The sequence below is a fragment of the Rhodococcus sp. H36-A4 genome (genome assembly GCF_027158005.1).
GTDB lineage: Bacteria > Actinomycetota > Actinomycetes > Mycobacteriales > Mycobacteriaceae > Rhodococcoides.
Genome location: NZ_JAPVLQ010000002.1, coordinates 630,015 through 687,559, shown reverse-complemented (window position 1 = coordinate 687,559; position 57,545 = coordinate 630,015). Strand labels below are relative to the sequence as shown.

The 57,545-nt window shown below is 63.1% G+C and carries 54 protein-coding genes and 1 riboswitch (1 of these 55 only partly in view); of the genes, 14 read left to right on the top strand and 40 right to left on the bottom strand.

The window, feature by feature from the left end; genetic code table 11:
• From O1W68_RS08160 to O1W68_RS08035, 26 genes are all read right to left on the bottom strand, one after another.
• Positions 1–864, bottom strand: the 5' portion of a protein-coding gene (locus O1W68_RS08160) for a PepSY-associated TM helix domain-containing protein (protein WP_269302508.1). The gene continues 543 nt to the left of window position 1, outside the view; 864 of the gene's 1,407 nt are visible here — the first part of the coding sequence; it begins with the start codon at positions 862–864; its stop codon lies off the left edge, out of view.
• A gap of 84 nt (positions 865–948) precedes the next feature.
• On the bottom strand, positions 949–1,476 hold the full coding sequence (locus O1W68_RS08155) for a hypothetical protein (protein WP_269302507.1): 528 nt from the start codon (positions 1,474–1,476) through the stop codon (positions 949–951).
• A 28-nt stretch (positions 1,477–1,504) separates the two neighbouring features.
• Positions 1,505–2,197 carry a (2Fe-2S)-binding protein gene (locus O1W68_RS08150; RefSeq protein WP_269302505.1) on the bottom strand — a complete coding sequence of 231 codons (693 nt, stop codon included), beginning with the start codon at positions 2,195–2,197 and terminating at the stop codon, positions 1,505–1,507.
• Positions 2,194–2,961, bottom strand: a complete 768-nt coding sequence (locus tag O1W68_RS08145; RefSeq protein WP_269302503.1) for an ABC transporter ATP-binding protein — start codon at positions 2,959–2,961, stop codon at positions 2,194–2,196. Before O1W68_RS08145 ends, O1W68_RS08150 begins: the two co-directional genes overlap by 4 nt.
• The gene (locus tag O1W68_RS08140; RefSeq protein WP_269302502.1) at positions 2,958–4,046 is read right to left on the bottom strand and encodes a FecCD family ABC transporter permease; all 1,089 of its coding nucleotides are present in this window, start codon (positions 4,044–4,046) and stop codon (positions 2,958–2,960) included. Before O1W68_RS08140 ends, O1W68_RS08145 begins: the two co-directional genes overlap by 4 nt.
• Positions 4,046–5,041: an ABC transporter substrate-binding protein gene (locus O1W68_RS08135; RefSeq protein ID WP_269302501.1), complete on the bottom strand. Its 996-nt coding sequence runs from the start codon at positions 5,039–5,041 to the stop codon at positions 4,046–4,048. Before O1W68_RS08135 ends, O1W68_RS08140 begins: the two co-directional genes overlap by 1 nt.
• A gap of 99 nt (positions 5,042–5,140) precedes the next feature.
• Positions 5,141–5,286, bottom strand: a riboswitch (cobalamin riboswitch).
• A gap of 44 nt (positions 5,287–5,330) precedes the next feature.
• The gene (locus tag O1W68_RS08130; RefSeq protein ID WP_269302499.1) at positions 5,331–6,632 is read right to left on the bottom strand and encodes a GAF domain-containing protein; all 1,302 of its coding nucleotides are present in this window, start codon (positions 6,630–6,632) and stop codon (positions 5,331–5,333) included.
• Positions 6,633–6,677: 45 nt separating this feature from the next.
• Complete coding sequence (locus O1W68_RS08125; RefSeq protein ID WP_269302497.1) at positions 6,678–7,529, bottom strand: IclR family transcriptional regulator; 852 nt, start codon at positions 7,527–7,529, stop codon at positions 6,678–6,680.
• A 278-nt stretch (positions 7,530–7,807) separates the two neighbouring features.
• Entirely contained in the window at positions 7,808–9,424 is a 1,617-nt protein-coding gene (locus tag O1W68_RS08120; protein ID WP_269302496.1) for a flavin-containing monooxygenase, read from the bottom strand.
• Between the two features lie 60 nt (positions 9,425–9,484).
• Positions 9,485–10,201, bottom strand: coding sequence for an SDR family NAD(P)-dependent oxidoreductase (locus tag O1W68_RS08115; RefSeq protein WP_269302494.1), 717 nt, complete (start codon positions 10,199–10,201; stop codon positions 9,485–9,487).
• Complete coding sequence (locus O1W68_RS08110) at positions 10,198–10,998, bottom strand: mycofactocin-coupled SDR family oxidoreductase (RefSeq protein WP_269302493.1); 801 nt, start codon at positions 10,996–10,998, stop codon at positions 10,198–10,200. The genes O1W68_RS08115 and O1W68_RS08110 overlap by 4 nt, the downstream gene beginning before the upstream one ends.
• Before the next feature lie 15 nt (positions 10,999–11,013).
• Positions 11,014–11,436, bottom strand: coding sequence for a Zn-ribbon domain-containing OB-fold protein (locus O1W68_RS08105; RefSeq protein WP_269302491.1), 423 nt, complete (start codon positions 11,434–11,436; stop codon positions 11,014–11,016).
• Between the two features lie 2 nt (positions 11,437–11,438).
• Positions 11,439–12,641 carry a thiolase family protein gene (locus tag O1W68_RS08100; RefSeq protein ID WP_269302490.1) on the bottom strand — a complete coding sequence of 401 codons (1,203 nt, stop codon included), beginning with the start codon at positions 12,639–12,641 and terminating at the stop codon, positions 11,439–11,441.
• A complete protein-coding gene (locus O1W68_RS08095) occupies positions 12,641–13,081 on the bottom strand; it encodes a MaoC/PaaZ C-terminal domain-containing protein (RefSeq protein WP_269302488.1) in 441 nt (146 codons plus the stop codon). Before O1W68_RS08095 ends, O1W68_RS08100 begins: the two co-directional genes overlap by 1 nt.
• Before the next feature lie 29 nt (positions 13,082–13,110).
• Positions 13,111–13,617: a MaoC family dehydratase gene (locus tag O1W68_RS08090; RefSeq protein WP_269302486.1), complete on the bottom strand. Its 507-nt coding sequence runs from the start codon at positions 13,615–13,617 to the stop codon at positions 13,111–13,113.
• Between the two features lie 43 nt (positions 13,618–13,660).
• Entirely contained in the window at positions 13,661–14,932 is a 1,272-nt protein-coding gene (locus tag O1W68_RS08085; protein WP_269302485.1) for a CaiB/BaiF CoA transferase family protein, read from the bottom strand.
• The gene (locus O1W68_RS08080; RefSeq protein ID WP_269302483.1) at positions 14,929–16,125 is read right to left on the bottom strand and encodes a CaiB/BaiF CoA transferase family protein; all 1,197 of its coding nucleotides are present in this window, start codon (positions 16,123–16,125) and stop codon (positions 14,929–14,931) included. The genes O1W68_RS08085 and O1W68_RS08080 overlap by 4 nt, the downstream gene beginning before the upstream one ends.
• The gene (locus O1W68_RS08075) at positions 16,115–17,263 is read right to left on the bottom strand and encodes an acyl-CoA dehydrogenase family protein (protein WP_269302482.1); all 1,149 of its coding nucleotides are present in this window, start codon (positions 17,261–17,263) and stop codon (positions 16,115–16,117) included. Before O1W68_RS08075 ends, O1W68_RS08080 begins: the two co-directional genes overlap by 11 nt.
• A 37-nt stretch (positions 17,264–17,300) precedes the next feature.
• Positions 17,301–18,479, bottom strand: coding sequence for an acyl-CoA dehydrogenase family protein (locus O1W68_RS08070; protein ID WP_136170863.1), 1,179 nt, complete (start codon positions 18,477–18,479; stop codon positions 17,301–17,303).
• A 40-nt stretch (positions 18,480–18,519) separates the two neighbouring features.
• A complete protein-coding gene (locus O1W68_RS08065; RefSeq protein ID WP_269302479.1) occupies positions 18,520–19,335 on the bottom strand; it encodes an ATP-binding cassette domain-containing protein in 816 nt (271 codons plus the stop codon).
• Positions 19,335–20,378 (bottom strand): ABC transporter ATP-binding protein, encoded by a 1,044-nt coding sequence (locus tag O1W68_RS08060; RefSeq protein WP_269302477.1) that lies wholly within the window; start codon positions 20,376–20,378, stop codon positions 19,335–19,337. The genes O1W68_RS08065 and O1W68_RS08060 overlap by 1 nt, the downstream gene beginning before the upstream one ends.
• The gene (locus tag O1W68_RS08055) at positions 20,371–21,258 is read right to left on the bottom strand and encodes an ABC transporter permease (protein WP_269302475.1); all 888 of its coding nucleotides are present in this window, start codon (positions 21,256–21,258) and stop codon (positions 20,371–20,373) included. The genes O1W68_RS08060 and O1W68_RS08055 overlap by 8 nt, the downstream gene beginning before the upstream one ends.
• Positions 21,255–22,196: an ABC transporter permease gene (locus O1W68_RS08050; RefSeq protein ID WP_269302473.1), complete on the bottom strand. Its 942-nt coding sequence runs from the start codon at positions 22,194–22,196 to the stop codon at positions 21,255–21,257. Before O1W68_RS08050 ends, O1W68_RS08055 begins: the two co-directional genes overlap by 4 nt.
• Positions 22,197–22,243: 47 nt before the next feature.
• A complete protein-coding gene (locus tag O1W68_RS08045; protein ID WP_269302471.1) occupies positions 22,244–23,809 on the bottom strand; it encodes an ABC transporter substrate-binding protein in 1,566 nt (521 codons plus the stop codon).
• A complete protein-coding gene (locus tag O1W68_RS08040; protein ID WP_269302470.1) occupies positions 23,806–24,741 on the bottom strand; it encodes an NAD(P)-dependent oxidoreductase in 936 nt (311 codons plus the stop codon). The genes O1W68_RS08045 and O1W68_RS08040 overlap by 4 nt, the downstream gene beginning before the upstream one ends.
• Positions 24,738–25,493: a class II aldolase/adducin family protein gene (locus O1W68_RS08035; protein ID WP_269302469.1), complete on the bottom strand. Its 756-nt coding sequence runs from the start codon at positions 25,491–25,493 to the stop codon at positions 24,738–24,740. Before O1W68_RS08035 ends, O1W68_RS08040 begins: the two co-directional genes overlap by 4 nt.
• A 156-nt stretch (positions 25,494–25,649) precedes the next feature.
• Here O1W68_RS08035 and O1W68_RS21600 point away from each other — a divergent pair, with 156 nt between their 5' ends.
• Both O1W68_RS21600 and O1W68_RS08015 read left to right on the top strand, forming a co-directional pair.
• Complete coding sequence (locus tag O1W68_RS21600; RefSeq protein WP_442972312.1) at positions 25,650–26,384, top strand: IclR family transcriptional regulator; 735 nt, start codon at positions 25,650–25,652, stop codon at positions 26,382–26,384.
• A 63-nt stretch (positions 26,385–26,447) separates the two neighbouring features.
• A complete protein-coding gene (locus O1W68_RS08015; RefSeq protein WP_269302467.1) occupies positions 26,448–27,392 on the top strand; it encodes an alpha/beta hydrolase in 945 nt (314 codons plus the stop codon).
• A 49-nt stretch (positions 27,393–27,441) separates the two neighbouring features.
• On the opposite strand, the gene O1W68_RS08010 is transcribed toward O1W68_RS08015, so the two are convergent.
• Both O1W68_RS08010 and O1W68_RS08005 read right to left on the bottom strand, forming a co-directional pair.
• Entirely contained in the window at positions 27,442–28,377 is a 936-nt protein-coding gene (locus tag O1W68_RS08010) for a formylglycine-generating enzyme family protein (RefSeq protein ID WP_269302466.1), read from the bottom strand.
• The gene (locus O1W68_RS08005; RefSeq protein WP_269302464.1) at positions 28,374–28,976 is read right to left on the bottom strand and encodes a TetR/AcrR family transcriptional regulator; all 603 of its coding nucleotides are present in this window, start codon (positions 28,974–28,976) and stop codon (positions 28,374–28,376) included. The genes O1W68_RS08010 and O1W68_RS08005 overlap by 4 nt, the downstream gene beginning before the upstream one ends.
• Before the next feature lie 80 nt (positions 28,977–29,056).
• Between O1W68_RS08005 and O1W68_RS08000 the strand changes: the two genes are divergently transcribed.
• The 3 genes from O1W68_RS08000 to O1W68_RS07990 all read left to right on the top strand — a co-directional run bounded on the left by O1W68_RS08000 (position 29,057) and on the right by O1W68_RS07990 (position 34,071).
• Positions 29,057–31,402, top strand: coding sequence for an arylsulfatase (locus O1W68_RS08000; protein WP_269302462.1), 2,346 nt, complete (start codon positions 29,057–29,059; stop codon positions 31,400–31,402).
• Positions 31,403–31,480: 78 nt separating this feature from the next.
• Positions 31,481–33,085, top strand: coding sequence for an ABC transporter substrate-binding protein (locus O1W68_RS07995; RefSeq protein ID WP_269302461.1), 1,605 nt, complete (start codon positions 31,481–31,483; stop codon positions 33,083–33,085).
• A 56-nt stretch (positions 33,086–33,141) separates the two neighbouring features.
• Positions 33,142–34,071 (top strand): TauD/TfdA dioxygenase family protein, encoded by a 930-nt coding sequence (locus O1W68_RS07990; protein WP_269302458.1) that lies wholly within the window; start codon positions 33,142–33,144, stop codon positions 34,069–34,071.
• Between the two features lie 202 nt (positions 34,072–34,273).
• Here the strand turns inward: O1W68_RS07990 and O1W68_RS07985 are convergent, their stop codons facing one another.
• A complete protein-coding gene (locus tag O1W68_RS07985; protein ID WP_269302456.1) occupies positions 34,274–35,041 on the bottom strand; it encodes an acetoin reductase in 768 nt (255 codons plus the stop codon).
• Positions 35,038–36,093, bottom strand: coding sequence for a 2,3-butanediol dehydrogenase (locus tag O1W68_RS07980; RefSeq protein WP_269302455.1), 1,056 nt, complete (start codon positions 36,091–36,093; stop codon positions 35,038–35,040). The genes O1W68_RS07985 and O1W68_RS07980 overlap by 4 nt, the downstream gene beginning before the upstream one ends.
• 248 nt (positions 36,094–36,341) lie before the next feature.
• Between O1W68_RS07980 and O1W68_RS07975 the strand changes: the two genes are divergently transcribed.
• Entirely contained in the window at positions 36,342–38,183 is a 1,842-nt protein-coding gene (locus tag O1W68_RS07975; RefSeq protein WP_269302453.1) for an NAD(P)-binding domain-containing protein, read from the top strand.
• 51 nt (positions 38,184–38,234) lie between these two features.
• Here O1W68_RS07975 and O1W68_RS07970 read toward each other — a convergent pair whose 3' ends face one another.
• A complete protein-coding gene (locus O1W68_RS07970) occupies positions 38,235–39,587 on the bottom strand; it encodes an NAD(P)/FAD-dependent oxidoreductase (RefSeq protein WP_269302452.1) in 1,353 nt (450 codons plus the stop codon).
• A 20-nt stretch (positions 39,588–39,607) separates the two neighbouring features.
• Positions 39,608–40,609 (bottom strand): aldo/keto reductase family protein, encoded by a 1,002-nt coding sequence (locus O1W68_RS07965; RefSeq protein ID WP_269302450.1) that lies wholly within the window; start codon positions 40,607–40,609, stop codon positions 39,608–39,610.
• Positions 40,610–40,716: 107 nt separating this feature from the next.
• Between O1W68_RS07965 and O1W68_RS07960 the strand changes: the two genes are divergently transcribed.
• Both O1W68_RS07960 and O1W68_RS07955 read left to right on the top strand, forming a co-directional pair.
• Complete coding sequence (locus O1W68_RS07960) at positions 40,717–42,333, top strand: sigma-54-dependent Fis family transcriptional regulator (RefSeq protein WP_269302448.1); 1,617 nt, start codon at positions 40,717–40,719, stop codon at positions 42,331–42,333.
• A gap of 84 nt (positions 42,334–42,417) precedes the next feature.
• Positions 42,418–43,527: an NDMA-dependent alcohol dehydrogenase gene (locus O1W68_RS07955; RefSeq protein WP_269302445.1), complete on the top strand. Its 1,110-nt coding sequence runs from the start codon at positions 42,418–42,420 to the stop codon at positions 43,525–43,527.
• A 76-nt stretch (positions 43,528–43,603) separates the two neighbouring features.
• Here O1W68_RS07955 and O1W68_RS07950 read toward each other — a convergent pair whose 3' ends face one another.
• Both O1W68_RS07950 and O1W68_RS07945 read right to left on the bottom strand, forming a co-directional pair.
• Positions 43,604–44,749 (bottom strand): acyl-CoA dehydrogenase family protein, encoded by a 1,146-nt coding sequence (locus O1W68_RS07950; protein ID WP_442972311.1) that lies wholly within the window; start codon positions 44,747–44,749, stop codon positions 43,604–43,606.
• A gap of 70 nt (positions 44,750–44,819) precedes the next feature.
• Positions 44,820–45,641: an SDR family oxidoreductase gene (locus O1W68_RS07945; RefSeq protein ID WP_269302441.1), complete on the bottom strand. Its 822-nt coding sequence runs from the start codon at positions 45,639–45,641 to the stop codon at positions 44,820–44,822.
• 92 nt (positions 45,642–45,733) lie between these two features.
• Between O1W68_RS07945 and O1W68_RS07940 the strand changes: the two genes are divergently transcribed.
• Positions 45,734–46,864, top strand: coding sequence for an NADH:flavin oxidoreductase (locus O1W68_RS07940; RefSeq protein WP_269302882.1), 1,131 nt, complete (start codon positions 45,734–45,736; stop codon positions 46,862–46,864).
• Between the two features lie 24 nt (positions 46,865–46,888).
• On the opposite strand, the gene O1W68_RS07935 is transcribed toward O1W68_RS07940, so the two are convergent.
• Positions 46,889–47,764, bottom strand: coding sequence for a LysR family transcriptional regulator (locus O1W68_RS07935; protein ID WP_269302439.1), 876 nt, complete (start codon positions 47,762–47,764; stop codon positions 46,889–46,891).
• 70 nt (positions 47,765–47,834) lie between these two features.
• Here O1W68_RS07935 and O1W68_RS07930 point away from each other — a divergent pair, with 70 nt between their 5' ends.
• The 4 genes from O1W68_RS07930 to O1W68_RS07915 all read left to right on the top strand — a co-directional run bounded on the left by O1W68_RS07930 (position 47,835) and on the right by O1W68_RS07915 (position 51,725).
• The gene (locus O1W68_RS07930) at positions 47,835–48,194 is read left to right on the top strand and encodes a YybH family protein (RefSeq protein WP_269302437.1); all 360 of its coding nucleotides are present in this window, start codon (positions 47,835–47,837) and stop codon (positions 48,192–48,194) included.
• A gap of 70 nt (positions 48,195–48,264) precedes the next feature.
• The gene (locus O1W68_RS07925) at positions 48,265–49,935 is read left to right on the top strand and encodes a phospholipase D family protein (RefSeq protein WP_269302435.1); all 1,671 of its coding nucleotides are present in this window, start codon (positions 48,265–48,267) and stop codon (positions 49,933–49,935) included.
• Positions 49,936–49,989: 54 nt separating this feature from the next.
• Complete coding sequence (locus O1W68_RS07920; protein ID WP_269302434.1) at positions 49,990–50,433, top strand: hypothetical protein; 444 nt, start codon at positions 49,990–49,992, stop codon at positions 50,431–50,433.
• A gap of 272 nt (positions 50,434–50,705) precedes the next feature.
• The gene (locus O1W68_RS07915; protein WP_269302433.1) at positions 50,706–51,725 is read left to right on the top strand and encodes an LLM class flavin-dependent oxidoreductase; all 1,020 of its coding nucleotides are present in this window, start codon (positions 50,706–50,708) and stop codon (positions 51,723–51,725) included.
• Between the two features lie 39 nt (positions 51,726–51,764).
• Here O1W68_RS07915 and O1W68_RS07910 read toward each other — a convergent pair whose 3' ends face one another.
• A complete protein-coding gene (locus tag O1W68_RS07910) occupies positions 51,765–53,612 on the bottom strand; it encodes an APC family permease (protein WP_269302432.1) in 1,848 nt (615 codons plus the stop codon).
• Between the two features lie 384 nt (positions 53,613–53,996).
• Between O1W68_RS07910 and O1W68_RS07905 the strand changes: the two genes are divergently transcribed.
• Complete coding sequence (locus O1W68_RS07905; protein ID WP_269302431.1) at positions 53,997–54,473, top strand: hypothetical protein; 477 nt, start codon at positions 53,997–53,999, stop codon at positions 54,471–54,473.
• Positions 54,474–54,797: 324 nt separating this feature from the next.
• On the opposite strand, the gene O1W68_RS07900 is transcribed toward O1W68_RS07905, so the two are convergent.
• From O1W68_RS07900 to O1W68_RS07885, 4 genes are all read right to left on the bottom strand, one after another.
• Positions 54,798–55,352, bottom strand: a complete 555-nt coding sequence (locus tag O1W68_RS07900; protein ID WP_269302430.1) for a hypothetical protein — start codon at positions 55,350–55,352, stop codon at positions 54,798–54,800.
• A 271-nt stretch (positions 55,353–55,623) separates the two neighbouring features.
• On the bottom strand, positions 55,624–56,139 hold the full coding sequence (locus O1W68_RS07895; RefSeq protein ID WP_269302429.1) for a hypothetical protein: 516 nt from the start codon (positions 56,137–56,139) through the stop codon (positions 55,624–55,626).
• Between the two features lie 20 nt (positions 56,140–56,159).
• Positions 56,160–56,633, bottom strand: coding sequence for a helix-turn-helix domain-containing protein (locus tag O1W68_RS07890; protein ID WP_269302428.1), 474 nt, complete (start codon positions 56,631–56,633; stop codon positions 56,160–56,162).
• Positions 56,634–56,675: 42 nt separating this feature from the next.
• On the bottom strand, positions 56,676–57,023 hold the full coding sequence (locus tag O1W68_RS07885) for a hypothetical protein (protein ID WP_269302427.1): 348 nt from the start codon (positions 57,021–57,023) through the stop codon (positions 56,676–56,678).
• Positions 57,024–57,545: the final 522 nt, after the last annotated feature.

The window sequence follows — 57,545 nt, the reverse complement described above, 5'->3', positions numbered from 1 at the left end:
GACGCTGGAACCGAACGAGTCCGGGGCGATGGGTGTCATCGCCGGCATGTCGTGCCCTGCATGTTCGCCCGCCGACGTGCTCAATGCCGGAGTGGTCCATTTCAACGCCGTTCGGAGCTCGGTGATGTTCTCGCCCGCAGAGGCCGACCAGGTCAGGCCGGTAGCGGATAAGAAGATCAGTCCGACCGCGGTCCAGATACCCACTCCTCCATGCCAATTCCTGGTACGGACGCGACCTTCGACAGAACGGTCGACGGTGAGCAGGCGTCCACCGCGGCGGTAGCGTCGCACCCATAGGACAACGCCGCCGAGCGCGACGACCCACAGCCAGGAGGCAGCGAGTTCGCTGTAGATGCGTCCCGGTTCACCGAGATGCAGGTTTCGGTGTAGCTGACCGATCCAGGTGCGAATCGGAAGAGCATTGCTACTGCCGTAGACGACGGACTCACCGACGGAGCGACCGGTCACCGGATCGACGAACACCGCCATCTGCTCGGATTGGCCGAGAGAGGTGTCGGTGAACATGACCCGGGTGGTGTCGCCCACCTCGGTCGAAGGCCTCACTGCCGACACCGTCAGGTCGGGTCGAACCTGTTGCGCTGCAGTGACTTGTTCGGCGACGGAGACAGTCGGGCCAGAAGAATTCGTCTGCAGCAGATCGCTGTAGACGATGTTCTCTGCGGTGGGAGCAAGCGCGTAGAGCCCGCCGCTGATGGCGGCGACGAGAATGAACGGGGCGATGAGAATGCCTGCGTAGAAGTGCAATCGCATCACCAGGGACGGGCGGGGTCGGGAACCTGTCGACCCCGATGCATCGGTCGAGGGCAGAACTGTGCCGCCTTCGACCGTGCCGGTTTCAGGCATGGGTGTGCTCGATTCGTTCGGATGTGGATGTGCCGAAGCGAGACTCCGCCATCAATTGGCGCGCCGCTTCGGAAAAGGGTGAGGTCAGGCGGGGCGGGGAGGCCCGCGTGTACCGACCCCGGAACACACCAACAGCCGAAGAACGACATCGGGACGATATTCGGGTGCACCGGAGCGGGGAAACTCCTGCACCGGAATCGACAGGTTCAGCACCGGGAGAATACGACGGAGGATGGACAGTGCATGCCCATACCCCAGAATGGCGGCGCGAATCAGCAACGCACACAATACCGTTGCGAATGCGTGAGCACAGGCCATCGTGGGTGTCAAGAAAGACCCGTGATCATGTTCGGCGGCAATCGTCAAGATCGTGTGGCCGAGCAACTGTCCGAAGATCAGGGTCGCCGGCGTCGAAGCCCATCCCCCACGCTCCCCGAGAGCTGCGACCGCTCCACCCACCGCGGCACTGATTGCGAGGAGCAGAATCAGCGCCGCTTCGCTCGGCATCATGGCTCCCCCACCGACACCGTGCGCGGCGACACTCAGCGCACCGGATGCGGCACCGACGAATGCACCGCGCACGCGTGCGCGACCGTCGGGCCGGGAAGTCATGGGCACACCATACCGTCTACTACAGCCCCTAGTAGCGAGCAGCTGCTTCGAGTCCACGCCGACGATCCGCAGGCGTTCGCCGAGGGCAGCTGGTGCACTTGTCGGCTCCTGAGGTCTCGTATAGAAGGCAACACGAACAACGCTGGGTGAACCGGCGGCCCCCGACGTCGACAAATCTCGGGGACGGCATCGTTGCCTGCATATTCGCGATCAGCGACGTGGCGAAGCGACTGCCGACGGTCCTGTCGCCGAGCACGGCCCCCACGTCGAGGCTGCGGTTGGCGATGGAGTCCGTCGCGATTGCCCACAACGCCTGTCGACGGGCTCCCGAGGCCTCGGCGAGTACGTCGATGATGCCCCCGAATGTTGCGTCCAGTCCGGGTGCCAGTTGCTCGGTCGAGATGGTCAGCTCGGTGCTCACCCCACCCAGATAGCCGTTGGGCCGCAGGAAGCAGCGTGCGGTGTCGAGCGTTGGATCCGCGGCCTCACCGGTCACCATCGCGGTGGCGACAGCAACGAAAGCTAGCGTCGAGCTGGCCGAATACCACCACAGGGTGCCGTTGACCCGATCGTCGACGCAGTTCCACCGCACTCCGGTGTCGACGACGCGAGCCCGTATCCAGTCGGCGTCGAGCATCACCGACGCAGGAAGATCGAACGGGCCTTCGAGGTATTCACCGAGGCCCGGTACTCGCGCCGCGGCACGCGCATAGACGCTCATGCCAGCCCGTGAACGTCGATGACGGGCCTCGGGTGGGTACGCACCGTCGCGCGAATTCCGAACACCTCCGCCAGCAACGAGTCGGTCAGAACCTCGGCAGTCGGGCCCGACGCGACGACGGATCCACCGTCGAGAACCGCCAGCGAGGAGCAGTACTCGACGGCCAGACGCAGATCGTGCACAGTGATGACGATAGCGAGCCCGTCGGCAGCCAGGTCGGCAATGGCGCTCATGACTATCAGTTGGTGGCGCAGATCGAGATGGTTGGTCGGCTCGTCGAGCAGCAGAATTCGCGGCTGTTGAGCCAGTGCGCGGGCAATGGAGACGCGTTGCCGCTCACCGCCGGACAATGCCCCGACGTCACGGTCGGCCAGACCGAACAACTCCAACCGGCGCAGGCAGGATGTCACTACCTCGTCGTCGGATGCGGTCGGGGGAGAGAACCAGCCGCGGTGCGGCACCCTCCCGAGCGCGACCGATTCTCGGACCGTCAGCCCGACGGATGCCTCGGGTTCCTGCGATGCGACGCCGACGGTCCGCGCCAGTTCCGCGCGCTTCATCGACCGTGCGTCGATATGGTCGACAAGGACGGACCCGGATGCTGGTGTCAACGCCCGGTAGCAGCAGCGCAGCGCCGTGGTCTTACCTGATCCGTTGGGTCCGACGAGTCCCAGAATTTCCCCGGGGCGGACACTGAAATCGATGCCGTGCAAAACTTCTCGCGATCCGAGCCGGGCAGTGACCTCGTGTATCGACAGGGTCATCGCTGGGCCCTTCCGTACTGGCGGGAGAGCATGAACACGAAGATCGGTGCGCCAACCAATGCGGTGACCACTCCGACCGGCACCTCGGTGCTGCTGGAAACCGATCGCGCGAGTGTGTCTGCCCCTACCAACGCGATCGCCCCGAGCAGGGCCGCCACGGGAAGCAGCCTGATGGCCCTGGTACCGACGATGTATCCCGCGAGATGAGGTACGAGCAAACCCACGAAACCGATTCCGCCACCGACGGATACGGCGGCACCGGCAAGCATCGAGACGGCCAGGAGCTGAAGCACACGGAATCGCTGCACATTCAATCCCAGAGCGGCGGCGCCGTCGTCACCTGTTTTGAGCAGGTCCATGCGCGGTGCACTGAGCAACAGCACAGTGCCGACCACCAGGAGAGCGATCGTGGGGAAAGCCAACGTCGACCAACGCGCGTCGCCGAATCCTCCCGCAAGCCAATGCAATACGCCACTGAGGCTGCGCTCGTCAGCGAAAACCAGGAGCGTGAACGTGATGAGCGCCGAGAATATGGCTCCCATCGCGACGCCGACAAGAATGATCGCCGTCGACTGTGGGTGTCTGCCGCCGATCAGCAATGCCAGGAACAACGGGATCATCGCCCCGACGAAGGCCGCCGCTGGAATGGTGAAGACCCCGATCGCACCCGCTCCGATACCGAGCGCCATCACCACCACGACACCGAAGCCCGCTCCCGAGGACACTCCCAGCAGATACGGATCAGCAAGCGGGTTACGTGTGACGGCCTGTGCGACACCACCCGAGATCGCAAGCGAGGCACCGACGACCGCGGCAGTCAACGACCGCGGAAGACGGGAGTCGAGGACGATCACTGCGCGCGCCTCGGTCCACCAGGATTCGAATGCTCCCGGCATCACCTTGTGTATGACGATCGCCCAGACGTCGCCGACGGGAATCTGTACGGAGCCGAACGACGCTGCCGCTGCGATCGCAGCCAGAAGGCCGAGGATCAGCAGTGCAAGAACCACTCCGAGCGGAAAGCGCGAACGCCGAGTCGATGTAGATTCGACAGGTATAGTTCGGGTTTCGACGGCGGTGGCCATCAGTCCTGGAACCGGTCCGGATGCAGTGCGCGTGCGATGGTGTCCACGCTCGTCACCAGTCGTGGGCTCTCGAAGAAGTCATCGAGCGGTACGACGATGAAGTTGTCGCGTTGGACGGCAGGGGTCGTCGCCATGATCGGTTGACTTTTCAGGAAGTCGATCTTGCCCTGCGCGGAGGTATCGCCGTAGTCGAGGACGACGATCGCCTGCGGTGCGCGTTCACCGATGATCTCCCACGTCGTGTCCAGGTAGGGCCGCTCGCCTTCGGGGAAGATGTTCTCCGCCCCTGCGTAGTCCGCGATGATTTGCCCTACACCGATGCCCCCGATGGTCATGGGGACGTCTTCACCGGAGTCGTAGAAAAACGTCGGGGTCGGAGCAACACCGGTCAATTTCTCACCCACTACATCCAGGCCTGCCACGACACCGTCGGCGACGTCCTTCGCGGCATCCTCGGCTCCCAGAATCTCACCGAGTTGGGAATAATCGTTTTCGAGCATCCCGATGTCGGGGAATCCCGATCCGCAGTACTCGGAGAACAGGAACGTTGCGACGCCGACCTCGGTGAACGATTCGCGGGAGCGGCCCTCCTTGTCGTTGAAGGCGCTGCGCATGCCTCCCACGACGAGGTCAGGGTCGAGATCGAGGATCTGTTCTTTGGTCGGGTATTCATCGGCGAGGCCCTGAATCTTCGAAAATTCCTCGGCCAACTCCGCAGTGGGCGAGGCGTTCTGATAACCCATCCCAACGATCCGATCCGCGACACCCATCTCGATGAGCACCTCAGTGACGTGGTCGTTCATGGAAATGATGCGTTGCGGAGGGGAATCGAACTGCTGGGCGAGGTCGCAATTGGAGATGGTGACCGGCTCGTCGAACGCGGCCCCGGCCGAGGTGGCCTCTGTCGAGTCGCCACGCGAACAGCCCGCGAAGAGCAGCGCCGCCGCGGAACCGACCGCGACAATTCGGACGATAGAGGGAGTAGATGGTGACATATGAACCTCACTTGGAGCTCAGAGCCACGAAATTGAGAGTCGACGCGCAGCAAAATCAACCACGCGCAGGACTGCCGATTCGTAGACCACGACGAATAGGTGTCGCACACACAGCCGCTGGGTAATCGGACTTGCCATCTCCACGAGAGGAGACAGCCCACCGTTGCGGGTCAGCGCCGGATTTCGACCGGCTTCCCCCTACGACTGGCTTGCTAAGTGCTTCGTCCAGCAGTATGCACGAGAGGTTTCGGCAGCGGTCGAGCGCGCCCACCGATACCCACACATGTAGTCAGCGGACACGTCGTGCCCGAACCGCAGGTGCCGAAGAATGCGGCAGCAGTCTGCTGATGTCCTCGGGCATCGAAATTTCGACGGTTGCCGACGCGTCGAACCGGTATGGCTGGGTCATGACCACACCGGACAGCTGCTTGCGTAGGCGAGACATTTCGGCCCTGACGGTGATCGCCCTTCCGCCGTCTCCGAAGAGATCCGCCGCCATCTGTGCCGCGGTCCGCCCCTCCCGATGGACTGCCAGCAGGTAGAGGATCTCTGCGTGGCGTGGCGTCGGCTCGTGTATCCACTCCCCGACCTCGCTACGGATCTCTAGCCGAGTGTGCTGCGGATGGCGTAGATCGATGCAGATAGTAGTGGCACCGGCCGTCTCGGAGACCGATGCACTCTCCGCCACCCCGGTCGGCCGGACGAGCCAACCACCGGGCAACGGCTCGACTTCACACACACCGAGCGTCGGCATCCAGAATCGTCCCGTGGCCAGATCCTCGGGCAGCAGAACTCGAGTGCGCAACGCGACGGACGAGGTGGCCGCTACCCACCCGTTGGCGTCGACCGCCAATGCGGGGGAATGCAACCGGGCGAGCATGGGGGCCGCGACAGAGCGCAGCAGATCCAAATTCTGCCGATGATGCTCGCGCAGTTGGGATTCAGCAAGACGGGCAATGGCATCCACGAGCGCGAGCGTGGTCGGATGCACGCTACTCGCAGGCCCACTGACATCGACCGCACCGATCACCTGACCGGTCCGCGGGTCCTTGATCGGCGCACCCGCACACGTCCATGGATGATGGCTTCGCACATAGTGTTCCGCCGAAAAAATCTGCACTGCTCGGCGCGAAACCAACGCAGTCCCGATCGCATTGGTACCCACCGAGTCCTCGGCCCAGCTGGCACCCTCGACGAATCCGAGTCCGTCGGCGCGATCGAGCACTGCCGTAGATCCACTGCGCCACAACACCCGCCCGTGACGGTCGGCCACAACGAGAATGTTGTTTCCGTCCTGAACGACCGATTCCAGCCCGCGAGCCAGATCGTCGAGGACGTCGAACAGACCCGAATCACGACGGCTCAGCTCGAGATCGGAAATATCTACAAGTGAGGGTGAGATGGATTTTTGTTCGGGATCGATACCGAGGGTCTGCAACCGCCGCCACGAATCACCGATCACCTCGCGTGGCCGGGCTGGCCCCCTACCGCCCGCCATCGTCGCGTCGTAGACGGCCGTCAGTATCTGCGCGTAGCGGCGCGGATCCTCGCCTGCCGCCAGCGCAGGCTCGGGACCTGTCGACTGAGTCATTGCCGACAATTGTGCGCCAGCTCACATAGCGATGTAGAGGTGGGGTCAGTTCGCTCGCGTCGACAGCGCCTTGCGGGCACTGCGGGGCGCTCCGCGTTTGGGGAACAGAGCGCGCGACACCTCACGAGCGGCGTCCACGACCAAAGGTGCTACTCGCTCGAGTTGCGCATTCCGCGTCTCTCCACACAGCGCGATACCACCGGCCGGGCCTTCGTAACCACGAATCGCCGACCCCACGCATGAGATCCCACGGACCGCCTCTTCGAGACCGAACGCCAGCCCCTGGCGCTGACGAATGCGGTTCAACTCCAGATGTAGGACCGCCCGCTCGGTGATGGTCTTGTCGGTGAAGCGAGGAAGGGTCGCGCCGAACAAGGTGTCTACATGCTCGGGATCCAGCCACGCCAACATCGCCTTCCCACCGGCCGTCGCGTGTGACGCGGCCCGGCCACCGACGCGGGACGGCAGTGCGGCAGCGAACCGTCCACCGACCTTGTCGAGGCAGACGCTTTTGGATCCGTCGAGAACAGATAGATGAACGACCATCCCGGTCTGCATGTGCAGCTCGTGCAGAATCGGCGCAGCAACCTCACGAATCTGGCTGCGTCCGCCGTCACCGCCCCCGAGCCCGAGCGCACGTGCACCGAGGCCATATCCGACCGAAGCGTGATCCACCCAGTCGAGCCTTACGAGTTGATCGAGAATGCGGTGAACTGTGGACCTCGGGAGCTGAGTGCAGACCGAAATCTCTTCGAGGGTCAGCCGGGCTGCTTTACCCCCGAACGCGTCGAGAATCAGAGTCATCCGTTCGACCATCGACGGCGGCAGGTCTGCCTTGGACTGCGAGGCGATTGCCCGGCCGGCGAACATTGTGTCGTTCGAGTCAACGATGGTCATGACATTCCCCCAGATCAGTTTCGAGTCGACTCAGCAGCTTGGAGTGTCTCGGTCGGGATGTTCGAGTGTACCCAGAGGGACATGGAAAATTCCGCTTGGGAAGACTCACCGGCAAACGAAAGGAGAGGTCCGGGGGCACCACCTTCGGTCTGCAAACCGACTCGACCCGTCGAGATGAATCACTGAGTGATACTTGGTATCTCATACATGCCAAAGAGTAAGAGAGATTCAGATCACCGTCAAGCGGGTCCGCGTCGCCGGCGCGGACCCGCTTGACGTCACTCCTGACGGGCAGCGAGCGCGGTGAGTTCGAACCCCTTGTACCCCGCCGCTGCGGCCTCTGCGATCTTCTTGCCGTAGTTGCCGAAACCACCCGCATACATCATGAAGACGCGCGGCTTACCCTCGATATTGGCACCCATGTACCAGGAGTCGGCCTGAGGGAACAACGTCTTCGCGGCGACGGCGGCACACTCCGCCATCCAGTCCGCAGCAGCTTGCTCGCCTGCCTCGATGATCGCGTAATCGTTACTGTCGACGTACGCGATCGCGTCGGCGATCCAGTTCACGTGCTGCTCGGAGCCCAGCACCATGTTTGCCAGCACACCGGGGCTGCCGGGGCCGGTGATCAGGAACAGGTTGGGGAAGCCGGCCGCGGCGATGCCATGCAGTGTCTGCGGTCCTGCCGCCCATTTCTCACGCAGCAGTACCCCGTCGCGTCCACGGATGTCGATGCGGTCCAGTGAACCGGTGATCGCGTCGAAGCCCGTGGCGAACACGATCATGTCCAGGTCGTAGTGCGCGCCTGCAGTCGCGATGCCCGTCTCGTCGATGGCGGTGATCGGCGCCTCGCGGAGGTTCACCAACGTGACGTTGTCGCGGTTGTACGTCGCGAAGTAGCCGGAGTCGGTGACGATTCGCTTGGACCCGATCGGGTGGTCCGTCGGGATCAGTGCGTCGGCGACAGCCTGATCTTCGATGACGGCGCGAATCTTGCGCTCGGCGAAGCCTCGGGCCAGGTTGTTGGCCTCGATGTCGCTCATCTGGTCCGCGAAAGTCTTGGCGAACAACACCCCGCCGAGCTCCCAGTACTGCTCGAACTCCGCTTCCCGCTCATCCGCCGGGACCTCGAGCGCACTCTTCGGATTCGAGACGAAGGGGGAACCACCACCGCTGGCCCAACTCTTGCGTCGGCGCTCGGCGTAGGTCGCCTTCTGCTCACGGCGAGTCTCTTCGTCCAGCGGGCGGTTGCTCGCGGGCACGGAGAAGTTCGGGGTGCGCTGGAAGACGTGCAGCGTCGCTGCCTGCTCGGCGATCAACGGGATGGACTGGATGCCCGAGGATCCGGTGCCGATGACACCGACCCGCTTTCCGGCGAAATCGACACCGGTGCGCGGCCAGTCGCCGGTATGCAGGATCTCGCCGCCGAAGCTGTCGCGGCCCGGGATGTTCGGCAGGTTCGTCGTGGACAGCGCGCCGGTGGCCAACACACAGAATCTCGCCGTCACCTTCTCACCCTTGTCGGTGACGATGTTCCACCGCGCGGCCTGTTCGTCGAACGTCGCGGACACCACTCGGGTGTCGAACTCGAAGCCGCTACGCAGGTCGAATCGGTCCGCGACGTGTTCGAGGTATGCCAGGATTTCTGGCTGCGTGGCATAGCGCTCGGACCAGTCCCACTCCTGCTGCAGTTCATCGTCGAAGGAATACGAGTAGTCGACGCTTTCCACGTCGCAGCGAGCACCCGGGTAGCGGTTGAAGTACCACGTGCCACCGACGTCGGAAGCTGCTTCGAAGCCCTGGACGTCGAGTCCCTGCCCGCGGAACTTGTGCATCGCGTACAGGCCGGCCAGGCCTGCTCCGACAACCACCACGTCCACATTGGTTCGCGTCATGATCGATTCCTTCTTTCTGGAGAGTGTGTTGGTTCGACAGGCACGCTGGTCACCGGGCTCTCACGCGTAGGCCATGTCGAGAGGCATCGTGATCCCGGTGATGGAGCGGGCCTCGTCGGAGGCCAGGAACAGGCTCACGTCGGCGATGTCCTGGCTCGCCCTTCCGTCCGTGCTCATGGAAGGGTTCACGATGTTGATTCGGATGTTGTGCGGCTCGAGCTCTTTTGCCAGCGACCGCATCAGCCCGACCAGCCCGTGCTCGGCAGCAGCGACGTGGCCCATCCCGTTCAGACCCCGGACACCGGCCGTGGAGCTGACCAGGACGAGCGAACCACCGCGCCCGCCCTCGATCAGGTGTGGAATAGCGGCCTTGCAGGTCTTCCACATCCCCGTGAGGTTCACATCCAGCATCGTCTGCCAGACCTGAGCCGAGAGCTCCATGGTCTTGCCGGTGGAACTGATGCCTGCGCCGGCGCAGACGATGTCGAGCCGACCGAGTGCGCCGACGCCGCGGGCCAACGCCGCATCGAGCGCGCTCTGCTCGCGGACATCGGCCTCGATGGCGACGATCCGTCGCCCGAGCATTTCGACCTGTCGGACAGTCTCCGCCAGATCCTCACTGCTCGCGGCAGGGGTCGTCGAGTGCGTTACCGCGGTGCAGCAGTCCACCACGATCAGATCGGCACCCTCCTGAGCGAATCGCACCGCCTGCGCGCGTCCGATCCCCCGGGCTCCGCCGGTGATCAATGCCGTCTTGCCCGCCAATCGCCCACTCATGACATCGCTTTCTGTGTAAGTCCGGCGTCGACCACCAGTTGCGTGCCGGTGATGTACCGCGCCTCGTCCGAGGCCAAGAACACCACCGCGTTGCTCACATCCACCGACTCCACCCACGGCACCGGCAACAGGTGCCGCGCGGCGAGCACATCGACGACGTCCTCGGCAGTTGGATCCGCAAGGTCCGGGCGCAGCCGGGCGAACGTGGCCGGGTTGAGTGTCATCGCCGTGTCCACCGCGCCTGGATGGACGGTATTGACGCGAATCGACTGTGGGCCGAGCTCGTTGGCCAGCGTCCTGGCCAGTCCGACCACCGCATGTTTGGCTGCGCTGTAGTGCGAGGCGCCGGGAGCCGCGCTGATGCCGGCCGTCGAGCTGATGATGATCACCGAACCGCCGGCGACCTCCAGCGCCGCGACACCCGCCAGCACGGTGTGCCAGACCCCGGTGAGGTTGACGGCCATCGACCGCTCCCACAGGGCCTCGTCGATCGTCCACGACGGGCCGACGTTCTCGGTCACTCCGGCATTGGCGACCACCGTGTCCAACCTGCCGAGCTCGGCCACGCCGAGTGCGACTGCATCCTTCGTCGCCGCCATGTCTCGCACGTCCGCAACACCGGTGACGATTCGACGGCCCTCGGCCCGAACGAGCGCCGCGGTCTCGGCAAGGCCTGCCTCGACGAGATCGAGCGCGATGATGTCCGCGCCCTCCTGGGCCAACCGCACCGCGTGGGTGCGGCCCATTCCTCCGCCTGCGCCGGTGATCAACGCGACCTTGCCGTCCATCCGTGACATCTGTGATTCCTCTCGTCAGTCTCGGTCGGCGGCTGGGCGATAACGCAGGAGCGTGATGTCGCGGTCGGGATAGTCGCAGAACACCGGCTCGACGCGCATGCCGATTTCCAGGTCTGCCGGGTCGACCTCCACCATCTCGGTGCTCAGCCGCGGGCCGACGTCCCACTGGACGACGGCCAGGATCTGCGGGAGCGAGTCCGCCCACGGCGGCGCGGTGGGGCGATCGGCCACGGTGTAGGTGTACAGCGTCCCCAGCCCGGTGATTTCGCGCCATTCGAGGTCGTCGGCAAGCGTGCGCGGCGCCAGCACTCGCGGGTAGAACACGTACTCGTCCGAGGACGGTGAGTACTGGATCTCGATCCGATGCTCGCGGAGGCTGTCCCAGAACGGCTTGGTGACCGGGGTGGGCTCGGGAAACGGCTTGTCTGCGGTGCTCATACTCACTCTCCTTGCAGGATCAAAGCGACCTGCTCGCTCATGATTCCGCCGTTGCCGGTGACGAACGCCGTGTTGCAATCCTCGACCTGCGCCTCGCCTGCTCGTCCCATCAGTTGCCGGACGCCGTCGACCACATGGTGCATGCCGCCTGCCATGCCTGCCTGCCCGAAGGAGAGCTGGCCACCCGCAGTGTTCAGCGGGAAGTCGCCGCGGAAGGTGAGGTCGCGCTGCTTGACCCACTCCATGCCGGTGCCCTTCTCACAGAACCCTGCATCTTCCAGGCTCATCAGCACGGTGATCGTGTAGCAGTCGTAGATCGACGCCACGTCGATGTCGGAGCGCTCGACGCCCGCCATCGCGAAGGCTCTGTCCGCGGCCGCCTTGATGGGCGTGCGGACCATGTCCTCGGCGTAGGTGGGAGTCTTGAACGAGATCCGCTCACCGAAGCCCTTCACCCACACGGGACGGTTCTTCGATTTGCGCGCCACGTCGGCGTTACCGACGATCACACCCGCGCCGCCCTGCACCCGCATGACGACCTCGAGCATCCGGATGGGGTCCGCGATCATCGGGCTGGCGAGCACGTCGTCGAGAGTGATCGGCTTACCGTGGAACACCGCACCGGGGGTAGCACACGCGTTCGTCCGCTGATCGACAGCGATCTTCGCTGTCGCCTCCGGGTCGTAGCCGAACTCGGCTGCGTAGCGCCGGGCGATCTGCGCGTACGGCGCGTTCTGCCCGAGGTTGCCGTAGGGGATCTCGAACTCCGCCTGAGGCGAGCCGAAGTTGTTGCTCGACGCACCGAAGTAACCGGGGTCCTTCGCCGGGCGTTGCTGCGAGCGCGGCAACATGTACGAACCTGGGACCACCACCAGGACGGCTTCACACAGGCCCAGCTCCACGGCAGCAGCCGCACGCCACACCATGCCGGCTGCCGTGGCGCCGCCGAGGTCCACCCGCTCACCGAAGTTCAACGGCAATCCCAGGTATTCCGAGAGTGTGGCCGGGACGAACATGTCCGACTCCGCCAGGCCGTGCGCGACGATGCCGTCGACCTGCGAGGCATCGATGCCCGCGTCGTCGATCGCCATCTTCGACAGCGTCGCCCACTGCTCGATGGTGAACTGCTCCGGCCGGGTCTGCTTGCGCTGGGAGGGCAGTTCGCAGAAGCCGAGGATGGCCGCTTCGCCGCGTAGTCCGCTCATCACACGGCCTCGGTCCGGTGTGGCAGGGTGACGGTGGCAGTGCCTGGCATCAACAGCTCACCGTCGCGCTCACCGCGAATCTCCAAGTCCACCAGCGCGCGTCCGTCTTCCTCGCGCTTGGCCGTCACCGTTCCCACGAAGTCCAGTTCCTGGCCGGCGAAGGCGACGGCGCGGTTCTGGGCCGAGTACGTGACCAAGGTGCCGGCGCCGCCGATCCAATCGGTCACCGCCCTCGCCAGTAATGCGGCCTGCAGCGGCCCCTGTACCAGTGGCCCCGAGTAACCCTCGACATCGACTGCCCAGGACTTGTCGTAATGGATGCGGTGCGCGTTGTACGTCGCAGCACTGAACAAGAACATCTGGATCTCGTCCACGCTCGTGCGCAGGGTGGTGATCTGGTCCCCTACCGTGACGTCTTCGAAGTGCAGCTGGCCTGCCATCGCGTTCTCCCTCAACTCTTTTCCTTCTCTCATGGCCGCGCGATCATCGACGTCGTAGCTGCAGCGACCAGTTCGCGGCGCTGATTGGTGTACGCGGTCTTCCACGTCACCAGCACGAAACGCCCTGAGCGGCCTTGCTTCTCCACGATCGAATCCACTGTGCGGACCGAGGTGATGACATCGCCGTCGTAGGAGGGGCGCAGGAACGTGGTGCTCTCGCCGCCCGCCATCCGCTTGGGGCACTTGGGAAACGTCAGATTGCCGGATGCGGCACCGGAGGAGCCGTCGACCCGCAGGGTATCGATCGGGGTGACGCCGAGGATCGCGTACTGCACGTAGAGCGGTGGACAGATGACGTCGGCGTAGCCGTGTTCGCGTGCGTAGTCCCCGTCGAAGTACAGCGGGTTGTCCTCGCGGACGGACACGGCCCACCGCTGCCAATCACGCTGAACGACAGCACCTGTCGCGGTCGCCACGACCGTTCCGATCCTGGCGGCGACCTCGTCCGGGATCAACGACTCTGCTGTTTCTGGCATCGGTTGCCCGCCTAACTGTGTTGTGTTCGAATGCATTTGTCTGTCAAGCAATCTGGTGGTCGGTGATCAAGCCACGAGCCACCTGGTCGGCGTACTGCTCGGCGGAGTATCCGAGCAGCTCCTTGTAGAGGTACTCGTTGTCCTCACCGAAACCTGGAACCGCCCGGCCGAATGCCAGGTCGAAACCCTCTGCTCGCCAGGGGTGGCCGGGGTAACGGTGCGTACCCACCGATGGGTGGCTGCGCTCCTGGAACCAGCCGCGCGCGGCCAGGTGCGGATCCTCGAGCAACCGCATTTCGCTCATGACCTCACCGGCCGGCACGCCGACGTCCTGCAGTTCCTGGACGGCCTGCTCAGCTGGCCGCTGACGGCACCAACCCGCCAGCACTGCACGGATTGCGTCGGAGTTCTCCGCGCGCAACGCAGCAGTCTCGCCCATTCCCGCCAGTCCTTCGGGGTCGACGAGTGCTGCCATCGCGACCCAATCTCGATCGTCGCGCACCGACACCGCGAGCCAGCGGTCCTCGTCGGCCGAGAGGAAAACGTCCTGAAGCATGCGCAGGTCGGTGTTGCCGAGCACCTCCGGGTTGCGACCGTTCATCTGGCAGTCGAGCACGAACTCGCCGATGTCGGCCATGACCGCTTCCGCCTGCGGGAACTCGACCAAACCGCCGAGCCCGGTGCGTTCGCGATCCCACAGCGCTGCCATCACCGCGAACGCGACGCCTGCGGGGGCCGCCTCGTCCATGTGGTAATTCTCGCCGGCCGAATCGGGCTCTTCGCCCTCGTACCCGTCCATTGCTGCGATACCGACGAGCGAGTTGAAGTTCGGCCCGTAACCGAGGTAGTCGCTCATGGGTCCGCTCATTCCCATCGGCGGCATCCGTACCACGATCAGGCGCGGGTTGATCGCCAGCAGCGCCTCGTGGCCCAGTCCCAGCTTCTCCAGCGTGCCGTTGGAGTTGTTCTCCACCAGCACATCACTGATCTCGAGCAACGCGATTGCGGCGGCATGCCCCTCAGGGGTCTCCAAGTTCGCGCACGCGGCCAGCTTGTTCCGTGAGTGCCAATTGAAGAGCGCGGTGCGCTCGTACGGCCGCTCGCCCGGATCTTTGTCCGGGTACGTGCCGCCGTGGTAGCCGGTGGAAGCGATAAGCTCCTTCGTCGTCTTCGCGGACACTTGCCTGCTGGCGCGGTTGTTGCCCTCGAGCCGAATGACCTCGGCGCCGAGATCACCCAGCAGCGCTGTCGCACCCGGACCGGACCACACGACCGTCAGATCGACAACGCGGATACCTTCGAGTGGATAGCTCATGCCTGGCTCACCTTCTGCTCGTTCTGCTCCCGAATCCGTGCACCGTGCTGATCGAGCAGCGGCGCGGCTGTTGTGATCGCATGACCGCCGCGCATCCGCCACGGCGCGGCCGTGTAGGACAACGTGCCTGCGACGGGATGGTCGACCTCGACGAAGGCGCCGCGCCCACGAAAGTGCTCGGCCTCCAACAACTCCGAGACCTCCATGAAAGCGGTGACCGGGATACGAGCCGCTTCGCAGCGCTCCATCAGGTCGATCTTCGAGTGCGCCAGGCACCAGTCGCTGATATAGGCGATAAAGTCCTCACGATCCTGGCCGGTCACTGTTTGGCGGCCGTGAAAGCATTCGTGGAAGGAAGGATCATCTTTTCCGGCGAGGTCGATCAACCGGTTCCAGAATGCCTGATTCGTCACGTAGATCATCACGAAGCCGTCGTTGGTGCGGAACGGCCCGGTAAAGGTCGCCCCATGTCGGTGCGGGCTACGGACGCCTCGCGGCGCCACCATTCCCGAGTAGGCCGCCGAGAGCAAGTACGACGCGCGGCGGTCTGCCCCAGCGAGCAATACTTCCTGCCCGGACACATCGATCACCGAACCCGAACCTGTACGCCGGGCATGGAAGATGCCGGCCATCGTGGCCTCACCCGCCGAGCGCCCAATCGTGTAGTGCTCGAGCAGACCCGGCTTACGCAGCGGAGCGCGGTCGGCCGCGCCCGTCGCGTTCATCGGGCCGCCGGCTGCCTGCAAAGTGATGCCAGTGGCCTCCCGGTCCCGGTTGGGCCCGGTCTGGCCGAAGGCACTGATGCGGGTCACCACCAGCCGTGGGTTCCGCGCGCGCAGCACGTCGGGACCGATACCGAGGCTCTCGAGATGTCCGGGACGGAACGACTCGACCACCGCGTCGGCGGTCTCGATCAAGGTGAGCAGGACCTCCACATCGGCGGGGTCGTGTAGATCGAGTGCAACGGACTGCTTGTTGGTGTTCAGGTGCAGGAACAGCGCACTGGCCTCGGGGTCCGGAACATCACCGGGGAAAGGTCCCCATCGACGCGTCAGGCTGCCTTCGCCGGGCCGTTCGATCTTGATGACCTCTGCGCCGAAGTCTGCGAACAGCTTCGTCGCGTACTCACCCGCCACCCACCGAGACAGGTCGATGACACGGAGTCCTGAAAGTGCCTGCGGCTCAATGGACAAGGCCGATCTCCTCCTCTAGCCAGCGTGCGGCCACATCTGCCGTACCGCCGCGGATCTCCGATACTTTGGCCCGCTCGGACCACAGATGCAGGTCCGTCTCTCGGACGTACCCCATTCCGCCGTGGACCTGGTGTGCGTTGAGCGTTGCCCACTTGTAGGCCTCGCTGGCGTGCATCTTGGCAATCGCCACGTTGCGGCCGGCCTGCTCGCCGCGTGCGAGCCACCAGACTGCCGAATCTGCGGACAGTCGCGACGCCTCGAGTGCGATGTGAATGTCGGCCACGATGTGCTGGACCGCCTGGAAGATGCCGATCGGGCGTCCGAACTGCTCGCGGGTACGCACGTAATCCACGGTCCGCTCCAGCACGGCAGCGCCGCCGCCGGACATTTCCACGCACTGCAAAGCGGTGACCACGTCTGCCACCCACCGCACCTCGACGAGCGCCAGCCCGGCATTGCCGGCAAGAACCCGCTCGTCCGGCACGAAGAGCTCGTCGAGCTCGACGCGGTACTGGTGCTCACCTGCGATGGTCGGCTGCCACGTACTCGTCCATCCCTGCCCGCCTGGCTCGACGAGCAAGCCGAGCACTCGGTTCGGCTCCGCGAACACGGTCGCGGTGGCAGTCACGAGCAGGAGTTCGGCCAGCTCTGCGTTCTCCACGAACGGCAGGAGTCCGCTGAGCGCCCAGCCTCCGTCTGCGCGCGTCGCCGTCAGGGTGGGACTCACATTGTGGGCGTCGGCGGCGTCCCAGAGTGCAACCCCGGCCCGCAGTTCGCCCGCCGCAAGACGCGGAAGGTACTGCTCGCGCATCTCCTGACCGGCCAGTCGGTCCAGCGCGATGCCGAACGCCAGCGTGCTGTAGACGATGGACGGGCACAGTGCCCGTCCGGCCTCGGAGTAGAAGATGCCGAGCTCGTTGAGCGTGGCACCGGCGCCGCCGAGCTCTTCTTCGAGCGCCAAACCGAACACGCCCATCTCGGTCAGTGCGCGCCAGAGCGAGTCCGGGAACACTGTCCCGGACGATTCGGAACCGGCAGCTTTCCACTTACGCACCAGATCGGGCGTGCACTCCTTGACGAACAGCGAACGGAGAACCGCTCGCAATTCCGACTGCTCCTCCGTGGGAACGAGTCTCATGACTTTCTCCTCTTGATCTCGTCTACGCAGCTCATGGTCATCGTCCGCCGCGCGGCAAGCCGTGCCCACGCTGGGCGATGACGTCTCTGAGCACTTCGTTGGCACCTGCACCGAACCGCAGCAGCGGTGCGGCGCGGTAGAGCCGTTCGAACTTTCCATCGAGCGGGGCACCCTCGGTACCGATCGCAAGAACACCCGCCATGCCGAGTACCTGGGTACCGACGTCGGCGATGCGCTGGCGCAGCTCACTCGAGTAGATCTTCTCGGCGCTGACCAGTACCGACGGAATGATGCCGTCCTCGAGCAGTGACGAGGCCTCGAAGCCCATCAGCCGGGCCGCCTCCACCTCGGCGTCGAGCTGTGCGATCTTGCGACGTAGCGCCGGGTCGTCGATCGGCCGAAGACCGTCCGCACGCTCGTCCTTGGCCAGGCCGATGAGCTCGTCCACCGATCGACGCAGGTCGCCGACGTTGGTCAGGGCACCGCGTTCGAGGTCCAGTGCGCCGATGATGTAGCGCCAGCCCTGGTTGACCTCACCGATCAGGTTGGTCACCGGCACCCGGACGTTGTCGAAGAACGTCTCGTTGGTGCGGTAATCCGACCACGCCATGATCGGACGGATGGTGATGCCGGGTGCGTCGATGGGCACGATGATCACCGAGATGCCCTTGTGCTTGGGCACGTCCTTGTCAGTGCGCACACACAGCCACTCGTGGGTGACGCGCTGCGCCATGCTGTTCCAGATCTTGGATCCGTTGATCACCCACTCGTCACCGTCGAGCACCGCGGTGGTCCGCAGGCTTGCGAGGTCGGTACCGGCATCGGGCTCGGAATAGCCGACCGCACAGGTCATCTCACCGCGCGCGATCGGCGGCAAGAACTCTTCCCGGTTGCGAGCGGTGCCATTTCTCATGATCATCGGTGCTACCGAGGTGACAGTGAGGTCCGGCCCGGGGACGCCCCAGTACTCGAACTCACTGACCAGAAGATGCTGATAGACCGCACCCAGCCCCAGTCCACCGAACTCCTTGGGCCAGTTCAGCCCGAACCAGCCCTTGTCACCGATCTTCTTACGGAACGCGGTGACCTCGCCACCGAGGAACTCGATGTCGTGCTCTGCCATTTCGGCGCGCAGTGCGGGGGTGACATTCTCCCCGAGGAACGCGCGTACCTCCTCGAGCCAGCGCTTCTGGTCTGCGTCCAACTGGAAATCCATGCCTCACAGCTTTCGATAGGGTGAAAATCAAAATAAGAAATCAACTGGTTTCGACGGTCCTGGCCAGTCGAGGGATCGGGACGGGGATCGCGTCGAGCAGCGTGCGGGTGTATTGCTCCTGAGGATTCGCGAAGACGTCCGCCACTACGCCCGACTCCACGATTTTGCCTGCGGCCATCACCAGCACCCGGTCTGCGATCACTTCGATCAGTGCGAGGTCGTGGCCGATGAACAGGTAGGCCAAACCCAGCTCGTCCTGCAGGTCACGAAGCAGGTTGAGCACCTGCGCGCGCACCGAGACGTCCAATGCAGCCACCGGCTCGTCGCAGACGATCATCTTCGGGCTCAATGTCAACGCCCTGGCGATCGCGACACGCTGGAGTTGCCCGCCGGACAGCTCCGATGGGTAGCGGTCCAGGTAGCGAGAGCCGATGTGCACCTTGCTCAACAGCTCGCGCACGGCCTTCGCACGCGCGGTCCGATCGAGATCGGTGTGCACGACCAACGGCTCGGCCACAGCTTCCCCGATGGTCATCCGCGGGTTCAGGCAGCTGTGGGGATCCTGGAAGATCATCTGCATTCCACGTCGCATCTGACGCAGTGCTGCTGGTTTGGCAGCACGTACGTCTTCACCGTCGAACGTGATCGTGCCGGTGTCGGGCTCGATCAACCGCAGCACGATGCGCCCGACCGTCGACTTTCCCGCGCCGGATTCCCCGACGACGGCCAGACATTCACCGGCCTCGAGCGTGAAACTGACGCCACTGACCGAGGGGGCGCCCGGTTTCGGCCGGCCCCACCAGTTTCGGCCCGAGTCGAAGGTCTTGGACACGTTCGATACTTCGAGAAGGCTCATCAGATCCTCACCCCGGCAAGTGTCAGTTCGGAGGCGCGCACGCAGCGCGCATGGCTGGTGCCGTCCACCTGAGTCATCGACGGATGCACCGCATCGCACAGGCCCGGCTTCGCGTACTCACAGCGATCGAAGAACCGGCAACCGGACGGCCAGTCCGCGGCGGCGGGAATGCCACCTGGAATTGCGGAGAGTCGACGCCGTGTACCGGAGTTCGGCTGCGGGATAGAGGCAAGCAGGCCCGAGGTGTACGGGTGAGCCGGACGGAAGAATACGTCGTCGATCTTGCCCTCTTCGGCGCTCTCTCCGGCGTACATGACGATGACCTTCTGGCAGAGTTCGGCGACGACGGCGAGGTCGTGGCTGACGAACAGCATCGCCACGCCCGTCTGTTCCTGCAGATCCCGAAGCAAGGACAGGATTGTCGCCTGCACCGTCACATCCAGGGCGGTGGTCGGCTCGTCGGCGATGAGCATTCTTGGATTGCTGGCCATCACCATCGCGATCATGACCCGCTGGCACATGCCGCCACTGAATGCATGGGGATACTCGTCGACTCTGTCTGCGGCCCTGGGGATCTGGACCAATTCCAACATTTCGACGGCTTTCGTCATCGCGGCCTTACGGCCCAGTCCGAGGTGTCGGCGGACCGACTCGGCGATCTGGTCACCGACGGTGAACGCCGGATTGAGGCTACGAATCGGCTGCTGGAAGATCATTCCCATTCCACCGCCGCGAAGGTCCCGCCAGACGCGGTCGGGCGCGGCGGTCAAATCCTGGCCGTCGAACACCACCTGGGAGCCCGGCGCGAGTCGGCCCCCGGTTCTGCCGGTCAACCCCATAAGTGCCAGCGAGGTCACGGTCTTGCCCGAACCGGATTCACCGACCAGAGCGACGGATTCACCGGCTGCGAGGTCGAACGAGACTCCGTCCACTGCGGTCAGCCACTTGCCGCGACCCGCGGGGAATTGCACCGTCAGGTCCTTGACCTGCAGGAGCGGTGAGTCTTTCCGGGCAGAGTTTTCCATCGAGTTCTTGTCAAGCATCTTCGCTACCACTTCGGCTCCTCACCATCGCTCGTCGCACACCGTCACCGAGGTAGGTGAAAGCAAGTACTGCCAGAAAGATCATGACTCCGGGTGGCCACACGAGATACGGGGCGAGCTGCATATTCGATGCTGCCGTGCTGAGCATGGAGCCCCAGCTCGCGGCCGGCGCCTTGGCACCGAGACCCAAGAAGCTCAACGAAGCCTCCGCGGCCACAGCCGAACCGAGAGATACCGAGATCACCAGCACCACGGGCGGCATCACATTCGGCAGGACGTGCCGCACGATCACGCGGATCGGCCGACATCCCAGTGCCACAGCGGATTCGATGTACGTCTCGTGACGCACGTCCATCGTAGAGGCCCTCGCGACACGGAAGAACCGCGGCGTCATCACCAATCCGACGGCTATCATCGCGTTGGTGATTCCGGAACCGAGCACCGCCACGATGGTGATGGCCAGTACCAGTGCGGGGGCACTCATCAGCGCATCCATGATTCTGGTCAGCACGGTGTTGATCCATCCGCCGACGTAACCGGCGATCACCCCCAACGGCAGGCCCAGCACCAACGCTAGACCCACCGCCTGTAGTGCGGCAGTCAACGAGATTCGTGCTCCGAAGATCAACCGGCTCAACGCATCCCGGCCGTAGTCATCGGTACCCAGCCAATGCTCGGCGCTCGGCGGCGAGAGCCTGTCGAGCAGGTCTTGCGCGTACGGGTCGTACGGGGCGATCCATGGGGCGAAGATGGCCATCAAGGCCAGCGCAACCACGAACACCAGAGCTATCAGTGCAGCCGGCCGTCGACGCAGCCCGCTGAGCACACCACCTGATTTGCGTGGCGCGGTCTTCGGCTCTTCGTCTGACTGCGTTGTCATGAGCGAACTTTCGGGTTGAAGTAGCCGTAGGAGATGTCCACCAGAAGGTTCACCAACACCACTACGATCGTGGTGAACAGGACGAATCCCAAGAGCACCGGTATGTCGTGGTTCTGCACGCTGTCGACAGCGAGGCTGCCCAGTCCCGGCATGCCGTAGATGATCTCGATGGTCACTGCACCGCCGAGCACCTCGGAGACTCGGAAGCCCAAAACGGTGACCACGGGGATGCATGCGTTCTTGAGTGCATGCTTGAACATGACACTCGACTTGGACAACCCGCGTGCCTCGGCGTTGAGAATGTAGTCGCTCTCGAGCACCTTGCCGAGCGCTGATCGCAACTGCAGCGTCACCTCGGCGGCGGGCAGAAGCGCCAACGCTATGCCCGGCAACACCAGGTGTTGCAGCCACGGGACCACGCCCTCGGACAACGGTACGTAGCCGAACGCGGGAAAAATCTGGTTGCTCACTGCGAACAGCGAGACGAGAACCAGTCCGAACCAGAACGCGGGGATTGCAATGGCGATGGATGCCACCACGTTGACCGCTCGATCGATCACCCCGCCCGGCCGGATGGCCGCCACGATGCCGAGAAGACCGCCGACCAGCACCGCGATGACCATCGCGAACAGAACCAACGACATCGTGGTCGCCATCCGGCGGCTGATCAGCTCGGTGACCGACTGATTCGACAGGAACGACATGCCCAGGTCTCCGTGGAGTACCCCACCGACCCAGTCCACGTAGCGAACGAACACATTGTCGTCGAGTCGCAGATTCTCGCGAATCGCCGCCAACCGCTCGGGAGTGGGGTTCTCACCGGCGAGCACGACGGCGGGATCTCCCGGAGTGAGGTCGATCAGCACGAAAATCAGAAACGGCACTATCAGCAGCAGCGGCACTGCGGCCAACAGTCGCTGGCCTCCGTATCGCAACATGGCTTGCCTCTCGGGTCGAAAAACTCGGGCTGGGTACGAGGCGGGTGTTACTCGACCATTGCCACCGTGCGGATATCAAAGGTGCCGGTGTTCGCCCATGGCATGTTCTCCGCGTCGACGACCTTGTCGGAGTAAATGGTCGCGTTCGTCTGGTGGCAGATCGGAACGAACAGTGCTTCCTCCAACACCATTGCCCAGATCTCCTTGTACAGCGCAGCGCGATCATCCTGTGCCAGTGTGGGATCGGCAGCCTGCTTTGCCTTCGCGGCAATCTCGGCGTTGCCGTTACCGAATCCGTAGGCGCCGGTGATGTAGGTTTCCACCGTCTCCTCGGGGTCGATCTTCGGGCTGAAGCTGTTGGTGACCATCGCCTCGAAATCACCGGCGATGAAGCGCGGCTCCGTCTGGGTGATCGGCGCCGGGTTCAGCGTCGCGTTGAATCCCACCTGCGAGAGCTGCGACTGGATCACGTTGGCGGGCTTCTCGGTGTTCGTGCCCGCAGCAAAAGTGAGGGCAATCGTCGGCGATCCGCCGGCGAGCTTCTTGGCCTCGGCCTCGTCGTAGGTGTAGGGGTACTCGTAGGAGCCGTCCGCGGCCCAGCTGCTCTCGGGGTACATCTGCTGGTACGGGGTGCAGGTATCGGAGAACAGCGCACTGATGGCCGCCGGATCGATCGCCCGCGCTGCAGCCTGTCGAACGGCCGGGTCGGTCATGTCACCCTGCGCGCGCATCATCAGGCCGAGGACATTTCGGAACTCGACTTCCTCGACACCGAGTGCACTCTGCTTGGCGAGGCTCTGGGCTTCGACGATCTCGTTCGCCGAGCTGACCCAGGTCAGATCGGTCGCACCGGTACGCACACCGTTGAGCCGTGTAGAGGCGTCGGGCATTCCGACGATCTCGATACCCTTCAAACGACCGGCTTTCTCGTCCCAGTAGTCGTCGTCCGCGCGTGCCAGAGTCAGCGACTCCTGAGGAATGTAGGCAGTGACGACGTACGGGCCGGAACCCGATTTGCCGGGATCGTTCTGAATGTCGGTGGCGGCTTCGATCGTTTTGGGACTGATCATCATTCCCACATTGGTGCCGAACACGCTCGGCAGTTCCACGCCGGAGCCGGGAGCAAGCTGGAGGCGCACCGTGGTGGGATCGACGACGTCGACCGCGGTGATGTCACTGAGCGGCTTCACTACCGTGCTGCCGGGCAAGGTCTTGCCGCGCTGGATATTCGCGGCCACAGCCGCCGCGTCGAACGGCGTGCCGTCGTTGAACGTGACGTCATCGCGCAGCGCGAGTTCCAGGTAGGAACCATCCGGAGCGAATTCCCACGATGAGGCAAGGCCGGGCACCACATTGTCGTCACCGTCGATCATCGTCAGGCGGTCGAAAATTGGCGTCATGTAGCTGACCCCGCTGTAGCTGGCCTGCAGATGTGGGTCGAGGTTTCGGGAAGGAGCTGCGGTGGTCACCCGCAGGACCGCGTCCCGGTCGATCTCGCCCGACGAGTTGGATGTACTGCCCCCGGTAGCCCCACCACCACATGCCGACAACAACATGAGTGCGGCGGCGGACGCCCCCAGAACCTTTGCCGTACCTTGCTTTCGAACCTTCACGGCATACCTCTCATCGTAATTCCTACAGATTTCGTCGAAGTTGCGAATTCACTGACATTTCGAACGATGGCGTCCCAGCAGCGGGTGACAGTGTCATCGGTTATGGCCGCACTGTGCGGTGTGATCACCACGCCCGGAGCGGTCCAGAGCGGATGCCCGGACGGCAGTGGTTCCGGGTCGGTGACGTCGAGGATGGCGTGGATCCGTTGTTCCTCAAGCGCGGCGAGCAGAGCGTCGGTGTCGACGAGCGGTCCTCGACCTGCGTTGACCAACACACTCCCGGGGCGCATTGCCGTCAGGAACGGCGCGTCGACCATGTGTTGGGTGTCCGCTGTGAGTGGGAGCGCCAGGACGACGACATCCTGCTCGTGCAGCATCGCCCGCGCTTGCACGAGATCGACCACGCCCTCTCGTGCGGTACGAGCAGCCAAGGTCACGTCTGCGCCGAAGGGCACAGTTCTCTGTTGGACGTTCGAGCCGATGTCGCCGGCTCCGAGTACGAGTACTCGTTTACCGGCAAGTGTGCCGGTGGGGTGCCGTTCCCACGACTGCGCACTCTGCTTCGCGCGGTAGCCCACCAGGTCCCGATAGTGGTTGAGCAGTTGCGCCACAACCCATTCCGCGACCGGACCACCATGTGCCCGATCGGCTCCGGAAATCACCACACCCGCCGGGACGATGCCGGTCCAACCATCTCGTCCGGCGCTGAACAGCTGAACCATGCGTAGGTTCGGCAGTTCGGTGTGCATCTGCGCTGCGATCTCCGGTGCGACTCCGCGGCTCACCAGGACCTGGGCCCGGTCGGCCCCGGCCGGGCGCGGGCTCGACAGGTCCCAGAGAATCGGTTCTATTCCGGGCAGTCCATCGAAGGCTTCGATCCCCCGCTGATCCGGCACCAGTACTACGACTGCGCTCGGGGGCGCAGGTGTCACTCCGACACCGAAGCAATTTTTTCGAGCAACTCTGGCTCGGTCCGCAACGCCGCACGAACTGCTGCCTCCCAGAAACCGTGGTAGCCGTTTCCGTCGCTACGAGACTGGTTGCTGAGCCACCAGTCGGGCAGCGAGGTCTTCGCGGGTCCACCCGCGACGCGTGTCAGCCAAGCATTCTTGCAGCGAATCTCGAGACTCACCGCGCGCAGGTAGATCGCACGGGCGGTGCTGCCGAGGACAAATACGCCGTGGCCACCGAGGAGTGCGACATCCGCATCGCCGACGCCCTGGATTGCAGCCGCGGCTGCGGTCATATTGTCCACTCCGCCGTCGTATTCGTCGACGAGGACGAGCTCGCCTCCGCCCAGGCTCGAACTCTGATCGTGCATCGGCGGAATCTCTTTGAGATCGGCCCAGACGGTCCCGTACTCCGAGTGATTGTGCAGCGCGAACGTGACGTCCGGGCGCGCCTTGTGCAGGGCGAGGTGCAACGGGATTCCCAGCGGCACCGGCCACTTGCCCTCGATCAGATTTCCGTCGAGGTCGATGCGGAGTACATCCTCGGGACCGAATTCTTCCCAGGTCAGCAGCCATGGGTTGCAGAGAAGAGTGCCGTCGCCGACCGCGTAGGTGATGTGTCCCGCGAGATGGTCACAGTAGCCTTCGGCCCACAGGGTGCGGGCAAGCATGACGATCTCTTCTGCGGGGGTCAGTTCGGGCATCAGGCGATCTGCGGTCGGGATGAATCCCATCGATGGCTCCTTTTCGATTCACGTCGAATGTCCATCGACCCGGCCATGGCCGACCCCGGAGGGCCGTTCACGATCCGACGGCTCGAATGGCCGACGCTATGACTGGCAACACTGTGGTATCGTAGGGTGATACCGTGTATCACTTTCAATTGAAGGATAGGTGGGATTCAAATCACAGTCAAGACGATCCGCAGCCTGACCCGCGGCCTCGAGATTCTCGAGGCGATCGCTGCCCACCAACCGATCGGTCTCACCGCACTGTGCACGGCCACAGGCGAAGACAAGAGCGCACTTCAGCGGACACTTGCCACGCTGCATGAGGCCGGCTGGATCCAACCGGCCCCTGGTTCTTCACCGCAATGGGAACTCGGCGCCAAGCCGATCATCGCCTCCGGGCGGGCCCGTCAGTCTTCATCCCTGCAAGGCCGGGCACGCCAACTCCTCGGCCCACTGCGTGATGCGACCGGTGAGACCGTCCATCTCGCCCTGCTCACCACCACCAACCTCGTCGTGGCCGACGTCGCAGAGGGCATGCAGGTGGTTCGGACCGCACTGCCGGTCGGGCAGCTGCACCCATTCGAAACGAGCTCCGCCGGCCGAGCGATCTTCGCCCACTTGAATCCTGCGCAGCGGACGGCGCGAGCCCAGGCACCCGAAAAGTTGATGACCTCGGCCGACTACGAGCAGATTCGCCAACGGGGTTGGGCCTCGAGCGCAGGTGCCGTTCTCGAGGGGTCGAACAGCATCGGTGCAGCGATACTCGATGCCGCGGGAACGCCGATGGGTGCGATAGTGATCAGCGGCCCAGCATCCCGTCTTACGCCGAACAGATGCGAGGAGTTGGGCGTGGCACTGACCGAGACGATTCACGCACTGTCCCACCACCACTGAACTCGCTCTCACCGAATTCCCTACTCGACCCGCCGAGAAGTACACCCCGAGAAACGGAGCACCATGCGTCTCACCGACGAGGTCCAAACCCTGCTCGATACTCTGAACGCCGGATTTCCGCGCGTGGAGGAGATGACGGGTGCCGACGCGCGTGCCGCGGTACTGGCCCGCAAGCAGATTGCTCCGAACCCGAAACCCGTTGGCTCGGTAACCGATACAGTCATCGAAGGCCCCGGTGGCCCGCTCCCGCTACGCATCTACCAACCGCTCTCGAGTACCACGCACGCAGCAACGACGTGGCCCGTCATCGTCTTCGCACACGGCGGCGGTTTCGTGTTCTGTGACCTGGACACTCACGATGAGTTGTGCCGAGCAATGACACATGCCGTTGACGCAGTGGTCGTCTCGGTCGACTACAGACTGGCTCCCGAGCATCCCGCGCCTGCTGCGGCCATGGACGTGCACGCGGCGCTCGAATGGACTCGAGTACACGCCGGCGAACTGGGGGCCGATCTCGATCGGGTCGTCGTCGCCGGAGACAGTGCAGGCGGAAACTTGGCGGCAGTGACCGCCCTGCTGGACCGCGACAGCGCGTGGCCCCCGATCGCCGGCCAGGTCCTGATCTACCCGGTGATCGACGACGACTTCGACACCCCCTCGTACCTGGAATACGGCGAGGGCTACTTCAACACCCGGAACGCGATGCAGTGGTACTGGGAGCAATACGCACCCGGGGGCGTCCGCAATTCCGAGCACCCCCATCACATCTCCCCCACCCGGGCCGACACGCTCGCAGGCCTACCGCCTGCCATCGTCATTACGGCCGGGTGCGATCCACTCGACCACGAGGGAACTGCCTACGCAGAACAACTCAGTGCCGCCGGAGTGCCCACCACCCACCGCCGCTACGACGGCATCTTCCACGGCTTCCTGACCATTCCCTCCCTCACGATCACCGCCGAAGCCCGAACCCAACTGTGGGCCGACCTCACCGAGCTGCTCGCCTGAGTCACTTTCCCGGCCGCACAACCAGTTTCACTGAGGTAACGGTCGGGGATCAGGCGTCGTTGGCGCAGCGGAAACCCAGGTTGGCCGAGGCCGAGTCCGGGGTGTTCGACGCGCGCGCGGCCACCCGGTAGCGGTTGCAGTACGAGTCGTGGCACAGGAACGATCCACCGCGCATGACCCGATTCTCGCCGGCGTCCGGGCCGGCGGGGTTCTGCACGGGTGAGCGCTGGTAGTAAGCGGAGTCGAAGAAGTCGGCACACCACTCCCACACGTTGCCGGCCATGTTGTAGAGCCCGAACCCGTTGGGTCGATACGTCTTCACGGGAGCGGTGGTGAGGAACCCGTCCTCCTCGGTGTTCACGTCCGGGAACTGGCCTTGCCAGATGTTGCAACGCCACTGCCCGCGCGGGGTCAGTTCGTCGCCCCAGGCGTACCGCTTGCCTGCCAGTCCACCCCGGGCTGCGTATTCCCACTCTGCTTCCGTGGGTAGGCGCTTGCCCGCCCACGCGGCGTAGGCCTGCGCGTCGTGCCAGGACACGTGCGTCACGGGATGATTGGGTACGTTGCCGATGCCGGAGAGTCGGCCCTCGGGATGGCGCCAATCTGCGCCGCGCACCGTGAGCCACCAGGGCGTGGTGTCGAGCCGGTGGAGCACGTCCGCACGATCCGCGGACATGGAGAGGTGGAAGACGGCAGAGCTGCCATGGATTTCGGACTCGGTGACGTACCCGGTGGTTTTGACGAACTTTGCGAAAGCGCTGTTGGTGACGGCGGTGGCATCGAGATAGAAAGTCGCGAGTTCGACAGAATGCACCGGGACCTCGCCATCAGCGAGGTAGCCCTCGCCGAGCGCGTCGCCCATCTCGAAGGCTCCGCCGGGGATCAAAATCTGCCCCTTGGTGCTACGAGCCGAGCGGGGAGCGGCAGCCTCCGGGGCGAGTGAACCTGCGCGAGCTGCGCCTGCGCAGCAGGGGGAGGTGCTCATGCTGATTCCGATGGTTCGGTGACAATGTGGGCCAGCAGTTCGGCGAGGCGGCGCTCGATGTCCTCTCGGCCGGAAGGCTCGATATCGAACGCGGACAACATCTCCTGGCTGAAGATCGACCAGCCGAAAATCACGGTGAGCGCGGCCATCAGGCGTAGATCATGGTCCGGCTTCTGGGGCGACATGGCACGCACCTGACCGATAACCCGCTGCTGAGCGCTCGCAAGTGGGCCAGGCGAGTCCCCGTCGCCCTCGAGCGCCAGCCAGGCGAGCATGCGCACGAAATCGGTGTTACCAGTGGAGCCGAGAAACATTTGCTGGATCGCTTCCGGGGCGCTCGTGCTCGAATCCAGACGTTTGACGCCCTGTTCGAGGGTGTCGGCGATAACCTCTTGCACCAGTTCGTCTTTGCGGCCGAAGTGGCGGTGAATCAGCCCGACGTTGACCCGGGCGGCCGCTGCAATGTCGCGCAACGATCCGCGGGTGCCCTCTCTGGCGAAACGCACACGCGCAGCCCGCAGGATCGAGCTGCGCACGGCGTCGCGGCCCTGCGGACGCTCGTCTGCCGAAGACTGGTCTCGTTCTTTTTCGGAGTCCACTGTACGAACTGTAGTCGATCGGCTACATTCGATCGATGTAGTCGCCCGACTACAGTTGAGGAAGCGGGAGTTCAGCAGTGGTGAACCGGTATTCGATTCCCATCCAGCAGAAGCCGTCGAAGGTCTCTGCGGCCTACGACTATCGGACGCAGAACCCTCAGTTCAGCCGTCCGGAGAAGATCCGCCCGCCGGCGGGCGCGCCGAACGTGCTGCTCGTGATGGTCGACGACGTCGGCTTCGGCGCCGCCTCGGCCTTCGGCGGCCCGTGCCGCACGCCCACCGCCGAGCGGCTGGCCGACGGCGGCATCAAGTACTCGCGTTTTCACACCACCGCGCTGTGCTCGCCTACGCGCTCCGCGACACTGACCGGCCGCAACCACCACAGCGTCGGCTTCGGCGTCATCGCCGAGCAGGCGGGAACCTCGCCCGGCTACAACGGCACCCGGCCCGACTCCGCCGCTACTGTCGCGCGAGTGCTGCAGGGTAACGGCTACGCGACCGGTGCATTCGGCAAAATGCATCAGACCCCGCCGTGGGAGATCACGCCCGCAGGCCCCTTCGACCGCTGGCCGCTGCGCGAGGGTTTCGAGAAGTTCTACGGCTTCCTCGGCGCGGAGTCGGACCAGTTCGAGCCGGTGCTGGTCGACGGCTTCACGGTCATCGACCCGCCGAAGACGCCCGAAGAGGGCTACCACATGACCGAGGACCTGGTCGACCAGACGCTGAACTGGGTAGAGGGCGTCAAGACGATGGACCCGGACAAGCCGTGGTTCGCGTACGTTCCGTTCGGCGCCTGCCACGCCCCGCTCCAGATCCCGGACAGCTACCTGGACAAGTACCGCGGCGAGTTCGATCACGGCTGGGACCGCCAGCGTGAGCTCACCCTCGACAAGCAGATCGAGCTGGGCGTCGTCGGGCCGGACACCGTCCTCGCACCGTGGGCACCGGGCCTGCCGCACTGGGGCGAACTGGACGAGGACCAGAAGAAAGTCTCCGCCCGGCTGATGGAGATCTACGCGGCGTTCCTGGAGCACACCGACGACGAGGTGGGCCGCCTGGTCGACACCCTCGAGTCACGCGGCGAGCTCGAGAACACGCTGATCATCTACATGCTCGGCGACAACGGGGCCTCCGCCGAGGGCGGCATGGAGGGTTCGTTCAACTATCTGGCCGGGCTCAACGGCTTCAAGAGCACCACGGCCGAGGTGCTCGGGCGCCTCGACGAGTTGGGCCAGCCCTCGAGCTACCCGCACTATCCGGCCTCATGGGCGATAGCCCTCGACACCCCGTACCAGTGGGCCAAGCAGGTGGCCTCGCACTACGGCGGCACCCGCAACGGCCTGATCATGCACTGGCCCAAAGGGATTGCCGAGACCGGCCAGGTCCGGCACCAGTGGCACCACTGCATCGACATCACGCCGACGATCCTCGAGGCTGCCGGCATCCCCGCGCCGCACATGGTCGACGGCACCCCGCAGACTCCGATGGAGGGCGTCGCGATGAACTACACGTTCACCGACCCCGACGCGGAGGACCGCCACACCACCCAGTACTTCGAGATCTTCGGCAACCGCGGCCTCTACGACCACGGCTGGACCGCGGTCACTGCGCACCGCCCCCCGTGGCTGATGGCGACGCGCGGGGTGAAGCTGCCGACGATGGACGAGGACCGCTGGGAGCTCTACGACACCACCAAGGACTGGTCGCAGGCGGCGGACCTGGCCGAGGTGTATCCGGAGAAGCTGGCCGAGCTGAAGCAGAAGTTCGTCATGGAGGCCTCGAAGTTCCAGGTCTTCCCGCTCGACGACCGCACCGTCAGCCGTTTCCCCACCGAGAAGTCGCGGCCTCCGCATCCGATGCGCGGGCGCACACGGATGAAGCTCTACCCGCACATGGACGGCCTCGACGAGAAGGCCGCGCCGAACTTCTTCAACCGCTCCTTCTCGATGACCGCGCGGATCGACGGTGATTGCAGCGCGGCCAGCGGCGTGCTGGCGAGCATCGGCGGGCGCTTCGGTGGACTGTCCCTCTACGTGCTCGAGGGCAAGCCGGTGTACTGCTACAACTACAGCGGCGGCGGCGTCACCCACGTCCGCGCCGAGCAGGCGATCGCCGCGGACGCGAAGGTTCTCACCGTCGACTTCGACTACGACGGCAACGGCTTCGGGATGGGCGGCGACGTGACGATCTCGGTCGACGGCGTGATCGTGGCTCAGGGCCGGATCGAGGCCACCGCGCGCGGCATCTTCAGCATGAACGAGCAGTTCGACATCGGCCGTAACCGTGGCAGCGCGGTCTCGCCGGATTACCAACGCAAGGGCGCCTTCGCGTTTACCGGCACGCTCACCTACCTCGAGGTGGATCTTCCTGCGGCGGAGGACATCTCTGCGGCGGAGCGTGCGCGGATCGAGATGGCGACACACTAGCGGCCACGCTCCACCCAGCCATCACCCCATCCCGCGGTAGTCGATCGCGGTTCGATCTCCACAATTCGAAGGAACTCAATGACTGTTCTCAGGCAACGACGACTGCGCACTATGGCGGTCGCCGTCATGGCGAGCGGCCTGCTCCTGGCCGGCTGCGCGAGCAACAACGGTGGCGGGTCGGGACCGGAGACCGAACCGGGCGCTGTCGGCATCATCGGCGACCAGGCCGAGGGGGGCACCCCCGTGGACGGCGGCACCCTCAGCTTCGCCGGCTATTCCCCGGTCGCCGGCCTGGACCCGACCAGAACCCAGCCGGCCGGCTCCACCGGCGGCACCGAGATGGCCGCTGTATACGACCTCCTCGTGCGCTACGACGCCGAATCCCAGTCCTACAAGCCACAGCTGGCGGAATCGCTCACTTCGAGCGAGGACTACACAACGTGGACCATCACGCTGCGCGACGGCGTCACCTTCAGCGACGGCACCCCCCTCGACGCCGCCGCCGTGGTCGCCAGCACCAACCGATTCAACGAAAAACGCGGCGCCAACACCCAGGCATTCCAGGCCGGCGTCAAGTCTGTCGAGGCCACCGATGCATCCACGGTCGTTTACACGATGAACCAGCCGTGGAGCGAGTTCCCGTCGATACTCGTCTTCGGCCACGGCATGATCGTCGCGGCCGGCTCGGACCAGCCGGATGGCACGTTCACGCCGATCGGCGCCGGTCCGTTCACCTTCGAGTCCATGGCCCCGGGCAGTGAACTCGTGCTCACCGCTCGCGAGGACTACTGGAACGGCAAGCCACATCTGGACACCCTGAAGTTCGTCGACATCAAGGATGACCGGCCCAAGATCGAAGCCCTCAACACCGGCGGCATTCAGATGGGGTTCCTGCTCAACGCCGCATCCATCGACGAAGCCAAGGCCACCCTGCCGGGGTTCTACGAGACCCTAGGCCTGTCCAACCCCGTCGTGCAGATCAACCAACGTGAGGGCCGCCCCGGCGCCGACTCGAGGGTACGCAAAGCCATGCAGCTGGCGATCGACCCCGAGGTGATAGACATGCGGGCCAAAGACGGCAAGGGCATGCCCGGCCCGGAAATCTTCCAATCCTGGTCCAAATGGCACAACGACGTCCCGCCCGTGTCGCTGAACACCGGCGAGGCCACCAAGCTCGTCGACGCCGCCAAGGCAGACGGCTTCGACGGCACGATCACGTACTTCACTTCGCAGACGCAGGCCGGGCAGGCCGCAGCCCTGGCCATCCAGGCGATGCTGGCGCCGGTCGGCATCGATGTGAATATCGAGTACGGTGCCTCGATCACCGACATCGTCAAACGTATCTATGTCGACAAGGACTTCGACATAGCCACCGGCGCCTACAGCATCTCGGACGCCGCGCCGTTCCTGCGCTTGTTCAACTCGCTGCACAGCACGTCCACCAATAACATCCTCGGCGTCGACGACCCGAAGATGGACCAGCTTCTCAGTGACGTCCAGACCGCGAAGGACGACGACACCAAGCGTGCGGCCATGGCCAGCTTGCAGGCCGAGGTCAACGAAACGGCCCCCTATCTGGCGCTTTCTGCGGGCGCGAATTTCGTGCCGTGGACCGAAAACGTGCACGGAGCGGTCCCGAGCCTGGACAGCATCATCTTGCTCGATCAGGCGTGGATCCAATAATCCAGACCCCACGCTTTGCCCCCACGTTCCCCAGCCTTCAAAAGGAGCTTGTACCAGTGAGTAATAACGACACAGTTGCTACGGCGGCACAGGCAACCCCAGCCAGACGGAGCCCCTTGTCCGCGGTATATGTGCGGCCTCTGCACCGGACCGCCGACGACAGCGCGCAGGCCCCCTACACACTCTTCGATGTAGTCCCGTACTCCCGGACGATCGGCGCAGAAATCCGCGGAGTGGATCTGTCTGCGGAGATCGATCCGCAACTGCAGGCCGAACTGCACCGATGCCTACTCGAGTGGAAGGTCATTTTCTTCCGTGACCAGAGGCTCGACTCGCGCGCCCACCGCGATATGGCCTCGCTGTGGGGGAAACCAGAGATCCACCCCTTCCTTCCCAAGGCCGATCACCCCGAGGTGGTCCTGCTCCAACGTGGCGAACACGATATCCCGGTAGAAAATGTGTGGCACAGCGACGTCTCGTTCATGAAGGCACCTGCGATGGGATCCATTCTCAAAGCCGTCCAGGTACCACGAACCGGCGGTGACACCCTCTGGGCCGACATGGCGGTGGCTTACGACGGGCTGTCTGATGCTGTGAAGGAGCGAGTCGAGGGCAAGATGGCCGTCCACAGACATCAGTTCGGACGAGGTCTGGCACCGGAGGAGAAGGCGAAGAAGGATCGGGAGAACCCGCCTCAGGAGCACCCTGTTGTTCGCACACATCCAGAGACCGGACAGAAGCTGATCTACGTCAACAAGGTGTTCACTTCACACATCGTGGGGATGGACCGTGACGAAAGCGACGAGTTGCTGGAGATCTTGATGCGCGAGGCGACCCACCCCGAGTACCAGTGCCGCTTTCACTGGGAGCCCGGCTCCGTCGCATTCTGGGACAACCGTGCGACACAGCACTATGCGTGCGGTGACTACTACCCCGATCCCCGCACGATGCAGCGTGTGACGATTACCGGTGACGTCCCGTTCTAGCCCCCCATCGTGTGACTCGACACAGGGCAGCGGCCCGAAGGTGAGACGAACATCGTGGTGGTGCTCATCGAAGACTCGCGAAAGCTGTTTCCCCTCGGCTTGCGCGAGCCGAAGGCTGTGCAACACCGTCGAATCCGCCCAAACCCGCAACGAGTCGGAGATCCTTGTGAAAATACGGCTTCGATACTCCGACGCGTAGGGGTCAGCGGAAAACGAGACCGCCGTCGATGATGCCGGCCTGCCCTGTCATGTAGTCCGAATCGGGGCCGGACAGGTAGGACACGAATGCTGCGACGTCTTCGGGTGTCTGCGCGCGTCCGAGCGCGATGCCGCCGACGAATTTGTCGTAGGTCTCCCCTTCGGCCGCACCCGTCAGTTCGGCGAATCGCTTGTCGATGGTCACCCACATGTCGGTTCCGACAACTCCTGGGCAATACGCGTTGACGGTGATGCCTTGTGCCGCATACTCCTTCGCGGCGGCCTGGGTAAGCGCGCGGACCGCAAACTTGGTGGCGCTGTAGACCCCGAGCATCGCGAAACCGTCATGCCCTGCGATGGATGACGCGTTGACGATCTTGCCCTTCTGCTGCAACGACCTGAATTTTGCTGCGGCAGACTGGATTCCCCACAGCACGCCGTCGACGTTGACCGCCCAGATCTTCTTCGTGTCCTCCGGACGAACATCATCGAGAGGGGCGACCTGCGCAATTCCAGCGTTGTTTATCATTACGTCGAACCCACCGAGCGCCTCGTGCGCATGATCCACCGCCGCGAACACCTGGTCCCGATCGCTGACATCGGCGACGAATGTGGTTGCCTTCCGACCGATCTCGCGGACCTCGCCGGCGACGCCGACGATCTTGGCCTCGTCCAGGTCGACCAGCGCGATGTCGTGCCCGTCGCGGGCGAGTCGAAGTGCGATCCCGCGACCGATGCCTTGGCCCGCGCCGGTGATCAGTGCAACGCTCATGCCGCACCCTCGTTCGGATCGACGAGAACCTTCATCTTCGTGCCCGCGTGCAGCGCTTCGAATCCGTCGTCGATAACGGATTCGAGTGCGATCTTGTCCACCCAGCCGGTGGTGTCGTACTTACCCTGCGACATGAGATCGATGACCGCGTCGTAGTCCGCCGAGGTGTAGCACAGCGAGCCCTGAATGCGAGACTCGTTCATCACGATCTTCTGAAGTGGTGTCATCAAAGGCTTTTCGTAGATCGCGACGCTGATCAGCGGTTTGCGGGCACCGATGCACCCCAGGGCCGTCTCGACGGCGGGTTGCACGCCTGCCGCATCGTAGATCGCATCGGCGCCTCGGCCGTCGGTGTTATCGGCGATGAAGGCCGGCACGTCGACGGCCAAAGGGTCGAGCGTTTTGGCGCCCAGAGCCTCGATCGATGCGCGACGGGTGGGCGAGGGCTCCACCACGTAGACGTCTTCGAGTCCCTTGCCCCGGAGAGCGAACCAGAGACCGATTCCGATCGGTCCGGCGCCGAAAACCATGGCGGTATCGTCGGGTTTCGGTTCACCGAGAGTTGCAGCGTGATAGGCGACGGACATCGGTTCGACGAGCGCCCCCAACTCCATCGAGACGTTCTCGGGGAGTGCGTGAATCATGTTCGTGGGCACTACCGTGTACTCGGCCATTCCGCCGTCGGACATCAGTCCATGGAAGCCGATCTGCTGGCAGATGTTGTAGTTGCCCGCCCGGCATGGACCGCAGTGGCCGCATCGATAGAGGGGTTCGATGGCGACGCGATCACCGACCTTCGTCCCGGTGACGCCTTTGCCTACCTCGGTGACCGTGCCCGAGAATTCATGACCGAGGACGAGCGGGAGCTGCTGACCGGTGAGGGGATGCGGCTCCGTCGGGATGAAAATCGGTCCTGCGTAGTACTCGTGCAGATCGGTTCCGCAGATGCCGTTGTATCCGACCTTCACTTGGACCTGCCCCTCACCGGGTGAGGGTTCGGGTACGTCGGTGATCTCCACTTTGTTCGGGCCGTAGTACACAGCTGCGCGCATCGGGTTCTCCTGAGTTGACGAGGGTCGATGCACGTATGTCTATGTGACCTGAGGCGCAGGCGACAGGGTTGCAGCGCGTTGCATTTCTAACGATCGTCAGCGCAAGTACCGCTTCGCCGCCCCGCGCATCCTGAAGAAACTCGGCTCGCAAACACCGCCGCATGCAACCCATTGCAACTCTCGACCAACGCGCGCCTGCGGTGTGTGCTGGGTCACAGAGCACTTACACGAGCAACAAGGGAGTTGGCATGACCCAGACCATCGAGCCGGTAGAAGCAACACGGTTTCAGAGCCCCCAGGAACGCGTCGACGCATGGTTGGCCGACTTCGAGGCCGCACTGACGGCCCGGGATATAGAGCGGGTCACTGCCAAGTTCACCGTAGACAGCTTCTGGCGAGATCTGGTCACGTTCACGTGGAACCTGAAGACCGTCGAGGGCCGTGAGGGAATCGCAGCCATGTTGGAGGACCGTCTCGACGACACCGACCCGTCGAATTTTCGGACGATCGAAGCCCCCGACGAGGCCGACGGTGTCACTTCGGCGTGGATCGAGTTCGAGACCGCGACCAGCCGCGGCAAGGGGCATCTGCGTTTGAAGAACGACCCGGAAACCGGGGAGGACACGGCCTGGACGCTGCTCACCACGATGCAGGAACTCAAAGGCTACGAGGAGCGCCAGGGCCACACCCGCATCAAGGGCGCGGTGCACGGCTCCAACGCCGACACCCAGAACTGGGCGGAGAAGAAGGAGATCGAGGAGAAGGAACTCGGCTACACGGTCCAGCCGTACGCATTGATCGTCGGCGGTGGCCAGGGCGGAATTGCTCTCGGCGCACGATTCCGCCAAATGGGTGTGCCCGCGATCGTCGTCGATCGCGCGAACCGGCCCGGGGATCAGTGGCGCGGACGCTACAAGTCCCTGTGCCTGCACGATCCGGTCTGGTACGACCACCTGCCGTACTTGCCGTTCCCAGCCAACTGGCCGGTCTTCGCCCCGAAGGACAAGATCGGCGATTGGCTCGAGATGTACACCAAGGTCATGGAGGTTCCGTACTGGAGCCGGACCACCGCGAAGTCCGCAACATACGACGAGGCCGCCGAGGAATGGACCGTCATCCTCGACCGCGACGGCGAGGAAGTGATCCTGCGACCCAAGCAATTGGTGATGGCCACCGGAATGTCCGGTAAGAAGAGCGTTCCGAACTTCCCAGGAATGGACGAATTCGAAGGCGAGCAGCACCATTCGAGCGAACATCCCGGTCCCGACGCGTACGTCGGCAAGAAGGTCGTCGTCGTCGGATCGAACAATTCAGCGCACGACATCTGCAAGGCACTGTACGAAACAGGCGTCGACGTGACGATGCTGCAGCGATCGTCCACGCACATCGTCAAGTCCGATTCTTTGTGCGAGATCGCCCTCGGTGACTTGTATTCCGAGCGTGCCGTCGAATCCGGAATGACGACGCAGAAGGCCGACCTGACGTTCGCCTCGCTGCCGTACCGGATAATGCACGAGTTCCAGATCCCGGTGTACCAGCAGATCGCGGAGAAGGACAAGGATTTCTACGATCGACTGGAGAAGGCCGGCTTTCAGCATGATTTCGGCGACGACGGTTCGGGGTTGTTCATGAAGTACCTGCGCCGGGGTTCGGGATATTACATCGATGTCGGCGCCTCGGAACTCGTCGCCGAAGGAAAGATCAAACTTGTTGCTGGACAAGTAGATCGGATCAGCAAGACCGGTGTCGTCCTGGCCGACGGCAAAGAACTGCCCGCGGACCTCATCGTCTACGCCACCGGTTACGGGTCGATGAACGGCTGGGTCACCGACCTGATCGATCAGGAGACTGCGGACAAGGTCGGCAAGTGCTGGGGCCTCGGCTCGGACACCACCAAGGATCCGGGCCCGTGGGAGGGAGAGCAGCGCAACATGTGGAAGCCGACGCAGCAGAAGAACCTGTGGTTCCATGGCGGCAATCTCCACCAGTCACGACACTATTCGCTGTACCTGGCCCTGCAGATCAAGGCACGCTACGAGGGAATCGACACCCCGACCTTCGGCCTGCAGGAAGTGCATCACCTGAAGTAACCCTTTCAGCGGTCTTGTGCGCACCTTCGGGTGCGCACAAGACCGTTCGAGCTACTGCCCCTGCGCTTTCGCGATCAGTGCGTCCTCGGCGCGCACTTGGTCCAGATTGACCACCCGAGTCGGCAGGATCGTCGAGTAGAGCCAATCGGTGGCAACTCGAACTCTCGCCGCGGCGGTCGGCAGCGCATACAGGTGATAGCTGCGGGCAACGAACTTCGCGACCGGCCCCTTCAGCGGTATCCCCAAAGGCTTTGCAACACCGTCGAATCCGCCCAAATCCGCAACGAGCCCTAGATCCTTGTGGAAATACGGCTTCGATTCTCCGACGCCGAGGCTTGCCGCCACATTCTTCGCAACCTGCACCCCCTGCCGCTGCGCATGTTGAGCGGTCGGCGGTGTGGGTTTCGACGCGTCCAGCGCGAGATCGGGCACCGCAGCCGCATCGCCGATGGCCCAGACGTTCGGCACTCCCGGCACTGTCATGTCGGGTTCCACGACGAGGCGACCCTTCTCCGTCGGCAAGTCCAGCTTGGCGATCAGCGGACTCGGCGCAACCCCGGCACCCCACACGAGAGTCCTCGACGGCACGACGGTTCCGTCGGTCAACGTCACCGAGGTTGCGGTGGCCGACGCTACCGACACCTCGAGCCGAATCTCGACCCCACGTGCGGTCAACACGTCCATCGCTTCCTTGCCGAGCTTCTCCCCGAGCTCCGGTAGAACCGCAGGCGCCAGGTCGACGAGAAGCCATCGGACATCACTCGGGTCGATGCTTGCCCAGCGGGTCGCTATTCCTTTGACCCAGTTCTGCATCTGTGCAACGAATTCCGTACCCGTGTACCCCGCACCGACAGCCACGACAGTGAGCCGCTCGATCCGCTCTGCGCGGCCGGCTGGAGTATCGGGCAACGAATCGGCGGCATCGAGTTGCGCGAGGACATGGTTTCGGATGAACGTTGCCTCGCTCAGTGTCTTGAGCCCGTGCGCGTTCTCGGCGACACCGGGTATGTCGAACTGTCTGGTGACCGATCCGGGCGCGAGAATCAGCTTGTCCCACTCGACTTCGGTGATCCCGTCCCTGCCCTCGACTCTCAGCGTGCGTTCACCGAAGTCGATCGAGGAGACATGACCGAGCACGGTACGAGTGCGTCGCAACGTCTGCCTGATGGAGACGGCGATGTCACGCGGGTCCAGCACGCCCGTCGCGACCTCGGGAAGAAGTGGGCTGTACAGGAGATAATCGGTCGGCGCGACCAGCGTCAGGCTCACTCGTTCGGGTTCGAGAAGTTTCTGCAGACGCCTCAATGCGTGAAATCCACCGAACCCGCCTCCAACGACGACAATCCTCGCGGGAGCCAGGGGCAGCGGCGTCTTCGTTCGGGAGCCGCGACCGAATGTGCGCATGAACGTCACCTTACTGCGGGTCAGAGGCGGGCGTCGGGAGACCGCGTCAGTTTCGGATCGGTGACAATGGATCCGGCAAGGGCGTCGTCGATCTTCCCCAGCACCTCCGCGTCCAGGACGACTTCGGAGGCTTTGACGTTCTCCGCGATCTGTTCCGGCCGCGAGGCGCCGACCAATGCCGCAGCCACGTTGTCGTTCGCCAATACCCAGGCGACGGCGAGCTGAGCCATGGTGATGCCGAGGTCTGCGGCGATGGGCGCGAGTTTTTGCACCCGGGTGAGCGTCTCGTCTTCGAGGTAGCGGGAGATCATCTTGTCTCCGCCCTTGTCGTCGGTCGCACGGGAGCCTTCCGGCAGCGGCTGCCCGGGCAGGTACTTGCCGGTGAGCACGCCCTGCGCGATGGGTGACCAAACGATCTGAGAGATACCTAGCTTCTTCGACGTCGGGACCACGTCTTTCTCGATGACCCGCCACAGTGCCGAGTACTGAGGCTGATTGGAGACGATGGAAAATCCGTTTTCCCTGGCCAGCGACTGGCCTCGCCGCAGCTGGTCGGCGTCCCACTCCGAGACGCCGATGTACAGCGCCTTGCCCTGACGCACGATGTCGCCGAACGCGGCGATGGTCTCCTCGAGCGGGGTCTCGACGTCGTACCGATGTGCTTGATAGAGGTCGACGTAGTCGGTGCCCAGCCTGCGCAACGACGCGTCGATGCCTTCGAAGATGTGCTTGCGTGACAATCCGGTGTCGTTGGGGCCTTTCGGTCCGACCGGGAAGTAGACCTTGGTGAAGATCTCGAGCGATTCCCGACGTACCCTCTTCAGCGCCTCCCCGAGTACTGATTCTGCAGCGCCGTTGGCGTAGACGTCGGCGGTATCGAAGGTGGTGATGCCCGCGTCGAGAGCCGCGTGCACGCACTTGGTGGCGACGTCGTTCTCCACTTGCGAACCGTGTGTCAGCCAGTTTCCATAGGTGATCTCGGAAACTTTGAATCCGCTGTTGCCCAGAAATCTGTATGCCATGAGAAAAACGCTACCCGCGAACCCGGTTGGTTACAGGAAGAACCGAGTTTGCGCAGAAGCCCCCGGAGCTCGTATGCCTTCGATACCGTCAGGTGAGGGTGCACCGAGTGGAGAACACCGTGGAACTGGTTCGTGAACAGATCGCACAGTCGTGGAACCGAGCCCGGCTCAGCGGCCTCGACCCGTCGGACACGTTGGAGAACTTCAGCGTCTCCGAAGTGGACCGACGCTCACGCTTGCTCTCCGCTGCCGACCCGGTCCTCGACCGCATGGACAGCGTCCTGCGCGGCAGCCGCTATTGCGTCATCCTCGCCGACCGAGAAGCCAAGCTCGTCGACATCAGATTCGGTACCGACGCCGTCCGCACTCTAGTGGAGTCGACGGGCACGGTGGTGGGTCGGACTTTCACCGAGAACACCTCCGGCACCAATTCGATCGCGACGGTGTACGAGCTCAGAAAGCCGGTATCGGTTCGTGGCGAAGAGCATTTCATGGAATCGATGAAGATGTTCAGCTGCTACGGATATCCGATCTTCCACCCCATCACCCGCCGAATCGAGGGCGTACTCGACATCACTTTCCTCGAACCGGACGACAATCCGCTGCTCGAGCCGATGCTCGGCAATGCGGTCTCGGACATCCAGGACCGGCTCTTCGAGGAAACCCGGTGGAGCGAACAACTCCTCTTCGGAGCGTTCCAGCGCGCATCGGCACGCAGGCGCGGAGCACCGGCCGTCGCGATAGCCGACGAAATGTTTTTGGAGAACACCAGCGCGGGCACACTTCTCGATGCTGTCGATCACGCCGCCTTGCGGGCACTGACCGACGATCCCATGCACCGCCAAGGGGTCGTCCGATCGATGACGTTGAGTTCGGGGGTGCGTGCCACCGTGCGATGGGAACGTCCGGCTTCCGGTGCGGGCATCGTGATCGAGATCGATCCGCTACGCGAAGGGTCGTGCAGCAGACCCGCTGCACCGTTGATCCGCGCCGAAAAGAAGCGTGGAGCCACCGTCAGCGTCAGCGGCGAACCCGGCTCCGGGCGAACTACGGTGTTGTCCGATCTGGCCGCTGATGCGAAGTTCTTCGACGCCGTCGATCTGGTGACACGTGATACGACCGAGTGGATGACTCTTGTGGGTGCCGCACTCGCCGACCCTGACGGCGCAGTGGTGATCGAGCATGTCCATCTGCTCACGCCGATCATCGCGCGAAGTCTTTATGTACAGCTCGAGAGCGCGGCTGCGTGGTTTGCCCTGTCTTCGAGTCCCACGTCTGCAGCGTCAGCTGAGCACCGTCAACTCCTCACCGCATGTAGTTCGACGATCGAACTGTCCCCACTCCGAACGCGTAGACACGAGATCCCCGGTCTGGTGCGCACTTTCCTGGCGCAGGTACCGGGCGGACCCGACCGTCGCATCACCGCAGCTGCGATGACTGGGCTTATGGGCTACGACTGGCCTGGCAATCTGACCGAGTTGAGGAGCGAGGTGACCGAGGTTGCCGCCACACGTTCGGTCGGTGACATCACGCCGCGGGATCTGATCAGGCCGACATCGGGAGCACCCTCCACATGTCTGGGAACCCTCGACGCCGCTATGCGTGAAGCGATCGTTCGCGAACTCGAACGCCACGGAGGTAACAAACGAACCACCGCGGAGAAGCTGGGCATCAGTCGAACGACGCTCTACAAGCGAATGAAAGACCTCGGGATCGTGGGCTGAGACAAGGTTGTTCAATATCTGAACACTCGCCGCGTGTGATCCAGGTCACGATGGTAAAGCGCCACCTACCGGTAGGAGACTTTTGTGAAAATCAAAGCAGCTGTTTTGTTCGAGGCCCATAAGCCGTTCGAGATCATCGAACTCGACATGGACGGCCCAGGCCCCGGTGAGGTACTCATCAAGTACGTCGCCGCTGGTCTGTGCCATTCGGATCTGCACCTCCTCGACGGCGACCTTCCCCCGCGCTTTCCGATCGTCGGCGGCCACGAAGGCTCAGGAATCATCGAAGAAGTGGGCCCCGGCGTCACCAAGGTCAAGCCCGGCGATCATGTCGTGTGCTCGTTCATCCCGAACTGCGGCACCTGCCGCTACTGTTCGACCGGCCGACAGAGCCTGTGCGATATGGGCGCCACCATCCTCGAAGGCAGCATGACCGACGGCAGCTTCCGCCGTCGTGACAGCAAGGGCACCGAGTTCGGCGCCATGTGCATGCTCGGCACCTTCGCCGATCGAGCAACCATTTCCCAGCACTCGGTCGTGAAGGTCGACGACTGGCTGCCATTGGAAATCGCAGTGCTCGTCGGCTGCGGCGTCCCTTCAGGCTGGGGAACCGCTGTCTACGCAGGTGGGGTCCGAGCGGGCGATTCGGTCATCATCTACGGCATCGGCGGCCTCGGCATCAACGCCGTGCAAGGCGCTGTTCACTCCGGCGCCAAGCACGTCATCGTCGTCGACCCACTCGAATTCAAACGAAACCAAGCACTGAAATTCGGTGCCACGCACGCTTTTGCGGACTACGCATCAGCACAGGAGAAGCTCACCGAGCTCACCTGGGGACAGGGTGCCGATCAAGCGCTGATCCTCGTCGGGACCGTCGACGAAGAAGTCGTCCAGGCTGCGACCGCCGCGATCGGCAAAGGCGGAACCGTCGTCATCACCGGTCTTGCCGATCCTGCGGCCCTGACCGTGCACGTCTCGGGCACCGATCTCACGCTCAACCAGAAGACGATCAAGGGCACTCTGTTCGGGTCGGCGAACCCGCAGTACGACATCGTTCGACTACTGCGCCTCTACGACGCCGGGCAGCTGAAGCTGGACGAGTTGATCACCACGACGTACAGCCTCGAGCAGGTCAACGAGGGATACCAGGACCTACGCGACGGCAAGAACATGCGAGGTGTCATCCACTTCTAGGCGCCTGAGGCACGTGAGCGGAAATACGTCCCCCAGGACGTATTTCCGCTCATGTGCGTCATCACTCGGATGCGGTTCACATGTATTGGCGCAACTCCATCTTCGCGATGGACATCTTGTGGACCTCGTCGGGACCGTCGGCGAGTCGCAGGGCACGAATGTGGGCGTACATCATGGCGAGTGGGAAGTCGTCGCTGACGCCGCCCCCACCGTGGACCTGGATGGCGCGGTCGATGATCTTCAGAGCCATCTCGGGCGCAGCAACCTTGATGGCTGCGATCTCGGTTCGCGCTTGCTTGTTGCCGACCGTGTCCATCAGATATGCGGCCTTCAAAGTCAATAGGCGCGTCATCTCGATATCGATGCGAGCCTCCGCGATCCAGTCCTGAATGTTGGCCCGCGTCGCAATCGGCTTTCCGAACGTGACTCTCGATACCGCACGACGACAAAGCAATTCGAGAGCACGCTCGGCCACACCGATGGTCCGCATCGCATGGTGGATGCGACCAGGCCCGAGACGCGCCTGGCTGATGGCGAAGCCTTCACCCGGGCCTTTCAACACGTCCTTCGACGGCACTCGAACATTCTCGAAGAGCACTTCGGCGTGACCTTCTCGGTCGACGTAGCCGAAGACCGGCAGATTGCGGACAACCGTGACGCCGGGAGCATCGATCGGGACGACCAACATCGACTGCTGACGGTGGGTGTCCGCGCCTGGATCGGTCTTGCCCATGACGATGAGCACCTTGCAATTCTTGTGCAACGCGTTGGACGTCCACCACTTGCGGCCGTTCAGGATGTAGTCGTCACCGTCGAGCACCATGCTCATCTCGATGTTGGTGGCATCGGAACTTGCAACTGCAGGTTCGGTCATGGCGAATGCAGACCGAATTGTGCCGTCCAGCAGTGGCTTCAGATACTTTTCCTGGTGCTCCTCGGTCCCGAAAAGCGTGAGGACCTCCATGTTGCCGGTATCAGGGGCGTTGCAGTTGCATGCCTCCGGTGCGAGCAGGCTTCGACCCATGATCTCGGCGAGCGGTGCATATTCGAGGTTGGTGAGCCCTGGCCCCCATTCAGGGTGCGGGTGAAAGAGATTCCAGAGTCCCCGTGACCGGGCTTCCTTCTTGAGGTCCTCGATGATCTGAGGCTGACCGTGTGGATCGCCGAGTTCTCGCATCTGTTCGCTGTACACGGCCTCCGCCGGGTAGATGTGCGAGTCCATGAACTCGAGCAAGTCGGTTTCGTACTTCTTGGCCCGGTCGGTAGTTTCGAAGAACGACACGTGTTTCCCCTCAGTTGTTTTCGCCCATGAGGGCGGTTTGGTAGCGGCGCATTCCGCGAAGCCACCGGTCGTAATCGGATCCTTTGTTGCGGTACATGTCCAACACGTTGGTGTGCGGGAGAATCAGGAACTGTTCTGCATCCATCGCGGCGAGCACGATCTCGGCGACATCGGCCGGCTCGAGGACGTCACCGGCAGCCAACACTGCCTTGGTCGCAGCAGCACCCAGGGCACTCCCGGACTCTTGCCCCTCGTACAGCAACTTGGTGTTGACGCCCATCGGGCACAGGCAGCTGACTCTGATACCACGATCGCCGTAGGTGACATTGAGCCACTCCGAAAAGCCAACGGCTGCATGTTTAGTGACCGAGTATGTGGCAGAACCGATTTGAGTGAGCAGCCCTGCAGCAGAAGCAGTACTGACGAAGTATCCCTCACCACGTTCGATCCACGCGGGAACCAGTAGCTGCGCAGCTCTGATGTGCGCACGAAGATTGACGTCGATGGATAGATCCCAGTCGGCCTCGCTGGCGTCCAATCCCGGCGCGCCGCCGATCCCGGCGTTGGCAAAATAAAGGTCTACCGGTCCGAAAGTATCCTCGGCGAGCGCAATGAGTGCAGTGATGTCCTCGACGACGGATGCGTCCCCGCCGAGGGATACCGCCGCGCCCGGACTTGTCTGCTCGATACGAGAGACAACCTCCGAAGCAGCCGTTGCGTTCAGATCGGACACGACCACGTGGGCACCTTCGGTGACCAGTCGCTCGGCGAGCGCTCCGCCGATTCCTCCGCCGCCACCGGTGACGATCGCGACCTTGCCTGTAACCTTCATCACCCAGGTATAGCACGCGCCCCGTCGCACATTGACTCGAAGGAATAGCGGCCACGCGCTATCAGTTGGACCGCTACGTGACCCAACCCGCAGTGAGCAACCTCGACCTCGACGCAGACGGACTCTTCACCCCCATCGAGGTGAAGTCCTTGAAGTTGCGCAATCGTTTCGCGATGGCACCGATGACACGCGCGTTCTCTCCAGGTGGAGTGCCCCGCGAAAACGTCGCCGAGTACTACCGCAGGCGAGCCGCAGGTGGGACCTCGCTGATCATCACCGAGGGCACGCTGATTCCCGACCCGGCCGCAGGCCCGGACTCCCGAGTCCCCCACATCCACGGCGACGAAAGCCTCGAGGGCTGGAAGGGCGTCGTCGACGCAGTACACGCCGAGGGCAGCGCGATCATCCCTCAGCTATGGCATCTCGGTGTCGAACGAGGCGCGACGCCGAGGTTCAACCCCGACGTCGTCACCGTCAGCCCGTCGGGACTCGCTCTCGACGGCTCGCCGGTCGGCCGAGCGTTCACCGCCGCTGATCTGGAAGAACAGAAGCAATTCTGGGTCGATGCCGCGGTGAACGCCAAGAAGACCGGATTCGACGGCGTCGAACTGCACGGTGCGCACGGGTACCTTCTCGATGAGTTCCTGTGGGAGCAGACCAACACTCGCGAGGACGGATACGGCGGTTCGCTGGAGGCCCGTACCCGATTCCCTGCCGAGGTGGTCGCAGCCATTCGCGCCGCCGTCGGGCCGGAGTTCGCGATCGTGTACCGATTCTCGCAGTGGAAATCGGGCCACTACGACGCCCGACTGGCCCAGACTCCGCAGCAACTCGAAGGCATCCTCGCTCCGCTGGTCGACGCGGGTGTCGATGTTCTGCACCCCTCGACGCGACGCCACTGGGAGCCCGCCTTCCCTGAGCTGTCCGGGGTGGAAGGCGAACGCGGACTTGCCGGTTGGACGAAGTCGATCACCGGATTGCCTACCATCACAGTCGGTTCGGTCGGCCTCGACCAGGTATTCACCGGCGCATGGGTCAAGGATTCCACCGCAGGTACAACCAGTCTCGACCCGCTGCTCGCGCAATTCGAGCGTGGAGAGTTCGACATCGTCGCCGTCGGCCGGGCATTGCTGGCCGACCCGGAATGGGTGAACAAGGTTCAGCAGGGACGTCTCGACGACCGCATCCCGTTCGCCCGCGAGCACATCACCTCGCTGAACTGAGTCAGGCTCGCGGCGCAACATCAGCTAAGCAAAGCGTCTTCGCATGCCCGCGAGAAGTTCCTTCACTGCGGCACTCGGCCTGTCCGACCACACCAGAGCGAGAACTGCGTCGATGGTGACACCGGATATCGGCACCGCAATCAACTGATCGCTGAAAGCGGTTGCCATCGATCGACTGAGTATTCCGACGCCCATGCCGCGCGCGGCCAAGTCCGCGACTGCGGCGGGGGCGCTCGCGGCGAAGGCAATGTCGGCGACGATGCCTTGTTCTGCGCAGGCGTCGTCGAAGACCGCTCTGATTCCGGTGCCCGGGGGCAGGCAGACGATTCGATACGCGCATACCTGGCTCAGGCTCACAGTGCTCTCGGACGCGAGTGGGAGTTGTGCGGGAACGCACGCTGCGAGTCCTTCGGCGATGATGACCATCGAATCAAGCCCCTCGGGTGGCGCCGAGGCGGTGCCGACGAGGGCCAGGTCGAGTGCACCCGATCGTATTCTTGCGATCAGATCGTCCGAATTGCCCTCGGCCAATGAGATATCGACACCGGGATACTCGAAGTGGAAGTCGGCCAACGCGTCGAACATCGGGGTGACGGTGCATGCGGTGACCATGCCGACGCTGACGCGACCCCGCACGAGCGAATGGACTTCGTCGACGGAAACCTGAAGGTCTGCAGCAGACCTCAGGGCAGTCCGGGCATGTTCGATCGCTGCCTTACCGGCGACCGTCAGCGTCGCGACACGGCTGCTGCGATCGATCAGTTGTGCGCCGACCTCGCGCTCGAGTGCACGAATTTGGGCACTGATGCCGGATTGACTGACCTTCACCCGTTCCGCAGCACGGGTGAAGTTCGCCTCTTCCGCTACTGCCACGAAGTATTCCAGTTGACGCAGCTCCATAAGCCGAGATTCTAGTTTCGATCGCTACAATCTGTTGGACTTCTGGTTCGTGCACTTGCAATCTGGAGACATGACACGAGAGAAAGCACTCACCCCAGAAGACATCACCCGACTTTTCGTCGAGCGGTCCAACACAGGCGATGCGGAAGGCGTCGCCGCGCTGTACGCCGAGGATGCAGTCATGGCCTATCCCACAGGAAAAACAACTGTCGGACGCGTCGCGATCGAAGAACTGTGGGCATCGGTTCTTGCACACGGTCCACGCTTCGAAGCGGAGGAAGGCCTCCCGACGCTCCTCCACGGTGACATTGCGCTGACGTCCACGGCGCCGAAGGACGACGCAGGCGCACGTGCGCAGGTCGTGCAGCGTCAGCCCGACGGGTCGTGGTTGCGCATCATCGATCAGCCCGAGTTCAACCCGACGACCTGAGCAAGACCAGCACGCGCATGCCATCTGGATGCGGCAGATCGTGCGGGACTCTGACAGAATCTCGTGCGTGATGACGCAGCGGGCACGCCGCATGATCGACGTGGTGGCGAAGCGACTCGGACGCAGCATCACCGCCCTTGACGACGAGGTTCGAGATTTCGATTCGGCCCATCCGTGGTTCCTGAGCGCCGAGGAACGCGACAATCCCGACACCCGGATCGCAGCGTGGACCGAGGGCAATCGCGTCACGCCGCTGGTGCACGGGAAGAAGTACTTCGCGCGGCTCGCAGAGGCCTTGTCCGAAGCTGGTCGTGACGACCTGGTCTTCTTCACCGATTGGCGCGGCGATCCGGATCAGCTCCTCACCGACGACGGCGAGACAGTCGACGACGCACTGTCCGGCGTCGCCGAGCGCGGCGGGATCGTCAAAGGCATGGTGTGGCGCTCGCACATCGAGACTCTCGGGTTCGCGGGCCGGAAGAACCGCAAGCTCGCCGAGCGACTGGAAGAGTCGGGCGGCGAGGTCGTCCTCGACCAACGAGTACTGATGCTGGGAAGCCATCATCAAAAATTCGTGGTCATTCGCTACGTCGGCAAAGACCTTCAGGACGTCGCGTTCGTCGGGGGCATCGATCTAGCACGCGCCCGCCGGGACGATGCCGATCACTTCGGCGACCCCATCAGTAGGCCCTTCCCCCCGGAGTACGGCGAGACTCCCGCGTGGCACGACATGCAGGTGCAGCTCGAGGGCCCCGCAGTCCGCGACGTCGAGGATGTGTTTCGAGAACGGTGGGAGGACCCGGCTGCCTTGTCGCGGCTGCCCTGGCACGCTCTTCCGGACATTCTCCGGGGAGTGACGCGCGAGCCTTCGGAACTCCCGGAGTCACCTGCCGGCCCCGAGCCGCTGGGATCGTGCTCGGTGCAGCTACTCCGGACGTACCCCCGCCGTCGACCGGCGTATCCGTTCGCCACCAAGGGTGAGCGCAGTGCCGCTCGCGCGTATGCGAAAGCCCTTCGTCGCGCTCGCCAGCTGGTGTATGTGGAAGATCAGTACCTGTGGTCCGTCGACGTCGCACGTGTCTTCGCCGCTGCACTACGACGTTCACCCGACCTTCGGCTCGTCATCGTCGTCCCGAAGCATCTCGACGACGACAGCGCGATCACCATCCCGTCGGCGCTGCTCGGTCACTCCGCGGCGCTCGATGTCATTCGAGAGGCCGGTGGCGACCGAGTGTTGGTGCTGGATATCGAAAACGACCGCGGCATACCGGTGTACGTGCATTCGAAGGTCTGCATCATCGACGACGTCTGGGCGGCCGTGGGCTCGGACAACTTCAATCGCCGCTCGTGGACACACGATTCGGAGTTGACGGCCGCGATCATCGACGAAGAGATCGATCGCCGTGAGCCGGTCGACCCGGGCGGTCATGGCGACCGTGCCCGGGTATTCGCACGATCTCTACGCCTCGAGCTGATGCGCGAGCACCTCGATCGCGCGCCGGGGGACGACGCGGATCTTCTCGATCCAGGCTCGTTCTTCGACGTCGTCGGTGCGAGTGCAGATCGTCTCGACGCTTGGCACCGTGCGCCGGGGGCGACGCCACGGCCTGCGGGTAGGTTGCGCGCACACAACATCGAGGTGCCAGCGGAGTGGCAGCAACGGCTCGCATCGTTGGCATACAGGTTGTTCGTCGATCCGGACGGTCGCCCTTTCGGGATGCGGTTGCGCAAGCACTTCTGACTGGGTGTCAGTGCGACCCACTGGAAGCATGAGATCGTGGGGCATGACGAGTGTGTGGCAGCAGACTTTACGAAAAACAACCTGATCGTGAAGGTGACACTGACGTACCTTTCGGCCCTGACGGTGCTCTGCACAATGTTGGTGTTGCTGTACTGCGTCCCTCAACTGGTGGTCTCCGGTGTGATCGAACCGGGGCCGCTGTTCGAGCTGATGGTGGTATTTCCGACGGTGGTCGGTGTGATTGCTTCCCTAATCGGAGCGGTCACGGGGGCTATCGCCCTTCCGCGCGTGCTGCGCGCCGGACAATACGCAAGCGCAGCCATGACTGCCGGGCAGATCATCACCTGGACAATCGCTTTCGCGATTGTTCTCTGGGCGGGATACTTCGCCACGACAGGGTGGGAGCTGTTGATGCTGCCTCTCGCGCTGTTCATCGGCCAAGTCGTCGTCGCCGGGGGGCTTGTGGCGCGATTCAGACAGACACGTCGTGCCGCTTAGCGCGAAAACTCCACTCGATACCTGCCGGTATTTCTGTTTCGAACATATGCACTAACAGGGTGTGGATGAAACTGTGGATAACTCGAGGACCAAGGCCTTCAGGCTGTGGATGGCTTGTGGATAGATCTAACGGCTATCACCATATTCGCAGGTAGAACAGCCTGTAACTGAATTACAAGGCTGTGAGTAACTTTTGGTTGAAGCTAGAACCTAAGCTGTGTATGTTGGGGCGTGCAGCCAACTTTTGCCGGACTTTGAGGAAGAAGACGCATATGAAGAACATCGGGTTCTTGTCCTTCGGCCATTGGACGCCAAATCCCCAGTCGCAGACTCGATCAGCCTCCGACGTCCTCCTACAATCCATCGATCTCGCAGTTGCTGCCGAGGAATTGGGTGCCGACGGCGCCTACTTTCGCGTCCACCATTTCGCCAACCAACTTTCCTCACCGTTCCCGCTCCTCGCCGCAGTCGGTGCCAAAACGAGCAAGATCGAGATCGGAACCGGCGTCATCGACATGCGGTACGAGAACCCGTTCTACATGACCGAGGACGCCGGTTCCGCGGATCTCATCTCGGGCGGCCGGCTTCAGCTCGGGATCAGTCGGGGATCGCCCGAGCAGGTCATCGAGGGATACCGCTATTTCGGGCACACACCGCCGGAGGGGTCGGACCACGCAGCGATGGCCCGCGAGCACACCCGACAGTTCCTCGAGCTACTGGAAGGCAAGGGATTCGCCGAGCCGAACCCGTCGCCGATGTTCCCCAATCCCCCCGGACTCTTGCGCCTCGAGCCGTACTCCGAGGGACTGCGCAACCGAATCTGGTGGGGTGCAGGCACCCGGCAGACCGCCGAATGGGCTGCCGAGCAGGGTATGAACCTGATGAGCTCGACCCTCCTCAGCGAAGACACCGGTGTGCCGTTCCATCAGCTCCAGGCCGAGCAGATCGTTCGATTCCGTAAAGCTTGGTCCGACGCAGGCCACTCGCACGAGCCCCGAGTCTCGGTCAGTCGCAGCATCTTTCCCATCGTCAGCGATCTCGACCGCGCCTACTTCGGCCGCGAAGGCACAGGCCGAGACCAGGTGGGGAACCTCGACGGAGGCAAAGCCCGCTTCGGCAAAACCTATGCCGGAGAGCCTGATCAGCTCATCGCGGACCTGGCAGAGGACGAGGCCATCGCCGCCGCCGATACCCTGCTACTGACCATCCCCAATCAACTGGGTGTCGACTACTGTGCCCACGTCCTCGACGCGCTACTCACCGAAGTTGCCCCAGCACTCGGGTGGCGGTAGCGCGCCGATTCGCAGAGGTTCTCTGCGGCGACTTGGTCGTCAGGCGCGCAAGGGGCGGTATCGGTCTGCAGGATCGATGCGGACCGGTATCTGGCACACCACCGCTTCGGTGTGTTTGCGTAGTACACCGGCGATTTCGTCGGTACGTTGACTGGGCAGGAACTTGTGCCATCTGGTGGCCGGGTCGATCGTGGCGACCACCGCGAATGTTTCCTGATGTGGGAAGTGTGTCCGGATATACCGGGCAAGGGACAGCCCAACCGAGTTTTCGGTGTCTTCGATGACGATCAGATGCGAATCGGGATAGCGGGTTTCCCAGCGATGCGTGAAGTCGGCCGTCGACTCCTCGCCCATGCACACGTGAATCGCGATCGGCTCCGATGACATAGCAGTCGCTGCAGCCATCGCCCGCACGGACAGTGCCGTGAGTTCCGCTACCGGAACCAGCACAGCCGGTTCGACTCGGACGCCGCGGGAGAACTCGACACCGTCGACGGTAGTGAGTCGTGTGCCGATGTGCGTGTACGCACCTCGAATGCGTTCCATCCCGAGGATCAGTGCCGGCAGGGCAAACGCGATCAGCCACGCTCCCTCGGTGAACTTCATTGCGGTGGTCACCACAGCAGCCACGGCCGTCAACAACGCGCCGAAACCGTTGAGCGCCAAGCGCCACTTCCAGCCAGGAGTGCGCTCCGCCAGCCAATGCCGCACCATGCCGAACTGAGCGAGGGTGAATCCGATGAACACTCCGATGGCGAACAGCGGGACCAACGTGTTCATGTGTCCGCCGGAGGCGAGGAGCAGCAGTGCCGCTACGCCACCGAGGGACAGAACGCCGTAGGTGAAGACTTCTCGTCGCGACTTCCGACTGAAGCGATGCGGAAGCACATTGTCCTCGGCGAGAAGCCGCATCAGGTTGGGAAGTCCGCCGTACGACGTGTTCGCGGCCAGTGCAAGCAGTATCACCGTGGAGAATTGCACGACGTAGTAGCCCACACCATTTCCGAGTGATGCGGAGGTGAGCTGCGATAGGACCGTCGTACCGTGCACCGGCGTCAAGGAGAACTTCTCGATCAGCACCGCGAGCCCGATCAGCATGGTGCCCAACAGAATTCCAAGGACGACCTCGGCGCGCTGAGCATTGCGCACCCGAGGCGTCTTGAAGCTCGGTACCGCATTCGCGATCGCTTCGACACCTGTCAGTGCAGCACAGCCACTCGAAAATGCCTTGAGGAGAAGAAGAATACCGATCGAATGTGCATTGTCGGCGAGAAACGGAGTCGCGACCGCGGCGGGCTGATCACGAAACAGTCCCGCAATGATGACGGTGAAGATACTCACGACGAAGATCGCAGTCGGGAGCATGAACACCCGCGCCGACTCCGCGATTCCACGTAGGTTCAACGCAGTGATCCCACCGAGTATCGCCAGCGCAATCCAGACCGTATAAGGAAGCAGTGCGGGGAAAGCCGAGGTCAAAGCCGCCACACCAGCGGCGATCGACACCGCGACGTTGAGGGTGTAATCCACGATCAACGACGCGGCGGCCGCCAAGCTTGCACGAGGACTCAGATGCTTCTTCGCGACGGCGTAGGCACCACCACCTTGGGGAAACGCAGCGATCACCTGACGGTACGACGCCACCAGAACCGCAAGCAACACCGCGATCGCGATGGTCACCGGCAAAGTGAACCCGATACCGGCATGACCGGCGAGGGCGAGAACGAGCACGATGGCCTCGGGGCCATACGACACCGAGGCCATCGCGTCGAGCGACAACCCCGCCAATCCTGTTGCAACGGAAAGCTTGTGCTTTTCGGTGTTTCGCGCCGGCCGTGGGGTTGCCGATACGGCCCCACGGTGCCCGAGTATCACTGAATGTCTCATCGCTCGAGACTCGCACGGACCATCGGCGTCGAATCGTTTCCTGTCGAAATATTGACGGGATAGCCGCCAATATCGACGACATTGATCCGATAGCGCCCCGATCAGGCTGGGTGGCCGCTGGTGGCGATGTACCTCCTATCGTGGGAACGAATGTGGAACTGGCCTACCGAACTCATCGAGTCCGGCGAATTGATTGAGTTCTTGTTTAAGGGAGCTGGACCTCGGACTGAAGTTCTTGAGCCTTCCAATTTTCCGAGGCTTCGGCGGCCTGCTGGAGCCGAGGCGACTCGTAACTGAGCTGTCGGCGCAGATCGCTAGGCTCTGAGGAGATACCCGACGGCACGACAGATGGGGCAGGGCATGGGACTTAGCGAAGTTGAAGTCATGAAGCAGCTCGGTATCGAGTCTTGGAGGAATCTCTCCAAGGACAAGATTCTGCGGTTCGCCGCGATCATGCCCGACATGGACACCGAAGTAACCCTCAAGATCATCGAACAGTTCCCAGCTTTCAAGGAGTTCGCCCTTGACGCCGTGAAGGAGATAGAAAAAGCCCACGAGTCCACGCTCAAGTCAAATGACAAGAGCCAAGATCAGGTCTACAAGGCTCTCCAAGATATCCGCGAGATACTCAAGGGTGAACTCGACAAGGACGACCTCAACTGGGACCAACGTAAGTTCATCATCGAGCAGATCCAGGAAACTGGGAAGCTCGCATCCCAGAAGGACAGCGAAAATAAGCAGTTCTTGAGCACCGTCCTCGGAAAGGTCGCGTTCTTCGGGGGCAGCGTGGTCGCTTTGGGAGTGGTCTTCGTGGGCGGGAAGATCATGCTCGAACAGGACAACGACCGAATCGACGCTTGAGTTCTAAAATGGAGGTGTGTGCGTCTTCGAACGGTTGCGGTCGAGGGCCTACTGCCGCAGATTGCCGCATCAGCCCCAATCATTGCGGTAGGCCACGTGCCCGCTACCTGGACACCCGCCTCAAGTCCACTTCTGCACTCAAAATGTCAGAATACGGCTGCAATCGAAGGTGAAACCCCCGACATTCATGACGCCCACTTCTGAAACTGACTCCGAGTGCATGGGGCGATACCGTTCCGGCGACACAGGCCGACCTGACCGTCGCCCGGATCGTCACACGAAAAACCCCCTCCCCGAGAACGGACGCACCTCGATGTCCGGGGGTCACGTTCCTTGCCTTATCGGCGCTTGCTCGGGTGACCGTTGCCACCGAACGCCACCGACGCTGTAGGTGACCACTGTCCCCAAATGTGCATCTCTCGCCTGAGGATCAATGTTAAATTTTCCGCGCCATCCCTGCGAATTTGATTGCAGCGCAAGAGATTTCGATTCGAACCAACCTTGGTTCGTCATTGCCGCGTGACCAAAACGAACGGACTCAACCTCGACCAGTTTGTCAGTAAGATTATCGACCGAGATCGAGACTGTTGTCTCGACACCTGCTGATTTCGCTTTGCTCTCGCCCACGACCACGCGTTTCGCTAGCTCCTCTTCATCACCTCGGCGTTTCTGCTCGGCAGCAGCGTCCGTGGAAACCTCATGAGAAAATGTTCGAATTGCCCACAGGATCGCAGCGATGGTTCCGAGTGCCCCGACCCAGGTACCGCCGGCTGAAACCCAGGCGGCAGTCATGTTCCCGTCAACCATCCATCCGACCATCGCGCCCAAGATGAAGATAAAAACAGCCACGACTCCGACCAGCAAGTTACGTACACTCATGCGCGGATCGTAGCGGGAACCCGTCTAAGCTCGGACCCTGACGTACACCTCTCGAACCAGCTACACCGGCGGACCGCCAGGAAAGGGTGCCGTACCGGATTGAGCCCTGAACGGACTTCAGCTCCCTGCAGCAGCAACCACGGTCTTGAACGTTGTGGTTGAGGCAATGCCAACGTCGACATCCGTGGCTGGCGGAATGATATTGTCAGTCGCCAGCGAGCTCGAACCAAGGCCGCGTGGCTCATTCACATCAACGACCTCGATGTCTGGATCATGGGAAGGTAGGTGCGATTGCGTCCGCTGCCCTCGCCACTCCGACCGTCGATCTGTGCTTCCCGCCGTCACTGTCCGTTTCACTCGGTTCTTCGCCGTCTTCGTCGGAATCAAGCTGCCATCGATCCGTCACGTCGTGCTTCAATCCGATGAGGGGCAAGTCAACTAACCGAGTGAGATCGTCGAGAAGTGGTCGAATATAGTCCACCGCATATTTCAGGCCGAAAACCTGCGCGAACTCCATTGCAAGCTGCTCAGGCTTCTCGTAGGTCAGCGGTTCCGTCCATGCAAACTGGAAACCAACCTCGACAGTGACTTCGACATCCGATCGGTGAACGTGGATTTCGAGCCTGATCTCTTGGAAGTCGTTCGACCCGCGTATCTGGATGCTTGGGGTCACGACGGCGTCCTGGGGTTGCGGAGGGTTGTCGTCGTCGGTCCGAGTGCAGTGCAATTGGAAGACGCGCGTGTGCACCCCGGCGAGGCGGCTCAACAGCTCACTTACGTCAGTCACTACAGGTCGCACATCGTCCGTCATGCCATGCACTCTGGAGTGATGTCGACCGCCGCTGTTCCGAATCGATCTACGTCGACAACCCGGTACGACCGCTCGATCGCAGGGGCTGAGGTCCAGTCGCTCAATGAGCCTGTGGAGAAATGTCCGGTTCGAACGTGGTACGAAACCCAAGCTCCCTTCTCGGTCAACCGATTCGCGGGGTCGTCGATGTCCTCGATCACGTGTCGAACCTTGGCGCCCACAGCTGCCGCGTAACGGCGAATGGTCGAGAGGTGAGGGTCAGCACCCAAGCGTTCAAAGTTCGATACGGCGGACCTGTGACGACCAAGGCAGTCCGCAACCGCAGACTGGGTGATGTTTTTCTTGATCCTCAGGCTGATTAGGGCCTCGATCATGTCTCTGTCTGCAGCCACGAGTTCCGACGCCAACTGCAGGCTGACGTCCGCTGGGTCTATCCCCAGCTCCGCCTCGATCTCGTCGAACATACTCATGTGTTGAGGTTAACCGCAACAAACTGTCTTGTCACACGTGGGCTATAGGCCGAGGCGCTGAACTGCGCGATCGCTTCGCCACTCTTGGTAGTAGCTGTGAGCATCGTCTATGTGACCGTTCTGAACTGTTTTCCAGTCAGGATCATCGGCGTGTTTGAGGCCGTACATCAACGCAAGGAGGTAGCTTTCGAACCCCTCTTCTAAGGGTGCGGTGAAGTAAACCCGATGTTGCTCGTTACCGACGTCCATCTTGAGATGTCCGAGGTCGTCGCGGCACCGTTCCATCGGCCACTTGAACCCCTTGCCGTCTGGCCCCTTGCCCTCGGGCAAACCCTCTCGAGCTGCGCGGGTCATCAGATCCTTGATTTCGGCCCAGAGGACCGTATCCATGTTTGCAGCGTTCTTCAACGATGCGCCGAACTGCTTAACTCGATCCCATTCGACACGACCTTCAAAAAGTGCGTACCACTCGGCCGATTCGGGCCGCTCCAGGCTAGACATTGTGCACCACCGAAGCGCGGTCAACGGACCCTGCTCCACAACGGTCGTAACCTGAGCAAACCATTCGCTCTTTCTACCAGCTTCCCTGGACAAGCCATGCGCAAAGCTGCAGGGTCGCCAGTCTGCAGCCGAGAGGGATCCGAGACGGGGATACGGACAGACCCGACCATATGGCGTAGCCCCAAGTATGTGGCAGTGGGGATCTTGACGGACATAAGAACGAGCCTATAGTCGAGCTTTCGTGGTCCATGGCAGGTCGGACCATTTTAATGATGCCGACAACATAGCCCCACTGTCCCTAGCCGTGGGATTCGACGAAGCCCGCAGCACCGTTCCACCGATGTCTGCGGGCTCGTCGTTTCGGCGCTGAAAGGTGCAGGTAGCAGTACCTACCCCGCTCATGCATTCCGC

What these genes read in the sequence shown, in the direction of transcription:
- O1W68_RS08155 (WP_269302507.1), bottom strand. Translation starts at nt 1,476, where the DNA reads ATGACTTCCCGGCCCGACGGTCGCGCACGCGTGCGCGGTGCATTCGTC.
- O1W68_RS08150 (WP_269302505.1), bottom strand. Translation starts at nt 2,197, where the DNA reads ATGAGCGTCTATGCGCGTGCCGCGGCGCGAGTACCGGGCCTCGGTGAA.
- O1W68_RS08145 (WP_269302503.1), bottom strand. Translation starts at nt 2,961, where the DNA reads ATGACCCTGTCGATACACGAGGTCACTGCCCGGCTCGGATCGCGAGAA.
- O1W68_RS08140 (WP_269302502.1), bottom strand. Translation starts at nt 4,046, where the DNA reads ATGGCCACCGCCGTCGAAACCCGAACTATACCTGTCGAATCTACATCG.
- O1W68_RS08135 (WP_269302501.1), bottom strand. Translation starts at nt 5,041, where the DNA reads ATGTCACCATCTACTCCCTCTATCGTCCGAATTGTCGCGGTCGGTTCC.
- O1W68_RS08130 (WP_269302499.1), bottom strand. Translation starts at nt 6,632, where the DNA reads ATGACTCAGTCGACAGGTCCCGAGCCTGCGCTGGCGGCAGGCGAGGAT.
- O1W68_RS08125 (WP_269302497.1), bottom strand. Translation starts at nt 7,529, where the DNA reads ATGACCATCGTTGACTCGAACGACACAATGTTCGCCGGCCGGGCAATC.
- O1W68_RS08120 (WP_269302496.1), bottom strand. Translation starts at nt 9,424, where the DNA reads ATGACGCGAACCAATGTGGACGTGGTGGTTGTCGGAGCAGGCCTGGCC.
- O1W68_RS08115 (WP_269302494.1), bottom strand. Translation starts at nt 10,201, where the DNA reads ATGAGTGGGCGATTGGCGGGCAAGACGGCATTGATCACCGGCGGAGCC.
- O1W68_RS08110 (WP_269302493.1), bottom strand. Translation starts at nt 10,998, where the DNA reads ATGTCACGGATGGACGGCAAGGTCGCGTTGATCACCGGCGCAGGCGGA.
- O1W68_RS08105 (WP_269302491.1), bottom strand. Translation starts at nt 11,436, where the DNA reads ATGAGCACCGCAGACAAGCCGTTTCCCGAGCCCACCCCGGTCACCAAG.
- O1W68_RS08100 (WP_269302490.1), bottom strand. Translation starts at nt 12,641, where the DNA reads ATGAGCGGACTACGCGGCGAAGCGGCCATCCTCGGCTTCTGCGAACTG.
- O1W68_RS08095 (WP_269302488.1), bottom strand. Translation starts at nt 13,081, where the DNA reads ATGGCAGGCCAGCTGCACTTCGAAGACGTCACGGTAGGGGACCAGATC.
- O1W68_RS08090 (WP_269302486.1), bottom strand. Translation starts at nt 13,617, where the DNA reads ATGCCAGAAACAGCAGAGTCGTTGATCCCGGACGAGGTCGCCGCCAGG.
- O1W68_RS08085 (WP_269302485.1), bottom strand. Translation starts at nt 14,932, where the DNA reads ATGAGCTATCCACTCGAAGGTATCCGCGTTGTCGATCTGACGGTCGTG.
- O1W68_RS08075 (WP_269302482.1), bottom strand. Translation starts at nt 17,263, where the DNA reads ATGAGACTCGTTCCCACGGAGGAGCAGTCGGAATTGCGAGCGGTTCTC.
- O1W68_RS08070 (WP_136170863.1), bottom strand. Translation starts at nt 18,479, where the DNA reads ATGGATTTCCAGTTGGACGCAGACCAGAAGCGCTGGCTCGAGGAGGTA.
- O1W68_RS08065 (WP_269302479.1), bottom strand. Translation starts at nt 19,335, where the DNA reads ATGAGCCTTCTCGAAGTATCGAACGTGTCCAAGACCTTCGACTCGGGC.
- O1W68_RS08060 (WP_269302477.1), bottom strand. Translation starts at nt 20,378, where the DNA reads ATGCTTGACAAGAACTCGATGGAAAACTCTGCCCGGAAAGACTCACCG.
- O1W68_RS08055 (WP_269302475.1), bottom strand. Translation starts at nt 21,258, where the DNA reads ATGACAACGCAGTCAGACGAAGAGCCGAAGACCGCGCCACGCAAATCA.
- O1W68_RS08050 (WP_269302473.1), bottom strand. Translation starts at nt 22,196, where the DNA reads ATGTTGCGATACGGAGGCCAGCGACTGTTGGCCGCAGTGCCGCTGCTG.
- O1W68_RS08035 (WP_269302469.1), bottom strand. Translation starts at nt 25,493, where the DNA reads ATGGGATTCATCCCGACCGCAGATCGCCTGATGCCCGAACTGACCCCC.
- O1W68_RS08015 (WP_269302467.1), top strand. Translation starts at nt 26,448, where the DNA reads ATGCGTCTCACCGACGAGGTCCAAACCCTGCTCGATACTCTGAACGCC.
- O1W68_RS08010 (WP_269302466.1), bottom strand. Translation starts at nt 28,377, where the DNA reads ATGAGCACCTCCCCCTGCTGCGCAGGCGCAGCTCGCGCAGGTTCACTC.
- O1W68_RS07995 (WP_269302461.1), top strand. Translation starts at nt 31,481, where the DNA reads ATGACTGTTCTCAGGCAACGACGACTGCGCACTATGGCGGTCGCCGTC.
- O1W68_RS07985 (WP_269302456.1), bottom strand. Translation starts at nt 35,041, where the DNA reads ATGAGCGTTGCACTGATCACCGGCGCGGGCCAAGGCATCGGTCGCGGG.
- O1W68_RS07980 (WP_269302455.1), bottom strand. Translation starts at nt 36,093, where the DNA reads ATGCGCGCAGCTGTGTACTACGGCCCGAACAAAGTGGAGATCACCGAC.
- O1W68_RS07975 (WP_269302453.1), top strand. Translation starts at nt 36,342, where the DNA reads ATGACCCAGACCATCGAGCCGGTAGAAGCAACACGGTTTCAGAGCCCC.
- O1W68_RS07970 (WP_269302452.1), bottom strand. Translation starts at nt 39,587, where the DNA reads ATGCGCACATTCGGTCGCGGCTCCCGAACGAAGACGCCGCTGCCCCTG.
- O1W68_RS07965 (WP_269302450.1), bottom strand. Translation starts at nt 40,609, where the DNA reads ATGGCATACAGATTTCTGGGCAACAGCGGATTCAAAGTTTCCGAGATC.
- O1W68_RS07950 (WP_442972311.1), bottom strand. Translation starts at nt 44,749, where the DNA reads ATGGACTCGCACATCTACCCGGCGGAGGCCGTGTACAGCGAACAGATG.
- O1W68_RS07945 (WP_269302441.1), bottom strand. Translation starts at nt 45,641, where the DNA reads ATGAAGGTTACAGGCAAGGTCGCGATCGTCACCGGTGGCGGCGGAGGA.
- O1W68_RS07935 (WP_269302439.1), bottom strand. Translation starts at nt 47,764, where the DNA reads ATGGAGCTGCGTCAACTGGAATACTTCGTGGCAGTAGCGGAAGAGGCG.
- O1W68_RS07930 (WP_269302437.1), top strand. Translation starts at nt 47,835, where the DNA reads ATGACACGAGAGAAAGCACTCACCCCAGAAGACATCACCCGACTTTTC.
- O1W68_RS07925 (WP_269302435.1), top strand. Translation starts at nt 48,265, where the DNA reads ATGACGCAGCGGGCACGCCGCATGATCGACGTGGTGGCGAAGCGACTC.
- O1W68_RS07915 (WP_269302433.1), top strand. Translation starts at nt 50,706, where the DNA reads ATGAAGAACATCGGGTTCTTGTCCTTCGGCCATTGGACGCCAAATCCC.
- O1W68_RS07910 (WP_269302432.1), bottom strand. Translation starts at nt 53,612, where the DNA reads ATGAGACATTCAGTGATACTCGGGCACCGTGGGGCCGTATCGGCAACC.
- O1W68_RS07905 (WP_269302431.1), top strand. Translation starts at nt 53,997, where the DNA reads ATGAAGCAGCTCGGTATCGAGTCTTGGAGGAATCTCTCCAAGGACAAG.
- O1W68_RS07900 (WP_269302430.1), bottom strand. Translation starts at nt 55,352, where the DNA reads ATGAGTGTACGTAACTTGCTGGTCGGAGTCGTGGCTGTTTTTATCTTC.
- O1W68_RS07890 (WP_269302428.1), bottom strand. Translation starts at nt 56,633, where the DNA reads ATGAGTATGTTCGACGAGATCGAGGCGGAGCTGGGGATAGACCCAGCG.
- O1W68_RS07885 (WP_269302427.1), bottom strand. Translation starts at nt 57,023, where the DNA reads ATGGATACGGTCCTCTGGGCCGAAATCAAGGATCTGATGACCCGCGCA.